This is a genomic window from Fusibacter ferrireducens (assembly GCF_015352425.1).
Taxonomy (GTDB): domain Bacteria; phylum Bacillota; class Clostridia; order Peptostreptococcales; family Acidaminobacteraceae; genus Fusibacter_A; species Fusibacter_A ferrireducens.
Genome location: NZ_JADKNH010000011.1, coordinates 115,343 through 173,013, shown reverse-complemented (window position 1 = coordinate 173,013; position 57,671 = coordinate 115,343). Strand labels below are relative to the sequence as shown.

At 36.0% G+C, this 57,671-nt stretch carries 58 protein-coding genes (2 of these 58 running past the window's edge); 5 read left to right on the top strand and 53 right to left on the bottom strand.

The features are described from left to right. The 10 genes from ybeY to prmA form a co-directional block, all read right to left on the bottom strand. A protein-coding gene (gene ybeY, locus ISU02_RS17625; RefSeq protein ID WP_194703157.1) for an rRNA maturation RNase YbeY crosses the window boundary here: on the bottom strand, positions 1–61 show its beginning. 425 nt of this gene lie to the left of the window's left edge; only the first 61 of its 486 coding nucleotides appear in the window; its start codon is at positions 59–61; its stop codon lies beyond the left edge, outside the window. Further along, on the bottom strand, positions 21–2,177 hold the full coding sequence (locus ISU02_RS17620; protein ID WP_194703156.1) for an HD family phosphohydrolase: 2,157 nt from the start codon (positions 2,175–2,177) through the stop codon (positions 21–23). The genes ybeY and ISU02_RS17620 overlap by 41 nt, the downstream gene beginning before the upstream one ends. Before the next feature lie 40 nt (positions 2,178–2,217). Then, positions 2,218–3,273 (bottom strand): PhoH family protein, encoded by a 1,056-nt coding sequence (locus tag ISU02_RS17615; RefSeq protein ID WP_207736388.1) that lies wholly within the window; start codon positions 3,271–3,273, stop codon positions 2,218–2,220. 238 nt (positions 3,274–3,511) lie between these two features. Next, a complete protein-coding gene (locus tag ISU02_RS17610) occupies positions 3,512–3,958 on the bottom strand; it encodes a GatB/YqeY domain-containing protein (RefSeq protein ID WP_194703155.1) in 447 nt (148 codons plus the stop codon). A 15-nt stretch (positions 3,959–3,973) separates the two neighbouring features. Further along, entirely contained in the window at positions 3,974–4,156 is a 183-nt protein-coding gene (gene rpsU / locus ISU02_RS17605) for a 30S ribosomal protein S21 (protein ID WP_194703154.1), read from the bottom strand. Between the two features lie 116 nt (positions 4,157–4,272). Next, complete coding sequence (locus tag ISU02_RS17600; RefSeq protein ID WP_194703186.1) at positions 4,273–4,617, bottom strand: histidine triad nucleotide-binding protein; 345 nt, start codon at positions 4,615–4,617, stop codon at positions 4,273–4,275. Positions 4,618–4,744: 127 nt separating this feature from the next. After that, entirely contained in the window at positions 4,745–6,115 is a 1,371-nt protein-coding gene (mtaB, locus tag ISU02_RS17595) for a tRNA (N(6)-L-threonylcarbamoyladenosine(37)-C(2))-methylthiotransferase MtaB (protein ID WP_194703153.1), read from the bottom strand. Positions 6,116–6,149: 34 nt separating this feature from the next. Continuing rightward, a complete protein-coding gene (locus tag ISU02_RS17590) occupies positions 6,150–6,497 on the bottom strand; it encodes an antibiotic biosynthesis monooxygenase family protein (RefSeq protein ID WP_194703152.1) in 348 nt (115 codons plus the stop codon). A 31-nt stretch (positions 6,498–6,528) separates the two neighbouring features. Next, positions 6,529–7,290, bottom strand: a complete 762-nt coding sequence (locus ISU02_RS17585; protein WP_194703151.1) for an RsmE family RNA methyltransferase — start codon at positions 7,288–7,290, stop codon at positions 6,529–6,531. An 18-nt stretch (positions 7,291–7,308) separates the two neighbouring features. Further along, positions 7,309–8,241 carry a 50S ribosomal protein L11 methyltransferase gene (gene prmA / locus ISU02_RS17580; RefSeq protein ID WP_194703150.1) on the bottom strand — a complete coding sequence of 311 codons (933 nt, stop codon included), beginning with the start codon at positions 8,239–8,241 and terminating at the stop codon, positions 7,309–7,311. A gap of 144 nt (positions 8,242–8,385) precedes the next feature. Here prmA and ISU02_RS17575 point away from each other — a divergent pair, with 144 nt between their 5' ends. Beyond that, on the top strand, positions 8,386–8,625 hold the full coding sequence (locus ISU02_RS17575; RefSeq protein ID WP_194703149.1) for a hypothetical protein: 240 nt from the start codon (positions 8,386–8,388) through the stop codon (positions 8,623–8,625). Here ISU02_RS17575 and dnaJ read toward each other — a convergent pair. From dnaJ to lepA, 6 genes are all read right to left on the bottom strand, one after another. Further along, positions 8,596–9,771 (bottom strand): molecular chaperone DnaJ, encoded by a 1,176-nt coding sequence (gene dnaJ / locus ISU02_RS17570; protein WP_194703148.1) that lies wholly within the window; start codon positions 9,769–9,771, stop codon positions 8,596–8,598. The genes ISU02_RS17575 and dnaJ overlap by 30 nt on opposite strands. Positions 9,772–9,836: 65 nt before the next feature. Beyond that, positions 9,837–11,651: a molecular chaperone DnaK gene (dnaK, locus tag ISU02_RS17565; RefSeq protein WP_194703147.1), complete on the bottom strand. Its 1,815-nt coding sequence runs from the start codon at positions 11,649–11,651 to the stop codon at positions 9,837–9,839. A gap of 89 nt (positions 11,652–11,740) precedes the next feature. Beyond that, positions 11,741–12,346 (bottom strand): nucleotide exchange factor GrpE, encoded by a 606-nt coding sequence (gene grpE / locus ISU02_RS17560; protein ID WP_194703146.1) that lies wholly within the window; start codon positions 12,344–12,346, stop codon positions 11,741–11,743. Positions 12,347–12,405: 59 nt separating this feature from the next. Beyond that, positions 12,406–13,431, bottom strand: coding sequence for a heat-inducible transcriptional repressor HrcA (hrcA, locus tag ISU02_RS17555; RefSeq protein WP_194703145.1), 1,026 nt, complete (start codon positions 13,429–13,431; stop codon positions 12,406–12,408). Between the two features lie 335 nt (positions 13,432–13,766). Continuing rightward, positions 13,767–14,951, bottom strand: a complete 1,185-nt coding sequence (hemW, locus tag ISU02_RS17550) for a radical SAM family heme chaperone HemW (RefSeq protein WP_194703144.1) — start codon at positions 14,949–14,951, stop codon at positions 13,767–13,769. 133 nt (positions 14,952–15,084) lie between these two features. Continuing rightward, on the bottom strand, positions 15,085–16,896 hold the full coding sequence (gene lepA, locus ISU02_RS17545; protein ID WP_194703143.1) for a translation elongation factor 4: 1,812 nt from the start codon (positions 16,894–16,896) through the stop codon (positions 15,085–15,087). Positions 16,897–17,082: 186 nt separating this feature from the next. Between lepA and rpsT the strand changes: the two genes are divergently transcribed. Continuing rightward, on the top strand, positions 17,083–17,349 hold the full coding sequence (rpsT, locus tag ISU02_RS17540) for a 30S ribosomal protein S20 (protein ID WP_194703142.1): 267 nt from the start codon (positions 17,083–17,085) through the stop codon (positions 17,347–17,349). Between the two features lie 185 nt (positions 17,350–17,534). Here the strand turns inward: rpsT and holA are convergent, their stop codons facing one another. From holA to ISU02_RS17510, 6 genes are all read right to left on the bottom strand, one after another. Continuing rightward, the gene (gene holA / locus ISU02_RS17535; protein ID WP_194703141.1) at positions 17,535–18,548 is read right to left on the bottom strand and encodes a DNA polymerase III subunit delta; all 1,014 of its coding nucleotides are present in this window, start codon (positions 18,546–18,548) and stop codon (positions 17,535–17,537) included. Positions 18,549–18,612: 64 nt separating this feature from the next. Next, on the bottom strand, positions 18,613–20,754 hold the full coding sequence (locus ISU02_RS17530; RefSeq protein ID WP_207736384.1) for a ComEC/Rec2 family competence protein: 2,142 nt from the start codon (positions 20,752–20,754) through the stop codon (positions 18,613–18,615). 134 nt (positions 20,755–20,888) lie between these two features. Next, positions 20,889–22,301 (bottom strand): hypothetical protein, encoded by a 1,413-nt coding sequence (locus tag ISU02_RS17525; protein ID WP_194703139.1) that lies wholly within the window; start codon positions 22,299–22,301, stop codon positions 20,889–20,891. After that, entirely contained in the window at positions 22,298–24,130 is a 1,833-nt protein-coding gene (locus ISU02_RS17520) for an Eco57I restriction-modification methylase domain-containing protein (RefSeq protein WP_194703138.1), read from the bottom strand. Before ISU02_RS17520 ends, ISU02_RS17525 begins: the two co-directional genes overlap by 4 nt. 91 nt (positions 24,131–24,221) lie before the next feature. Beyond that, a complete protein-coding gene (locus ISU02_RS17515; protein ID WP_194703137.1) occupies positions 24,222–24,629 on the bottom strand; it encodes a hypothetical protein in 408 nt (135 codons plus the stop codon). A 114-nt stretch (positions 24,630–24,743) separates the two neighbouring features. Then, positions 24,744–25,625, bottom strand: a complete 882-nt coding sequence (locus ISU02_RS17510; protein ID WP_194703136.1) for a hypothetical protein — start codon at positions 25,623–25,625, stop codon at positions 24,744–24,746. 107 nt (positions 25,626–25,732) lie between these two features. On the opposite strand from ISU02_RS17510, the gene ISU02_RS17505 reads away from it, so the two are divergent. Next, entirely contained in the window at positions 25,733–26,959 is a 1,227-nt protein-coding gene (locus tag ISU02_RS17505; RefSeq protein WP_194703135.1) for an alanyl-tRNA editing protein, read from the top strand. A 285-nt stretch (positions 26,960–27,244) separates the two neighbouring features. On the opposite strand, the gene ISU02_RS17500 is transcribed toward ISU02_RS17505, so the two are convergent. Further along, positions 27,245–28,156 (bottom strand): alpha/beta fold hydrolase, encoded by a 912-nt coding sequence (locus ISU02_RS17500; RefSeq protein ID WP_194703134.1) that lies wholly within the window; start codon positions 28,154–28,156, stop codon positions 27,245–27,247. A gap of 286 nt (positions 28,157–28,442) precedes the next feature. Here ISU02_RS17500 and plsY point away from each other — a divergent pair, with 286 nt between their 5' ends. Next, entirely contained in the window at positions 28,443–29,033 is a 591-nt protein-coding gene (plsY, locus tag ISU02_RS17495; protein ID WP_194703133.1) for a glycerol-3-phosphate 1-O-acyltransferase PlsY, read from the top strand. Between the two features lie 83 nt (positions 29,034–29,116). Here plsY and ISU02_RS17490 read toward each other — a convergent pair whose 3' ends face one another. The 8 genes from ISU02_RS17490 to ISU02_RS17455 form a co-directional block, all read right to left on the bottom strand. After that, positions 29,117–29,548, bottom strand: a complete 432-nt coding sequence (locus ISU02_RS17490; protein WP_194703132.1) for a GNAT family N-acetyltransferase — start codon at positions 29,546–29,548, stop codon at positions 29,117–29,119. 37 nt (positions 29,549–29,585) lie between these two features. Next, a complete protein-coding gene (locus tag ISU02_RS17485; protein ID WP_194703131.1) occupies positions 29,586–30,674 on the bottom strand; it encodes a M14 family metallopeptidase in 1,089 nt (362 codons plus the stop codon). A gap of 66 nt (positions 30,675–30,740) precedes the next feature. Next, complete coding sequence (locus ISU02_RS17480; RefSeq protein WP_194703130.1) at positions 30,741–32,354, bottom strand: glycosyl hydrolase family 18 protein; 1,614 nt, start codon at positions 32,352–32,354, stop codon at positions 30,741–30,743. Between the two features lie 70 nt (positions 32,355–32,424). Beyond that, on the bottom strand, positions 32,425–33,288 hold the full coding sequence (locus ISU02_RS17475) for a GerMN domain-containing protein (protein WP_194703129.1): 864 nt from the start codon (positions 33,286–33,288) through the stop codon (positions 32,425–32,427). Positions 33,289–33,297: 9 nt separating this feature from the next. Then, positions 33,298–34,605 (bottom strand): sensor histidine kinase, encoded by a 1,308-nt coding sequence (locus ISU02_RS17470; RefSeq protein WP_194703128.1) that lies wholly within the window; start codon positions 34,603–34,605, stop codon positions 33,298–33,300. 85 nt (positions 34,606–34,690) lie between these two features. Beyond that, positions 34,691–35,395, bottom strand: coding sequence for a response regulator transcription factor (locus ISU02_RS17465; protein WP_194703127.1), 705 nt, complete (start codon positions 35,393–35,395; stop codon positions 34,691–34,693). A gap of 182 nt (positions 35,396–35,577) precedes the next feature. Continuing rightward, positions 35,578–36,615 carry a selenide, water dikinase SelD gene (selD, locus tag ISU02_RS17460; protein WP_194703126.1) on the bottom strand — a complete coding sequence of 346 codons (1,038 nt, stop codon included), beginning with the start codon at positions 36,613–36,615 and terminating at the stop codon, positions 35,578–35,580. A 210-nt stretch (positions 36,616–36,825) separates the two neighbouring features. Then, on the bottom strand, positions 36,826–37,368 hold the full coding sequence (locus tag ISU02_RS17455) for a ComEA family DNA-binding protein (RefSeq protein ID WP_207736377.1): 543 nt from the start codon (positions 37,366–37,368) through the stop codon (positions 36,826–36,828). 77 nt (positions 37,369–37,445) lie between these two features. Here ISU02_RS17455 and ISU02_RS17450 point away from each other — a divergent pair, with 77 nt between their 5' ends. Further along, positions 37,446–38,816, top strand: a complete 1,371-nt coding sequence (locus tag ISU02_RS17450) for a D-alanyl-D-alanine carboxypeptidase family protein (RefSeq protein WP_194703125.1) — start codon at positions 37,446–37,448, stop codon at positions 38,814–38,816. Between the two features lie 125 nt (positions 38,817–38,941). Here the strand turns inward: ISU02_RS17450 and ISU02_RS17445 are convergent, their stop codons facing one another. The 22 genes from ISU02_RS17445 to radC all read right to left on the bottom strand — a co-directional run. After that, positions 38,942–39,328: a RidA family protein gene (locus tag ISU02_RS17445; protein ID WP_194703124.1), complete on the bottom strand. Its 387-nt coding sequence runs from the start codon at positions 39,326–39,328 to the stop codon at positions 38,942–38,944. Positions 39,329–39,337: 9 nt separating this feature from the next. Beyond that, positions 39,338–39,970, bottom strand: coding sequence for a helix-turn-helix transcriptional regulator (locus ISU02_RS17440; RefSeq protein WP_194703123.1), 633 nt, complete (start codon positions 39,968–39,970; stop codon positions 39,338–39,340). Between the two features lie 10 nt (positions 39,971–39,980). Continuing rightward, a complete protein-coding gene (gene rsfS, locus ISU02_RS17435; RefSeq protein ID WP_194703122.1) occupies positions 39,981–40,313 on the bottom strand; it encodes a ribosome silencing factor in 333 nt (110 codons plus the stop codon). Positions 40,314–40,488: 175 nt separating this feature from the next. Then, complete coding sequence (yqeK, locus tag ISU02_RS17430; protein ID WP_194703121.1) at positions 40,489–41,058, bottom strand: bis(5'-nucleosyl)-tetraphosphatase (symmetrical) YqeK; 570 nt, start codon at positions 41,056–41,058, stop codon at positions 40,489–40,491. Continuing rightward, positions 41,052–41,666: a nicotinate-nucleotide adenylyltransferase gene (gene nadD, locus ISU02_RS17425; RefSeq protein WP_207736376.1), complete on the bottom strand. Its 615-nt coding sequence runs from the start codon at positions 41,664–41,666 to the stop codon at positions 41,052–41,054. Before nadD ends, yqeK begins: the two co-directional genes overlap by 7 nt. Before the next feature lie 128 nt (positions 41,667–41,794). Next, on the bottom strand, positions 41,795–42,223 hold the full coding sequence (gene yhbY, locus ISU02_RS17420) for a ribosome assembly RNA-binding protein YhbY (RefSeq protein WP_194703120.1): 429 nt from the start codon (positions 42,221–42,223) through the stop codon (positions 41,795–41,797). A 10-nt stretch (positions 42,224–42,233) separates the two neighbouring features. Continuing rightward, positions 42,234–43,511: a GTPase ObgE gene (gene obgE, locus ISU02_RS17415; protein WP_194703119.1), complete on the bottom strand. Its 1,278-nt coding sequence runs from the start codon at positions 43,509–43,511 to the stop codon at positions 42,234–42,236. A 571-nt stretch (positions 43,512–44,082) separates the two neighbouring features. After that, a complete protein-coding gene (gene rpmA, locus ISU02_RS17410) occupies positions 44,083–44,364 on the bottom strand; it encodes a 50S ribosomal protein L27 (RefSeq protein WP_194703118.1) in 282 nt (93 codons plus the stop codon). Positions 44,365–44,368: 4 nt separating this feature from the next. Beyond that, positions 44,369–44,698 carry a ribosomal-processing cysteine protease Prp gene (locus ISU02_RS17405; protein WP_194703117.1) on the bottom strand — a complete coding sequence of 110 codons (330 nt, stop codon included), beginning with the start codon at positions 44,696–44,698 and terminating at the stop codon, positions 44,369–44,371. A 5-nt stretch (positions 44,699–44,703) separates the two neighbouring features. Beyond that, entirely contained in the window at positions 44,704–45,012 is a 309-nt protein-coding gene (gene rplU / locus ISU02_RS17400) for a 50S ribosomal protein L21 (RefSeq protein ID WP_194703116.1), read from the bottom strand. A 118-nt stretch (positions 45,013–45,130) separates the two neighbouring features. Beyond that, positions 45,131–46,528, bottom strand: coding sequence for a ribonuclease E/G (locus ISU02_RS17395; RefSeq protein WP_194703115.1), 1,398 nt, complete (start codon positions 46,526–46,528; stop codon positions 45,131–45,133). Positions 46,529–46,535: 7 nt separating this feature from the next. Beyond that, positions 46,536–47,228: a TIGR03936 family radical SAM-associated protein gene (locus ISU02_RS17390; protein ID WP_194703114.1), complete on the bottom strand. Its 693-nt coding sequence runs from the start codon at positions 47,226–47,228 to the stop codon at positions 46,536–46,538. After that, positions 47,228–49,054 (bottom strand): TIGR03960 family B12-binding radical SAM protein, encoded by a 1,827-nt coding sequence (locus ISU02_RS17385; protein ID WP_194703113.1) that lies wholly within the window; start codon positions 49,052–49,054, stop codon positions 47,228–47,230. Before ISU02_RS17385 ends, ISU02_RS17390 begins: the two co-directional genes overlap by 1 nt. Before the next feature lie 64 nt (positions 49,055–49,118). Next, positions 49,119–50,228 carry a rod shape-determining protein RodA gene (gene rodA / locus ISU02_RS17380; RefSeq protein ID WP_194703112.1) on the bottom strand — a complete coding sequence of 370 codons (1,110 nt, stop codon included), beginning with the start codon at positions 50,226–50,228 and terminating at the stop codon, positions 49,119–49,121. Between the two features lie 74 nt (positions 50,229–50,302). Next, positions 50,303–50,569, bottom strand: a complete 267-nt coding sequence (gene minE, locus ISU02_RS17375; RefSeq protein ID WP_194703111.1) for a cell division topological specificity factor MinE — start codon at positions 50,567–50,569, stop codon at positions 50,303–50,305. Between the two features lie 12 nt (positions 50,570–50,581). Next, positions 50,582–51,379, bottom strand: coding sequence for a septum site-determining protein MinD (minD, locus tag ISU02_RS17370; RefSeq protein ID WP_194703110.1), 798 nt, complete (start codon positions 51,377–51,379; stop codon positions 50,582–50,584). 36 nt (positions 51,380–51,415) lie between these two features. Then, positions 51,416–52,165, bottom strand: a complete 750-nt coding sequence (gene minC / locus ISU02_RS17365) for a septum site-determining protein MinC (RefSeq protein WP_194703109.1) — start codon at positions 52,163–52,165, stop codon at positions 51,416–51,418. Positions 52,166–52,257: 92 nt separating this feature from the next. Continuing rightward, a complete protein-coding gene (locus ISU02_RS17360) occupies positions 52,258–55,107 on the bottom strand; it encodes a penicillin-binding transpeptidase domain-containing protein (protein ID WP_194703108.1) in 2,850 nt (949 codons plus the stop codon). After that, positions 55,100–55,597, bottom strand: a complete 498-nt coding sequence (gene mreD, locus ISU02_RS17355) for a rod shape-determining protein MreD (protein WP_194703107.1) — start codon at positions 55,595–55,597, stop codon at positions 55,100–55,102. Before mreD ends, ISU02_RS17360 begins: the two co-directional genes overlap by 8 nt. Next, positions 55,598–56,500 (bottom strand): rod shape-determining protein MreC, encoded by a 903-nt coding sequence (gene mreC, locus ISU02_RS17350; protein WP_194703106.1) that lies wholly within the window; start codon positions 56,498–56,500, stop codon positions 55,598–55,600. A gap of 17 nt (positions 56,501–56,517) precedes the next feature. Beyond that, complete coding sequence (locus tag ISU02_RS17345) at positions 56,518–57,543, bottom strand: rod shape-determining protein (protein ID WP_194703105.1); 1,026 nt, start codon at positions 57,541–57,543, stop codon at positions 56,518–56,520. Between the two features lie 38 nt (positions 57,544–57,581). Continuing rightward, a protein-coding gene (gene radC / locus ISU02_RS17340) for a RadC family protein (RefSeq protein ID WP_194703104.1) crosses the window boundary here: on the bottom strand, positions 57,582–57,671 show its 3' portion. The gene runs 585 nt beyond the window's last position; 90 of the gene's 675 nt are visible here — the last part of the coding sequence; its start codon lies beyond the right edge, outside the window; the stop codon is at positions 57,582–57,584.

Sequence of the window (57,671 nt, the reverse complement as noted above, 5' to 3'; positions counted from 1 at the left end):
GCTCTAATACTTCATTTGTTTCATTTGTCACTTCCACTGTTATTTTCCTTTGAGTTGTCATGATCCTCTGCCTCACTGTTATCTTCTATATTTTCGTTAAATGAATCTTTTGAAATCATAGACATGTCGATCTCAGGGTATACAATACGTTCGTGAAATAATCCGCCTAAGACTTTTACAAAAGATTTTTTTATCTGTTCAATTTCTTTAAGAGTTATGTTGGAATTCGTCAATTGATCTTCATTTATCTTCTGAGCTATGATTTTGTCAACTAAATCTTCAATGGCATCTTTTGTGGGATTCTCAAGCGTTCTAACCGCCGCCTCGACTGAATCCGCAAGCATTACAACCACAGCTTCCTTGCTGACAGGCTTTGGCCCTGGATATAAAAACTTCGTGATATCCACTGTGGGGTTCTTCGTTTTCTCCTGATGATAGAAAAACTTTATCAGGGAAGTGCCATGATGTTCACTGATAATCTTTAAAATTTCTTCAGGAAGCTTATTTTTTTTCGCCAATTCCACACCAAATACAACATGATTTCGAATAATGTTCGCACTCACTTGCGGCGGCAGTTTATCATGCGGATTTTCCGGTCCTACTTGATTTTCTTTAAAATAGTATGGCCTTTCAAGCTTGCCTATATCGTGATAAAAAGAACCCACACGTGCAAGCATGCTGTTTGCTGAGATATCATGAGCAGCTGTTTCAGCCAAGTTACCTACGATAATGCTATGATGATAGGTACCTGGTGCTTCAACAAGAAGCCTTTTTAAAAGTTCTCTATTGGGATTGGAGAGTTCAAGCAATTTGAAAGGTGTTAGTATTTGAAAGATGGTTTCAAAAAATGGCAAAGTTCCCAGTGTGATCACAGAGGACATGAGACCATTTACAAAAATGATGACCAGCTCAATGAGCAGCGTATCATTGTATGATCTAAAAATCAAAGCATTCATGAGTGTATAAGCCACCATAATCAGCGATGCATACACCCCCATCATCATGATTTGAGAACGCAATTTTACATTTCTTAAAAACAGGCTGACCATGAGCAAGCTGAGCAGATACATCATTGTCACATGCGAGGGCAGACTCAACCAAACACTGATTAAAAGCACAAGGGTTGTCCCATAAAATTTAACGAGATTAGGCGTTAGTAAAATGCCTACTAACATTACAAAAACCGGAATTGGAATCAAATACATTGAATAAGAGGCAAATAATTTTGAACTTGCAAAAATCATGACGTACATAACCATCAATATAATGTATTCTTTTGATTTCTCAATAACATGTCTTTCAAAATAAATCAGATAGAGATGATTAATGACCCATATCATAATAAGTAAGCCCAGTAACCCCAAGATGTTAAAAATATGGTCTCGACTGGATTCGATCATCATGTTGCCATCTTTCAGTATGGTGAGTTCTTTCTCTGTGATCTTTGAACCTTTGGAAACGAGTAGCGTTCCCGCTGGATAGATAATGTCATCAATCTTATCAATTTCATTTTGAATTTTTTTATCTGTTTTTTCTTGATCTACAAATTTATTGGCTTTAATTGAACCCGTTATCAGTTTCATGAGTATGATTTTGTCGTTCTCTCCAACGTCAGAGAGATTTTGAACAAAGGTATCTATATCATCCGTTATTTCAGAAAGCTCGCTGATTTCAATGCCATTTGACATATTTTCCTGGGTGACATCCATGGAATAGTTTTTTATAAGGGTAATGCGTTCCACAGACATCATGGAGATGGATTGAAGCATTTTCTCATCAAATCCATATGGATTTTTGCTCTCAACGCCTGCATAGACGCGTCTAAATAGCTCTGATTCATTTGCATAGGTTTCTTTTAATTCAAGCAGTCTACCGAAAAATTCGTTAAGTTGTTTTTTGGCTTCAACTTGTTTTGAAAAGTCAATTGACATGATGGGTTCAATCTCTTGCGCAATTTTATCCTTTAGCTCCTGAGTAGCTTGTTGATCGATTACATCTTTTGTCAAATAAATGTCTGATTTTGCAATGTCACCTATTTTATAATCATAAATACCGTTGAATACAGACTGATTAAATAGAAAAAAAACAATTAGAAAACTTGCAATCATAACAATGGTATTCGTCAATAAATTTCTATTTTTAAATCGTTGTTTGGTCTTTTTTTTAATTTTATCCACGTTTGCCTCCACTTGATTTCGTCTAATGACTCATATACAATCAATTACTAGGCTTACTATTTGATGTATTCTTTTGTTTTTGATCATGTCGTCTGTCATGTTTATGATCTTGTTTTTTTTCAGCAATATGTTTTTGCTTTTTTTCGTATTGGTCATAACATAAGATGATTTTTTTGACGAGTTCATGTCTGACGACATCGCGTTCAGTGAGGTACATAAAGTGTATCCCATCAACATTTTTTAGGACTTCAATTGCATTGACCAGACCAGATTTTTTACCTGTTGGCAAGTCAATCTGGGTCACATCACCATTGACAACGACTTTAGAGCCGAAGCCAAAGCGCGTAAGAAACATCTTCATCTGTTGCTTAGTCGTATTTTGTGCCTCATCTAGGATGATAAACGAATTGTCAAGCGTTCTCCCCCTCATATATGCAAGTGGCGCAACTTCAATCAATCCACGTTCTTTGTAGCTGTTGTATGTTTCTGCTCCTAAAATATCATATAAAGCATCGTACAGCGGTCTCAAATAGGGATCCACTTTCATTTGCAAATCTCCCGGCAAAAAACCCAAGCTTTCACCCGCCTCCACTGCAGGCCGTGTGATAATAATGCGGTTGACTTCATTATTTTTAAAGGCACGCACTGCCATAGCCACTGCAAGGTACGTTTTTCCTGTACCGGCAGGACCAATACCGAACGTAACGGCATTATTTTTTATTGCGTTAATATACTGTCCTTGCCCAATGGTCTTGGGTTTGATAGATTTACCCTTGGACGTTACGCACACAAAGGCTTTATCAAGAACTTCTAGTTTTTCACTTTCACCTACTTTTACGGACTGTATTACATAATTGATCCGCTGTCTGTCCAAAGTTTCACCAGATTGAATAGACTTAATCAAATTTTGAATGATTTCTTCTACCTGATTCGTTTGATGCAGTTCACCTTTTATTATGATTTCACCATCTCTAGATGTAATATTCACATTATAGTTTTTTTCAATTATTTTTATATTTTCATCCAAATTGCCAAAGAGTGAATGTAAAGCATTAAAATCATTTAACACAATTTTTTTCATTGCGATTTCTGACATTTTACCTCCTAAAATGAAACGCGTGACCTTATATTATTTTATCATAAATATGATTGGTTTTAAAAATATTTTAACGTTACTCGCCATGGGAATTTTTATGCACACTCATAAAAACAGCCAAAATGCGATGATGTTCGAATCACATTTTGGCTGTTTTTGCCACAAAGTCATTGCTATAAAATTAATAGCACTCCCCATATGGAAAGTGCTATATAATCAACTGTTAAAATAACAGATTCTATTTTGATAAAGATTTTTTGACAAGATCAGCAATATGCTTACTGTCAGCTTTACCTTTTGTAGCTTCTGAAACAATTCCCATAACCTTGCCCATATCTTTCATTGTGGTAGCACCTGTTGTCTCAATTGCTTTTGCAATGATTTCAACAATAGCTTCCTCAGAAAGTTGCTCAGGCATATAAGTCATAAGTAAATCGATTTCAGTCTTAGTCAAATCAACTAAGTCTTCGCGACCACCATCTGAAAAATCTTCGATAGCACTTTTCTTCTGCTTGATTTGTTTTGCTATAATATCGATGACATCGTCGTCAGAAACTTCTCTTCTCTCATCTATTTCGATTTGCTTAATCGCAGCTCGAAGCATTGTGATTACAGATTTTCTCACTTTGTCTTTAGATCTCATTGCATCTTTCAAATCATCAGTCAGCTTATTCGTTAGTGACATATTTTCACCCTCTCTCTAAGCTTGACGTCTTTTTTTCTTTCTAGCTGCTTCAGATTTTTTCTTACGCTTTACACTAGGCTTTTCGTAATGTCTTCTTTTCTTGATTTCAGCCATTACGCCAGCTTTTGAAGTCTCTCTTTTAAATCTCTTTAAAGCACTATCAATGCTTTCATTTTCTCCTACTTTGATGCCAGACATACACATTCCCTCCCTCCGTTAATAGATTCTTTAATAGTACAGAGGAATGTACCTAGAACATACTTCGTTATTATACACTAAAATTAGTATTATTGCAATACATTTTTAGTGCCATTTTAACCTGGTGGCCACTGTAAATTTCTGCCGCCAAGCAAATGATAATGAAGATGAAAAACACTTTGACCTCCGTCTTTACCAACATTTGTAAGCAAACGGTATCCACTCTCATTGATCTGTCGTTCTTTGGCAATCTTAGATGCCACGAGATGCAAATGTCCAATGAGGCTTGTGTGCCCCTCATCCAATTCTTCCAACGATGCAATATGCTCTTTTGGGACTATGAGAACATGGACGGGCGCACTCGGATTGATGTCTTCAAATGCATAGACTAAGTCATCTTCATAAACTTTAGACGAAGGAATTTCGCCGTTTATAATCTTACAAAATATACAATCCACTATAACACCTCCTCTCATAGGTCTGAATTCACTTAACTATTACAAGACAACAAATCCTAAAAAGTATTAGGACTATCATCTACTTAATTATATCAAATTTTATTGAGAGTCACAAAATATTTTTATTATTTTATGAAATAATTTTGCCAATAAGTTGATGACTATCTAAGGTTTCAATGCTCACTTTACAAATCTTTTTAATCAAATCCAACTCTGGTCTATCTGGAACGACAACCTTGATATAATTCGTTGTGTGTCCAATCCATTTGCCCGATTTGTAGGTCTCAAATAAAACTTCAAGCGACTTACCGATATAGCTGGATCTATACTCACTTTCCAATGTTGCTCCCAATGCTATCAGTGCTTCACTGCGTTTCTTTTTTACTTCTCCATCGATCTGTTTTGGCATTTTTGCCGCTGGTGTACTCTCTCTTTTAGAAAACTTAAACACATGGATTTCACTGAATTGAATCTGTTTTACAAAATCAAATGTTTCTTTGAATTCTTCATCCGTTTCCCCTGGAAATCCAACAATGATGTCTGTTGTAATAGAGGGGGTTGAATATACTTGACGAAGTGCTGTAACGGCCTGCATATACTCTGTCGTACAATACTTTCTATTCATCCTTTTAAGCACGGTATCCGAACCACTTTGGAGGGATAAATGAAAATGATCACAAACTTTATCAAGGGGTTTTAAGCGCTCAATAAATGTGCTTGTAATCAATCTGGGTTCAATTGAACCCAATCGAATGCGCTCTACACCTTCGATTTTTTGAATGGCTTCAAGTAGATCGATCAAAGCAATGTTTTTAAAATCAAGGCCATATGAACCAATGTGAATACCTGTTAATACGAATTCTTTATAGCCTTGCAGCGCAAGTTCTGATATTTCCGTTATGATGTTTTCAAGAGATCGACTTCTCACTTGCCCTCTTGCATACGGGATGATGCAGTATGAGCAAAATTGATTACAACCCTCTTGAATTTTTATAAAGGCTCTTGTGTGTTCTTTAATGTGTTTTAAAGTCAATTCTTCAAATTGTTTAATTTTCATGATATCGTTCACAATCACATAGGGTTTTTCAGTTAACCCATTTTGATAGTCCTCAATATATTTAATGATGTCACCACGTGCATCAGTACCTACGATGATATCAACACCTTGAATTGCAGAGACTTCTTCTGGTGATATTTGAGCATAACAGCCTACAACAACCACAATTGCATCTGGATTATTCTTTTTAGCTCTTCGGATCATTTGTCTAGATTTTTGATCTCCCACATTCGTTACAGTACACGTGTTGATCACATATACGTCTGCATAATCATCAAATTCCACAATTTCAAATCTATGATTGTAGAAAAGATCCATTAAGGCATCTGTTTCATATTGATTTGTTTTGCAACCTAGGGTCATGAAACTCACGGTATTATTTTTTTCATAAATTTCGTTTCCACTTATATTTTGATTTGCTTTTCTATCGCTATTTTTTTCCATTTAGAAATATTCCCTCTTATAATGAATATAGTTTTTAGTATATAGAATATCCGCAGTTAATATCAAAAGGCATGATGAGCAACTTTTGAATATCCTTATAATATTTTTTAAAAAACCATTCAGTCGCTTTGCCGTAATTCTCCTTATTGTCGAATTCCCAATAAGAAAAATACTTAACACACTTAACAATTCTGGTTAACTCTCGAGGCGGTTCTCCACTCTTGACACCATCAATGGTAAAAAAACGCTTTAAATATTTGATGTCAATACAACCTATTTGCTGTCTTTGGTCGTCAGCTATTGTCGTTATCAATGTTTCAAATTCAGTCAGTTTATCGGGTTTCACTTGAAATCGTTTAACCTCAGAAAAGCTACCTTTCATCTTATTCACCTCACTGTTATATAAATAAGGTCTACTTTGTTCTTGATGACAGATCTCCAACGGCATATTGAAGACATGTCACACAGGTAAACCCTGCAGTTTCAGTTCTTAGTATGCGCTTGCCTAGAGTGACGATTTGTGCGCCATTTGCTTTTAGAAATTCTATTTCACTGGGTTCAAATCCACCTTCTGGTCCAACGATCACAGCTATTGTCTTCAGTTCATTAGGTCCAATAGCTTTGAGTACATCGTTTATGAAAAGGTTTTCTTCAGATTCGTATAAGATGAGTACAAGATCGTATTCTGATAGTGCTGTCCCCAACTTTTCAATGGGTAAAACCGCTTTCACAGTGGAGATATAATCACGCTTGGATTGTTTAGCCGCTTCCAGTGCAATTTTGTCAAGTCGATCCAGTTTCTTTTGAATATCTTTGCCTTTGTATTCAACAATGCATCTTTTAGATGCCACAAGATAAAAATCTCTAACCCCCAGCTCAACATTCTTCTGTATGATCAGTTCCAATTTTTGTCCTTTAGGTAGACATTGGTACAGATCTATTTTTAGTGGGGACTCATTTTGAGCTTCATGTCTATCTACAATTTCCAATTTGATCATTTGAGGAGTCACTTCGGTTACTTTGCCAATATAGCTGAGCGCACCTGTACTCAGTGTGATCAATTCACCGCTTTTGATCCGCAACGATTTTTCAAGATGTCTCACTGAGTCCGCATGATTGAGAATGATATGGTTTTCTTCTATGACATCTTCTTGATTTAAAAAAAATTTATACATTTCTAATGCTCCAACCCTCTATTTTTGTGAAACGACAACTGCCCATTCGCCTTTTTCTATAACTTCGAGTATTTTAAATCCTGAGGCTTCTAGTTTATCTGTCACCATTTTAATGCGACTTAAGATTATGCCAGAAGCGATGAAATAAGCCTTTTCCTTGAGGACTTTATCGATGTCATCCACAAGCATAACGATTATTTCTGCGATGATATTGGCAACGACTAGATCGCCTTTTTCTGAAATAACAGAAACAAGATCGCCTTGTCTTACGTCAGATATTTCACTTAACCCATTGTGTGCCAAGTTTTCTTTAGCCGTTCTTACAGCATTTTCGTCGATATCAACAGCAAGTACTCTTTGAGCCCCTAACAAGCCTGCCGCAATGGATAAGATACCGCTGCCACAGCCTACATCTATAACTGTATCCGTACTTTTCATGTATTTTTCAATCATCTCAATACACATTGAAGTGGTCTCATGTGTTCCTGATCCAAAGGCGTTGCCGGGATCAATTTCAATTATAATATCATCTTCATGCGCCTCAAAAGTTTCCCATGTTGGTTTGACAACCATATGATTTCCAAGGCGAATCGGTTTAAAATACTTCTTCCATTCGTTTTCCCAATCCTTAGGATCAACGATCTCATAGGATAATTCACCTAATCCTGGATCTAGGCCAAACGCTTTTAATTGGGAAATACGTTCTTTAATCATTCCAATAGACGCTTCAATGGTTTCTTTTTCAATATATCCAGTCACTAAAACCCCTTCAAAATCAAGTTTTATATTTTGCGGATCATAATAATCCCACTTACCTTCTGATTGGTTGTGAAAGTCTGGATCGTTTGGGTTTAAAATCATCACACCACCAGCGCCAGCATCACAGAGTATGTTAGAAACAGCTTCTATTGCTATTTCACTTGTCTTTATTTTTATTTCAAACCAGCTCATATCTTGCTCCTTATTTTCACGGTATCCTCTAGACCTTGAAACAATCTCTCTATCTACCATAGTATTTATTTGAGTTGCATATTGATTATATCTGATAATCGTCTTTTTTACAAAAAAAATCTCTTGATCAACAAGAGATTTCTTTTGATTAAAACAACAAGATTTGAGCCGAAAGCTGTGAAGAGGGGTGTTCAACCTCAAACAGCGTCAGCGAAAATCGTTTTGAGACATCGAGAGATGACTCAAATGTTGTTGTATGCAAGATTTGAGCCGAAAGCTGTGAAGAGGGATGTTCAACCTCAAACAGCGTCAGCGAAAATCGCTTTGAGACATCGAGAGATGACTCAAATGTTGTTAACTCAAAGCATCCTTCATTTTACCTAAGAATCCTTTGTCATTTTTTTTTTTACTCTTTAAGTTCTCCTCAGTGCCAGAATGACTTGTTTTTTTGCCAGTCATTTCAGCCTCAAAAGCTTCAAGGAGTTCTTTTTGTTTTTTATTAAGGCCTTTAGGGATCTCTACAATCACTCTAACGTATTGGTCGCCCCTGCCATAGCCATTGAGAACTGGAACGCCTTTCCCTTTAAGTTTAAATTGTTTGCCACTTGGTGTACCTTCAGGAATAACAAACTTAGCCTTGCCATCTAAGGTTGGCACCATGACTTCAGCACCCAGCACCGCTTGTGCATAAGTGATGTTTAAGTCATAGTAGATGTCGTTGCCATCTCGTGTAAAGTGTTTATGTGGTGTCACTCTAATCACGACGATCACATCGCCACGTGGTCCACCATTTTGACCTAAATCACCTTCACCCCTAAGTTGCATGTTTGCGCCATGAAAAACACCTGCCGGAATGTCAACTTCTTTAGAATTCCTTTTTTTGATCTTGCCGTGACCTTTACATTGATGGCATGGCTTATCAAAAATTTCACCTTTACCTTTACATGCCGTACATGGTTTTACACTGATGGATTCTCCAAAAAGTGATCTTTGTGAGTATCTCACTTCACCTTTTCCATTACATGCTGTACAAGTATGTGAGGATGTACCTGGTTCGTTTCCGGCGCCATTACAAACATCGCATTCTTCAGTTCTCAAGAATTCAATTTTCTTTTTAACGCCAAATGCAGCTTCTTCAAATGTTAAAGTGATATCAGCTCTTATGTCTGCACCTTTTCTCGGACCATTACGCCTTGATGAAGAGGAAGAGAAACCGCCAAAACCACCAAACATCTCATTTATGATATCCTCAAAGCCGCCGAAACCGTCAAAGCCGCTGAAGCCACCACCTGCTCCACCATTCTGATTTACACCTGCATGTCCAAATTGATCGTATAAACGTCTCTTTTCTGGATCGCTTAAAACTTCATAAGCTTCATTAACTTCTTTAAATTTAGCTTCTGCTTCAGCATTATCAGGATTTCTATCAGGATGGTATTTCATCGCAAGTTTTCTATAAGCTTTTTTGAGTTCGTTTTCATCTGCACCGCGTTCGACACCCAACAACTCATAATAATCGCTTTTACTCACTAAAATTCCGCCTTTCTTGTTGAAACCGTTTTATAAGTGCAAGGCACCCGAAGGTGCCCTGTTTATTAGTCTACCACTTCATAATCCGCTTCGTCAACATTATCATCTGGAGCTTGACCCATATCTTGCGGTCCTTGTTCAGCTTGACCTTTAGAGTAAAGTTTTTGTGCCAACGGTTGGAATGCATTAGTAAGTGCTTCAAAATCAGCTTTCATAGTTTCCACGTCGTCTGTAGCCATTGACGCTTTTAATTTTTCTATTTTAGCATTAATATCTGCTTTTTCATCTTCTGTAACTTCGTCACCAAGATCTGTCATTGATTTTTCAATTTCATAAATCATGTTATCTGCTTTATTTCTTTCTTCAATCAATTCTTTTTTCTTACGATCTTCTTCAGCATGTAACTCAGCTTCTTTTACTTTTTTCTCAATTTCTTCTTCAGACAAATGAGTTGAAGCAGTAATTGTAATGTGTTGAACTTTTCCTGTACCCAAGTCTTTTGCACTTACATTAACGATACCATTTGCATCGATATCAAATGTAACTTCAACTTGTGGCACACCTCTTCTTGCTGGTGGAATACCGTCTAACTGGAATCTACCAAGTGTTACATTGTCGCTAGCCATTTGTCTTTCACCTTGTAGTACGTGAATGTCAACAGCCGTTTGATTGTCAGCAGCAGTTGAGAAAACTTGGCTTTTCTTAGTTGGAATCGTTGTGTTTCTCTCAATTAATTTAGTGAATACACTACCCAATGTTTCGATACCTAATGATAATGGTGTAACGTCAAGTAACAATACGTCTTTAACGTCTCCAGAAAGAACACCACCTTGAATTGCCGCACCAAGTGCAACACATTCATCAGGGTTTACGCCTTTATGAGGCTCTTTGTTGGTAAATTTCTTTACTGCATCTTGTACAGCAGGAATTCTTGTGGAACCCCCTACTAAGATAACTTGTTCAATATCACTTGGATTTAAACCTGCATCTTTAAGTGCTTTTTTAGTTGGTTCCATTGTTTTGTCTACTAAACCTTTTGTCAATTGTTCAAATTTAGAACGTGTTAAGTCAATGTTTAAATGTAATGGACCTTCCGCAGTTGCAGTGATGAAAGGTAAATTGATGTTAGTAGATTGAGTTGTAGATAACTCTTTTTTTGCTTTTTCAGCAGCTTCTTTTAATCTTTGAAGTGCCATTTTATCGTTTCTTAAATCTACGCCATGTTCTGATTTGAATACTTCTGCCAAATGATCCATGACAATTTTATCAAAGTCATCACCACCTAAATGGTTGTTACCATTTGTTGCTAATACTTCGAAGACGCCATCGCCAATTTCAAGTATGGAAACATCAAATGTACCACCACCAAGGTCGAATACCATGATTTTATGTTGCTTATCCGTTTTGTCCAATCCATACGATAAAGAAGCTGCCGTTGGTTCATTGATAATTCTTTTTACATCTAAACCAGCAATTTTACCTGCATCTTTTGTCGCCTGTCTTTGAGAGTCAGTAAAGTAAGCAGGTACTGTAATAACCGCTTCCGTAACTGTTTCTCCTAGATAACTTTCTGCATCTGCTTTTAATTTTTGAAGAATCATTGCAGAGATTTCTTGTGGAGAGTAAACTTTGTCGTCAATTTTAACTTTGTGATCTCTACCCATCTCTCTCTTAATTGAAATGATTGTTCTATCTGGATTTGTAATTGCTTGTCTCTTCGCAGTTTCTCCAACGAGTCTTTCACCTGTTTTTGTAAATGCAACAATTGACGGTGTTGTTCTATTCCCTTCTGCGTTAGGAATAACGACAGCTTCTCCACCTTCTAATACAGATACACATGAGTTTGTAGTCCCTAAATCGATGCCAATAATTTTAGCCATTGCAATTGCCTCCTTATAATTTTAACTTTCCATTTTTCTATTTTGAGTTCATCTTGTTTTTAAGGTTTTTATCTTAAAATTACAGCTTATTAAGATGATACTTTAACCATACTAGGTCTAATGACTTTATCACCAAGTGTATAGCCTTCTTGAAATACAGCTACCACCGTTTCACCCTCTACACCTTCTACTGCCTCAGTCATTACTGCATGATGCTTGTCAGGATCAAAAGGTGTATTTACAGCTTCTATCTTTTTAACACCATTTTTTTCAAAGAAATCATCCAATGATTTTTTTATCATTTTAACACCACTTAATACTTTATCTTCTGCGTGATCTTCTTCAAAGGAAGACAATGCTCTTTCAAAGTTATCCATAATAGGCAACATTTCAATAATAAGTTTTTCATTGCCATATTTGAAGATGTCTGTTTTTTCCTTTTCAACACGTTTTCTATAATTTTGAAATTCTGCATTTAATCTTAGATAACGGTCATTTAAGTTTTGTACTTCTGCTTTCAAATCTTGCGCCTCATTTCCCTCACCTTTATCATCTTCAGAAGCTTCTTCAACGGGCGTTTGAGAGTCGCTATCAACTGCTTCTTTAGAGATTGCTTCTTCTTGATCAACTAGAGTTTCTTCTTGATCTTTTACGATGTCTTCGATGTCCGCTTTTTCCTTCTTTTTTTTAGTCATTTGTCTCATCCTCTTTTACGTTTTTACTTACATTTACTAAGGTTCTATTGTTGAATTTCTTATAAATATATACCAGAAAATAAATCTGATAATGTATTGCTAATATAATTTACAATGGATATCACCGAACCATAATCGATACGCTTAGGCCCAATCACTAAAATTTTGCCTTCGTTTTTGCCATCAACTTTGTACATAGAGGAAATGACACTACAATCTTCTAATTCTTTTATGCCAATTTCGGTACCGATTTTTATGGAAAGTTTACTCGTATCCATCGTCTGTGCCAATGCTTTTAAATTTTCAGATGACTTTAAAAAGTTGAAAATTTGTTTTGCTCTTTCAGATTCAGAAAATTCCAATATAGATAGAATATTTTGCTCTCCAGCGACATGGATCTCATTATCATCCAAATTTTTAAAGGCATCTTTCAGTATAGGAATCAAATAATCTACGATATCGCCAAACGAACTCAGTTTTTCCTTTAACTTTGATATCAAACGTACATCAATATTCTTAATGGTCTCACCCATCAGAAAACTGAGCATTGTATCAGATATCTTATCCAAAATATATTGATCCGTATTAGATATGCCCAGTTGAACATTTTTGACAATACCATTATCTGTTACTAAAATTAGAAGCACTTTTGTGTCCGTAACCTTTACCATTTTAAAATTTGCCAAACGACACTTATTAAATTGAGGAATGGTCACCACAGCTACTAATCCAGTAAAATCAGCTAATATTTTAGCAGATTGATCTGCAATATCATTGGCTTCAATAATTCTTTTTAAAAGAAGAGATTGAATCAATTCCTTCTGCTCTGTTCCGATTGTGTGCAGATTTGTCAGTGAATCCACATACAGCCGATAGCCAAGTTCCGAAGGCACTCTTCCAGCCGATGTGTGCGGCTGTTCTAAATACCCCAGTTCCTCTAGATCTGCCATCTCGTTTCTAATCGTTGCTGAACTTATGCCCAAAGGATATTTTTTAGAAATGGTTCTAGAACCCACCGGTTGAGCTGTGTCGATAAAGTCTACGATGATTGCCTCTAAGATGCGGAGTTGCCTTTCTGATAACATCTTGTCACCACCTTTTTGTTAGCACTCATCTTTAAGGAGTGCTAATCTATATATAATATACCGCCAACCAGTTGAGTTGTCAACCTTCTTTTTTAATATTTATACTCTATTTACATTTCGTTAAAATTTTAGTGTTGGAATAGTGAAGCCTAAATAGCTTTCTTCGGTTCTAGTCCTCGCTCACTGCGGAAGGAACCTACGAAAGCTATTTAGGCTTCACTTATATTCTGTATCACTTCTATTAGACGCCACAACACTTACATTCCTGTAAATGCCACAACGCTTACCTTTTAACTCCATTTAGATGAAAACAAAAGGAAACTTTTGTCACTGTCCTAGTCTGGCATAAACTCTAGGAAGACTTGATTGGATAGATCTCTGCCCAGTGGTGTAAGACATATCTGCTTTGCTTCTATATCGTGCAAGATCAGTTTTTGTGATTTAAGTTTTTCAATTGCATGTTGATATTTCTCTAAAAAATCAATTTCATATTTTTTATTGATAGCTTCTATGGCAATCCCCTTATTGAGCCTGAGTCCCAACATAATGGTTTCAAACAAGTCTTCATCTTTCTCAATCGGTGTCTCTTCATTCACGGGTTTTGTATTTTGATTTAATGCATTTATATATTCAGGAAAATTGGAAAAATTGCTAAACCTTAACGAACCAACTTTGCTATGGGATGCTATGCCAAGGCCAAGATAGGATTTATTTTCCCAATAGACTAAATTGTGATTAGACGCCTTATTGGGTTTGGCAAAATTCGATATTTCATATTGCACATAGCCCTTTTCTTCTAATATATTTTCAATGAGGTGATACATCGCTCTTTCAGTCTCTTCATCAGGCAAAACAATTTCACCTCTCTTGTGAGCACGATATAGAGGCGTTCCCTCTTCAAGCTTCAATGCATATGCAGAGATGTGTTCTGGATTGAGTTCCGTAATGATCTTAAGGGTGTGTTCCACATCTGCAATCGACTGGTTGGGCAGGCCAAACATAAGATCCAAATTCACATTATCAAAACCTTTTTCGCGAATGCCCCTATAGGTCGTTAGAAACTCATTGAAAGTGTGAATTCTACCAATGGATTTTAAGAGGGTATCTTCTGCAGATTGAACGCCCATGCTGACACGATTGACGCCAGCGGCTAGATAGGCATTAATTTTTTCATCATTAAGTGTTCCTGGATTGATTTCAATAGTAAACTCTTTCAGTTCTAAAAGCGCGTTATACTGTTTAATCTGATTTATAATCTCTAAAATATAGCGTCCTTCTATGCTCGAAGGTGTGCCACCGCCTATGAAAATCGTAGAAACTTTAGAATCTCTCAAAAGTGTTTCATACAGATCAATTTCTTTTTTGAGGGCTTGAACATAAATTTCTACTGAATTATGTTTCTCCGCATCTGATATTTTATAGGATATGAAATCACAATACAGACATTTTTCAACACAAAATGGAATATGAATATACAAACTTATTTCATCTGTTTTTAACGTATTCATCGTTAAACTCATGAGAACCTCCTCTTTAATCGTATCCAGGTAAATGGAACAAAATACTTGCATCATTTGATCCTAGATACAACATATTCTTTTTTAAATTCAAAATGGGCAAAAAGGCAACCGGAAAAATCCGATTGCCTAAATCTTAATTATCATCAAATTTGAGCACTGATAAAAAGGCTTGTTGTGGCACATCCACAGAGCCAAGTTGTCTCATTTTCTTCTTACCCTCTTTTTGCTTTTCTAAAAGTTTTTTCTTACGAGAGATATCTCCCCCATAACATTTCGCAAGGACATCTTTACGCATAGCGCTAATGGTCTCTCGAGCAATTACTTTGGAACCGATTGCCGCTTGAATTGGAATGACAAACATCTGGCGTGGAATAACCTCTTTCAATCTTTCACAGATGACTCTGCCTCTGCTTTCTGCCTTGGTTTTATGGACAATCATTGAAAAAGCATCAATGTTTTCTTTATTCAGCAAAATATCCAGTTTAACCAGTTCAGACGGTCTATACTCTGAGAACTCGTAGTCGAGTGATCCATAACCCCTTGTCTTCGACTTAAGTGCATCAAAAAAGTCATAAATAACTTCATTAAGTGGCAAATCATAGTGTAAAATAACACGTTTTGGGTCCAAATAGTCCATATGAAGCATTGTGCCACGTCTGTTTTGACAGAGTTCCATAATGTTGCCGACATATTCGTTAGGGACTATGATTTTAGCTTCAACTATGGGCTCCTCCATCAATGCAATCTCAGTAATAGGCGGCAAGTTGGATGGATTTTGAATCATCATGACTTCACCGCTGTTGGTTGTGATCCTATAGATAACACTTGGTGCAGTTGCAATGATGTCGAGATCAAATTCTCTATCAATTCTCTGTTGAATAATCTCAAGATGTAGAAGCCCTAAAAATCCACATCTAAAGCCAAATCCGAGCGCTACGGAAGTCTCCGGTTCAAAGGAGAGTGCCGCATCATTGAGTTGCAATTTTTCCAGAGCATCTCTGACTTCGTCATAACTCTCGCCTTCAGCAGGATAAATACCGCAAAAGACCATGGAAGTCGCCTTCTTATAACCTGGAAGCGCTTCTGGAGTAGGCGTGATTGCACTGGTAATCGTATCCCCAACCCTGCAATCAACAACATTCTTGATACTGGCAGTCACATAGCCAACATCTCCTGCTCGAAGTTCTGGAACTGCAAGAGGACTTGGTACAGAAATGCCCACTTCCACCACATCGAATTTTTTATTAGCGGCCATCATTAAGATTTGATCGCCCTTTTTGATAGAACCTTCCATAACTCGAATATATGCCACAGCGCCTTTATAAGCATCATAATATGAATCAAAAATAAGGGCTTTAAGTGGTGCCTGTTCATCGCCATCTGGAGGCGGTACTGCTTCTACAATACGCTCTAGAACATCTTCAATGTTCAAGCCGTTCTTAGCAGAGATTTGAGGCGCATTTTCTGCGATTACGCCAATAATTTCTTCAATTTCTTCAATAATCTCATCAGGTCTTGCACTTGGCAAGTCAATCTTGTTGAGCACTGGAACGATCTCTAGGCCTTGTTCATCTGCAAGATGCACATTAGCAAGCGTCTGCGCCTCTACACCCTGAGTGGCATCCACGACTAAAATAGCACCTTCACAAGCAGCAAGAGATCTTGAAACTTCATACGTAAAGTCCACATGACCTGGCGTGTCAATTAAATTTAAAAGATATTCATGACCATCTTTTGCTCTATAGACAAGACGTGTGGTTTGTAATTTAATGGTAATACCACGTTCTCTTTCGAGATCCATACTGTCGAGTACTTGTGCCTTCATCTCCCGTTGAGTCAGCAATCCAGTCTTTTCAATGAGACGGTCAGCAAGTGTGGACTTACCATGATCAATATGTGCAATAATCGAAAAATTTCTAATATATTTTTGCCTTTCACTAGACATTTATATGCCTCCTTAACAGTGACTGTATATTCTAAACGTAAACCGTTTAAATTGCCTTCTAAAAATGTACCTAACAATTATAACATATGATGTTGGCCTTCTCAAATACATTTAAAAAAAACTTGATTTCTTGAAAACTGCGTGATAGAATAAGAATGTTGAAAAACTGCGGGGAGGTGAACATAAATGGCTAATATTAAATCAGCTAAGAAGAGAATCAGTGTTATCAGCAAAAAAACAGCTGTAAACAAATCAAGAAAATCAGCTGTCAAAACTGCTGAAAAGAGATTCTTAGAAGCATTAGCATCTGGCGATAAAAATCTTGCAGAAGAAAAATTAAGATTCTTTGAAAAGAAAATGACTCAAGCTGGCGCTAAAGGTACATTCCATAAGAATGCAGCTTCAAGAAAAGTTTCAAGATTAAGAAAAAGATTAAACGCTGCGGCTGAATAGAGTTTAACTTATATTAATTTTGAAAGTCCCCGAAAGAAGAGACCGTGTCAATTTAATATTTGATCAAATATTAAAAAGCGTACATTTATGTACGCTTTCGTCTTTTTTTGCATGCATCTCTTTTTATTCATATCCCTTTTCATTCAGTGCCGTAATTTATATTCATCAATACAGAGAATTAGGCCTTATTCAATCGTATGAATTTGAAACAGTGCCTTCTCTATCAACAAGTGTGGTGAAAGACCAGTTGATTTCATTTCTATGTCTACTGTTTCAACAATATCTACTATTTTGTGAAGCGCCTCAAAAGAATATTGATTGGCAAAATGAGCGGCTTTTTTTGCTACAAATGGATGAATCCCAAGCTTGGTTGCCACAATATTACTGGAATAACCGTTCTTAATCAAATACTTGGTTTTCAAAATATTCCTAAACTGTTGATTGATTAAATAGAATATCTTGATTTCGGGTTCACCATTCCCCACCAACTCATTTAAAATCAGCAGGCTTGTCTGTATTTTCTTTTCACTTATGGCATCTATCATTTTAAAGATATTATGCTCTATCGGAATCTCTAGATATTGATTAATGATTTGCTCTGTGATTTCGCTTTCGTTGTTCACAAGAGATTTGATGGTGTTGTCAACATCATATAGATTCTTATTGGATTCCTTATCTAAATAATTGCTCATTTCAATAAAATAATTGAGTGCATGGTTCGAAATGGGTTTGTCGTAGGATTTAAATTTCTTACTGACCCATTTAAAAAACTCCGAGTGTGTCATTTTATCTATACTGACGCAAGTACCTGCCTTCGTCATGAACTTATAAAGTTTTTTCCGCTTATCTAAGTCCTTCTCCACAAAGAGCAGGACAGTCTGCTCTGGTATGGATTTAAGAAATGCCAACAACTTAGATTCCGCTTCTTCCTTGACATTTTTGAAAAGTCCCACATTATTGACAAAAACAATCCTTTTCTCATCGAAAAAGGGCAGTGTTTCAGAAATGCTCAAAAATTGATCTACATCAAATTGTCCTTCTATCGTTGTGAAGTTTAGATCCTTATATGCATCTATCAGAAAACTCTTTTCAATCATTTTGACGATATTATCAATTAAATATTGTTCATTTCCCGTTATTAAATTCAAAGCAGCAATTTCATTGTTTTTTAATTGCTTATAGTAGGTCATAAAATCCATGAATAAAGACTCCTTCTCAAATGTTCTTATAAAATAGTAACAGCAATTTCACTAAAATGATAGTCTATTTCACAAATCTGTTGGGATTCTTCGATGGATTATTGTCTAAGTAACACTGAATCCCCTTTCCAGTTAAAATAATTTCCCCACAATTATATGTCTCATAGATTTCGATGTCCTGTTTTTTTAACAGATCTATAATACTCTTATTGGGCATCAAATATTTTTCATCGTGTGATATTATGGCATATTGGATTTGGTGTCTGTCTAAAAAAGTGGTACTCAATCCCGTTTTAGAGCCATGATGCGCAATTTTAATAAAGTCGAGATCGCTTAACACGGCCGGTAATTTTTCATATACGGCGCCACTCATATCCCCCAAGAACACACCTTTAATGGCTTCAGAATCATACCAAACTGCAATTGCATTGTCATTTGCATCATCGGCTACTGTTGGCATCAGTGTTAACTTAACACCATCCATCACAATTTCCATAGTGGATTCCACGAGAATGATCTCGGAATCCGTTTTCACAGTCTCTTTAATGACCTCAAGGGTTTCACGGTTACAATAGATTTGATTGATGTCAAAGGTTTCTGCTAGCTTTAACACACCTCCCACATGATCGTTGTGTGCATGCGATAGAATCAGAGCATCTATCTTATAAATATCTCTTTTTAAGAGCATTTGAGTTAAATCCGTATATTGGTCTCCGGTATCTATCAATATATTGACATGATCATGCCTAATCAAAGCCGAATCGCCGTGACCAACATCAAAGAAATGGACCTCCATTGCAGGAAAATGAAAGCCGCTAAGGAGCATGCTCAGAATTATTAAACTTGTAATCATGGTTCTACCTTTTTTTAAAATCAAGCCATCCGAAATTTTACAGGATTTATAGAGGCCAAAAAATAAAGTGGCTATTGCAATTATCCTAAATTGATTTGGTGTGAAAAGTTGTCCTCTGACAAGCAATTGTGGCATCTGCTTGGACAAAAATTCCACACCGTATAAACACTTCTCCATCAAAATAAACAACGGCTTCCCTAAAATAGGCATCAAAAAGAGAAAAGGAAACAACGCACTTATCATGGGTACAATGATTACATTCGGGAAAAAAGCCAATAAATTTACTTCATTAAAGTAATGGAGTTGAATGGGCAAAAAAAACACTTGAATAAAGAGAGCCAATTTCAAATTTTCCAGAAATTTATTTTTGGGCTTGTGTGAGAATCCCTTTTGATATACATAGGCAATGAGTAAGTAAGCGATAAAGGAAAGTTGATATGATACTGCCAGAACAGCATTTGGGAAAATGAACAATAAAATTAAATTTGTGAATGCAACTGCACTTATCAAATCTATTTTTCTCAAAAGAATTCTTGAAATCTCTATGTAAATCACCAAAAATACTGCTCTGCCTGCCGAGTATGAGAAGCCAATCAAGCCCCAATACATTATTAAAATCAGGATTATAAAGATGCTTTTAAAGCTTCTTGGGCCTCTGATGATTTTATATAGAAAAGCATATATTAGCCCAAAGTGCATGCCTGATATGGCAAATATATGAGAGATGCCCAATTTTCGAAAAAGGTCTTTTTCACTGAGATGTGCGTTACTCCCTAAAACAAGAGCGTTAAAGTATTCAGATACTCTCTGGGGAAAATGCGTTTCCGCATACCGTATGATCTTTATCCGATTTAGATTAAACACTGCAAACAGTAATTTTGAATCCTCTGGATTTACTTTATAACTTTTTAAATGGTACTGCCCTACAACATTCATGGCATAAAGATATTTTTGATAATCAAAACCGTAGGCATTGTGTGTACCCCTGAATTGTCTTTCATTCATATCAAGTTCTATTTCAAAACCTGTATGGCTTAAAATATCTTTTTCTAGGACACTTGCATCTATGTTTTCAGCCTCATAATAAACGCATATTTTATGCTTTAAATCATCTGGCTTAAAAATAAATGTCTCTTTCTCGCTGTTTAATGAAACCACATGCCCCTTGATTTGTTTTAAATAACGCTCTTGTTTTAAATTAGAAGGTGTTGAAAAGCGATATTCGGTCACCATTTTTATATAATGTGATTGCATGATATAGTGGACAAGCAGTGTCGATACAAGACTTAATACAACCATACTCCGTACTATCATGATCCTCATATTGCCGTTTTTCATAAATTGTTTGCACATAAAAAACTCCCATATTATTCCATATGAGCATATCATAAAATTTCTCAGATGGCAATATATGGGATGTTGTGCTTTTTTATTTTCCTTGCAGGATTTCTAAAGAGGTCTTTATAAATTCTGTATTAAACCTATTGTCAGTAGTTAATGCCCAGTTTAAACGTTATTACACAATTGAACTCTTCTTCATCTTGGCTGACAATGAGCATCTTATCTCCTTCTGGAGAGATGGAAGAATCAACGTATGTGCCTTCATATTGATAAATCATTGATTTACCATTTTGATTGATTCTGTAAATGGTATTGCCATATCCCAAGAGAAAACCTTCACTATTTTTTATATAAAGAGCATCTTGAGACAATCGTGTCAAATCATAGAAATTTTGAACTGCTTGCGTTTCAAGATTGAGCAGTGTCAACTGATTATCCGCTTCAGGTAACAAAAATATTTGTCCATTGATATCGAAATTACAGTCTTTATGAATTTGCATCCCCTTTAAAGCACTAATACTCTTTTTCTCATTTGTTTCAGGCGAATAAATGACAACTTGGTCAATTATAAAGTAATCATTCTCATTAATGCCAACAAGATAGATGAGTTGATTGTTTTCCACAGGCAACATTCTCTTAAAGAACACTTCATCCGAATTCGAAGTCAAATATGCAATATTGCGCTTATCTAACGTGACCACACCTAAGCGTTGACCGGTAAAGTCAGAGGTCATATCTCCAGTGTAAAAATAGTAAAGTCGATCGCTCTCCCTTGAAAAATTAGGATCGATTCCCTCTATTTTATCCACATAGAGTTTGCCGCTATCCGCGCCATAGCAGCTGAACGACGCCGTGTCATCCGTTGCTATAACAATAATATAGCCGCCGTCGGGTGACAAAATGCAATTCTCGTAAAATGCTTTCTCAGTGACGACAGGTGATAAGATTTTTTTCTTTTGAGTTGTAAAATCATACGTAACCAATCTGTCCGTTGAAGCTTCAACGTAGAGCATTTTATTTCCATTCTCAGAAAGTTTGATCAGTGGTATCTCATTGCTCCCCACTTTCATTTTATTCGTAATAAAAAGATAATTGCCCTCGCCATCATAGGCGTAAATACCTCTTAAATCCTCTTGGTCTATATAATAAAGTGCTCTGGTAGGACTTTCATCAAGAACGGCAAAATGCTCAATAATCATATCATTGATGGTTATCGTCGGCACTTCAAAGTCATCAAGGTTCACAAGATTGACACTGAGATCATCTAAATCCACTTCAAATTCTGAATCCTTTTGAGTCCCTTTATTGGTTTTCATAACCAAAATTTGATTGTCAATCCATCTGATATCTTTTATATACGATTCAAAACCGTGGATAAAAACTTCAGATTTTACGCGTACGACATCCTCAGAAACTTGCGGCACTTCTACGGTGCTCCGTTCAACAATTTCAACTTTAGGCTGCATTACAAAGTAGCCTAATATAAACAATCCCAACACCACCACGATTTTAAGCCATTTTTCATAGGCCTTCTTTTGCTTTTTTATGATAATCTTCATAAAAACTTCCTTCCAAATTTATTTAGCCATGTACTTTCCTCTTCACTTAAATTTAATGCCTCATAGAGGATCTTATTTATTGCATCTAACTTTTCAGCAAGTGGCAATTTCATATCATAAAATTTAGCGAGTCCCAACAGGAGTGATGGCTCATATGGAATTAATTTCAAAGGCGTTGCGTAGAGTTCAAGCGCTTCTCCTTTTCGCTTGCCCTTATAATACAAATATAGTAAAACAATATATGAATTTAGAAAAGCTGTCAATCCTTTAAGCAATTGCATTTCGGTGATTTCGTCCATAGTCATTTCTAATTTTGAAAAGATATAATAAACATCTGCAGAAGCATAAAATTGACCTTCAGAATAAGCGAAATAGTTGCTTTTAGCGCGCTGTGGCACAACAACTTTAGGTTTTTCAAACATAGTGGCTTCTCTTGGCCACGTCAGTTCATACCATTGCCTTACACCGTTTTTCACTTCACGTCTTAGCATGAGCTTATCTTTATAAGGTGCCAAAAAGGGCATTACAACTTCTTTTTGCTTAAAATATTTATCCGTATACAGAATATAAAAAGGCGTTTGCACGTCATGATCAAAATGTTTAATAGAACTGTTTTTAAAAAAAGGTTTTATGTCAGCTAAAAGAACTTGGGGAATCGCGGCTAATTCAGACGTCTTATAAACAAAGACAGGCAATCCGTTGCAACGATCAGCACCACTTACGATGCCCTGTTTAACTTCAAAGTAATCCCCCAGATGAGCACTAAAATTTTTTTTCATTTTGGTGAGCATTTGAGCTACAATCGCATCTGAAATAAAGTGAAAAGTCTTAGAATTGAAGTAGACCTCTGAAGACTTTATCGTTGCTTTCAGATTGAGATTTGCATCCAAACATGCGATCTCATGTTGTGGTATCGGTGTTAAAGTGTAGATACAGGCATGCAGTTTTTTTTCTTTAAAAATTTTTTCGTCATTGAAATCCAACATCTGAGAGATATTAAATTGCTCTTTGATAAAATTTCTAAGTTTCATAGCGCCGTCAGCCGTTAAAAAATAATTACTGGTTAAATAACATAAACTGCCATTGCGTTTTAGACATTCATAGGCCTTATAAATAAAAAAGTAAAAATAGTCCATCTTGCCTTCGTAATACTGTCTGCCAAAGTTCGATGCCTTTATGACTTCAAACAAATCTAAATTGCCTTTCTCTCCAATATAAGGCGGATTGCCGATAATTAAATCTACTTTGACGTTATCTGTTGAAATTAAACTATTGCCATTTCGAATATGATTGCTTTTTAAAGAATAGGCCTCATCTAAACAAGTCATTAAAATTTCAAGTGTTGTCTTAAAATAGTCCGTAGCTGCTTCATTGATGTCATAAGCATACAATTGATCTTCTATTAGAGTTTGCAGATGTCCAGCCATCTCTTTTTTGGACATCTCTAAGAATATCATCAGTTGAATATGAAGCTCAAGATAGGCTAATAGCAGTAAACCTGTTCCACAAGATAAGTCTAGAATAGTCAATGGCTTTAAAAATTTCAAAATGGCTCTGAGTTCACTAAGAGCTTCAAAATCAAAGCGGCATTTTGCTTTTGAATCACTTTTTTCTATGGTGTGTTCCAGATATACCTTTTTTAACAAGGCCTCTCGCTGAGCACTCCATGCGCCTTGTCGACACATGTAATCTTTGATCAACAAATAGACCATATACTTGCTGATTTTTTCAGGTGTATAAACAGTCCCTCTGGTGTATCCACTGTCTATTCCGATGACCACTCTTTCATGTAGTATGCTCGATTTCGCTTCCGTATAATTAACAAACATATCTTCCTCATTGTGAAAAGGTCATTGATAATAATATATCAATGACCTTTAATCTCTACGCTTTCACTTCTAATATTTTTTATTTACAGTTTTAATATTTTCTTCTTCTATATTTACCATAACCAATCTTTTCAACACCCTCGATCGACATTATAATCTCATCTACGAGCATATCAAAATCTCTTATAGTAATGTCAACTCCTTTTTTCTTTAGAAATTTCATAATCGTAATCAGTCGAATGTGATACGATGATGGATTCTTAAAATAAGGATGTTTTTCAATTACGCTTTTAACATTTTCTTTGTCAACACTATCAAGCTCTCTCTTATTTTCAAAATCTATTTTTGTTTCGACCTCTGACAAATACTTTTGAAGTTCAAGAGCAGGATTATCGTGCCTTTCCAGCAGCTCCTTAATATCCTTTAAAACATCATTCATCTCTAACTTTTTACTGGCGGGATATTCCTCGGCGGGAAGATCTGATAAAGCATTTAACATAGTTTTTCAACTACTCCTTTCAATTATTCACAAAGAATATTTAATAGATTATATCACCTACAATTAGGTATTATCTAAATTTTACTATTTATTGATGGTCTTTGTCAAATAAAACTAGAGCAATTCATCTAAAGTTAACATATGTGACTTCAAAAAAACAATATTTTCATCATTTAAAAGTGCTATATTTTCCATGATTGTATGGAGCATTTGCTCAGTTAAACAGAGCACGGAAAAGGTTTGTTTTGAAATTTCGATCTCGCCCACAATGTCTTCATCCCGTATGAGACTGTATAAAAATTCGTCATCTTCATCTGCTTGCAGCGAGTAAGGCAATTTTAATAAAAACGTCACAAGATCATCGTATGAACACTTATAGGCAAATACTGCTTCCTGCACGGTATAATCATCATCAATAGTGTTCTCCTCAATGGTGTCGTGTATAACGGATGCAATATTATAGAGCATTCTATTTTCTTTATTGACAAATTCCTCTATTTTTATGAGATCATTATCTATACAAAACTTGTTATACGCCTCAAAAATAGCTTTTCTAACAGCATCTTCAAAGGCGATATCAATTTCAAACACGTCCCCTATAATATAAGCTTCATGATCAGAAATCATAATTCTAGCATTGAGCAGGCCACTTTCAATAAAGAGTTCATGTCCCAGTAAAAGCGCTTCATTGGTGAAAATATCCTTTAGATAAACTTTTTCATTTTCTTTGTAAATTTTAAAAATACTCCTATGAGATTGGCTCATCTGAGTCCTGATGTCTATGGGCTCTTCCATAGCAAAAATCTCTGAAATCGTCTTGGATTGATCCATAATTTCATAGTTAAACATAAACCATTCTGCAAATCCAAGAAGGTCATCACCAGGGCATTCACTTGTAAAAATATCCTCCGCGTATTCATAGGCTTTTTTAAATTGCGGCGACACAGCAAATTCAAAGAGCAATTCATATTGCGCTTCTATTAATTGATAGTCCATTTTAGACCTCCTCTTTCTTCATATCAGATTATATTATATACTATAAAGGACTTCATAAACCATATCTTTTACAAATAAAGCATGAATTTTATTAGGAGGCAATTTTGATGAAAAAATATTTAGAAGATGCATACTGTCGTGAATTTAAATCAACCCTTGTTGAGGTTGTGCCATATGCCCAAAATCAAACCGCTCTTATTTTGAGTGAAACCTACTTTTACCCAGAAGGTGGCGGGCAACCTTCTGATATAGGTGAAATTCAGGGCATAAATATCGTCGATGTACAAATTGAAAATGAAGTTATTTACCATATCGTTGCCTTTGATGATGAGGAAAAAGCTAAAAATCTTTCAGGAGAGGTCCACTGTAAAATCGACTGGGAAAATCGTTTCGCATTAATGCAACAACATGCAGGACAACATATTCTATCTGCATCTGCCGAAAAACTTTTTGGTGCCAATACGGTTGGTTTTCATATTGGAAAAGATTACATTACCATAGACCTTGATCAAAAACTCAGCAGTCAAGATGTTTCTGCTATGGAAACTTTGGCAAATCAAGTTTTAAATCAAAATATAAGAATTATTGCACACTATCCTGATGCAGAAGCACTTTCAAAGATGCCGCTTCGCAAGCAGCCTAAAGTCACTGAAAATATCCGTGTTATCGAGGTAGAAGGATTTGATTTTTCCCCATGTGGCGGCCTGCATGTGAAAAGAACTGGTGAGATCGGTATCATCAAAGTAAAAAAAGTAGAGAATTACAAGCAAGGCATTCGAATTGAATTTGTTTGCGGTCAGTTTGCTTTGGCTGTTTTTAATGCACGCAACAACATGATCAATGATCTATCCACGCTCTTATCTGTGAAAGATAATGAAATCGTTGACTTTGTAAAACAGTTGATAGAGAATGCTAAAAAAGACAAAAAGGAAATTGACGAGCTCAAAACACAGCTTATGGCTTTGGAAATTGCCGACCTTGTTGCTGTGTTTGAAGATGTGGAAGGCATAAAAGTAATTCGACTTGAAGAAGAACAGCTCAGCATGAATGCACTTAGAACAAAAGTTCAAATGCTTTGTCAAAATCCTAATTTTATTGTTCTGGCAATGTCTATTGAAGGCGATAAATGTCATATTGTCTTATCTAAATCCAAAGATGATCCTGCAAACCTATCCAATATAGAAATGAATGCATTTTTTAAAACTTATGGCCAAATGATTGGATTAAAAGGTGGCGGCAATGCCTATATGGCACAAGGCGGAACCACACCGGATCAAGATATAAACGCCTTTTTTGAAAGCATTGAAGCAGATATTCAAAATCATATGTCTTAAACAGATCCGGTTCAAGTAGAGGTTTAAACTGTTAAACACCCTTGAACCATCCCACTTTGGGCCCTCTCTCGACGCCTCAAAACGATTTTCTCTGACGATTTTCCCGATCCGAGAAAAAATTTTGACTCAAATCTTATTGTTTTAAAAAAGAGTGATACGAATTCTCGTACCACTCTTTTCATATCCGATTTCTTCTGACACTTCATATCCATTTTAACATCGTATGACACACGATGCCTTTAAGAGAATCCATTACTTTTTTACAAATTTTTTTACAGAATTCTTTTACAGAGATTGCAACCACTCTAAAATGTCCTTATAGACAGCTTCTCTGTTGATTTCATTCAACATTTCATGCCGTCCATCTGGATACAATTTCAAAGTGGTCAAAAATCCATTTTTTTTATAATAAGCATACGTCTTTTTGACACCTTTGCCATACTCACCCACAGGATCACATACACCTGAAAAAATTAGCATTGGAAGATTGTTCTTTTGATTTTTAAAAACATCTGTATAGAGTATTCTTTGCATATTATTTAAAAACTCTATAAAAAAGCTTGCAGGATGAATTTCACCACAATATGGATCATTAATATACTTCTGCACTTGTTTTTCATCACGTGAAAGCCAATCGAAATCCGTTTTATGATCTTTTATTTTTTTGTTATATGTACCGAAAGACATGCGATTCATAAATGTGGACTTTTGATGAGTGCCAATTTTTAGGCCTTCACGTTCTGCTAAAAACTGGGCAATCTTTAACTTAAAGTGGTTCATATACCCTGTTCCTGATAGAATAACGCCATCGAGCAGATAACTGTAATCCAATATAAAATCTCTGGCTAAAAAAGACCCCATGCTATGTCCTAATAGAATAATTGGTACATCAGAGTACTCTGTTTTCGCCATTTCAACCACACGCCTTAAGTCTTCTTTCATTTTAAACCAACCATTGTCACCAAGATGTCCAAGCCGTTCTAGAGAACCCGCAGTCTTTCCATGTCCTCTATGTGAATGACCATAAACAAAGACATCATTCTCTAATAAAAAATTGGCAAAAGCATCATATCGCTCTATGGTTTCAGCCATACCATGTGATAAAACAACAATTTGAAGGGGTGTTTTATCTTCAATCCACTTATAACCTTTAACGATTGCATCTTCAAATGAGTCAAACTCAAATTCGTATCTCAAAACATTTGCCTCCCCTGCTTAAAATATATATTTTGACTTACATTATTATTATAGCACTTATAATCGTATTATAGCACTTATAACCGCTTAGCCTATCAAAAGTAAAAACTTAAATGCACCTGCCCCATGTTTTCTTTTACGAAAAGAGCATGATACAGCATGAGACAAACATTTTATGCGAAATTAACTTTTGACACTCTGACTATAAATTCCTATTTGAACTGAAATGGTTCTATGTTAAAATGAGAATGATTGTATTCAAATTTATATTTTCTGGAGGCCATTCATGCAATTTATTATTGCTATTATAAGTTATTTTGTCGGGAGTATCCCCTTTTCATATTTAATTCCCAAGTTTGTCAGCAAGATTGATATTAGACAAGTTGGCAGTGGTAATACGGGAACCACAAATGTCGTCAGAACACTTGGATTAAAAGTTGGCGTTTTAGCCTTTGTGGGAGACTTTTTCAAGGGTTTATTGCCAACACTGATTGGCTACCTGCTCTTAGGGCATACAGGGGGGCTTATAGGCGGTACTTTTGCTGTGTTGGGGCATTGTTACCCATTATGGCTAAAGTTTAAAGGCGGCAAGGGCATCGCCACTTCCGCTGGGGTTTTAGTCATACTGACACCTCATATTTTTTTAATCTTATTGGTGCTCCAATTTATAATCATATTTGCCACAAGATATATGTCATTGGCTTCCATCACGAGCGCGGTCTTATTGCCAGTACTTTGCATGCTTTTTTCGGTTCCAACAGAAATTATTATTTTTTCGGCGGGTCTGGGTGCCTTTGTCATCTACCGCCATCGTAGCAATTTAATGCGATTAATTCGCGGAGAGGAGAAAAAACTAACCATTGGTTCCAAAAAATAAAACGCTCCCGCTCGGGTAAACCGATTAAGATTTTAGTGGTTTACCCGATGTGAAACTTATGCTGTCTTAAAAAATCCTTCCTTTTAACACTTTAGCAGGCACTCGTATTGATCTGAAGTGAAATCATCGCTTTTTACAAAATGGCATTTGAAATTACATGCTTTAAAAAAATCGACTAGATGATGATCACATTCAACTTTTAAAGTCATAAAATCCCCTAAATGTGTCAATTCTTTAAGCATCATTTTGCCATATCCCTTGCCTCTTTGATCTGCTCTTACTGCAATGTGTTTGATGATTAAGAGATCATTATCAATTACAGAGCCACCTATGATGCCATACAGAGTGTCATCACATCCTAATACGTAGAAACGTCCCTGTGTTTTTGCATAAATCGACTGTGCGACATTTTGTGCTTTGCCATCCGTTGCATTGAAAATACAAGTCTTAAGTAAAGCTTTAACCTCTTGATCTTCAAATAATTGTTTATAGTCTTCAACTCTTCTAAAATTCATTTATGAGCCTTCCCTTTCTTTTCTTTAATTCACGCTTTTATAAATTAAAATATGATATCGTGTTTTGCATCAACTGATCAAAATCAGATTCGGCCTTTAACCACCAAGATGCCTCATTTGGGCAGTAGATATTGACGAATTTTTTTAAGATCTTTTCTTTTATTTTTTGTGACTCTATCTTTCCCTGCCAAATGGCATTTTCCAAAATAGTCACTCTAAGACTTTCGAACTTGTGATATAGAGAATGTCCTAAGGTCCCAAACTCTGCGCAGGTGTGGAAACAATCTCTATGATTTTGCTTGCCCATAAGGTACAGGTAATCGATTAAATCACCATGAACATCACTAATTTCCACATGGTCTAATTTTAAATTTCTCTTCCATAAAAACGGATTCAATGCATCATATGAAGAATTGATAAGTGATAATTCGTTTCTTGGACCGTAACCCGTATGCAGATCAAAATGGATCACTTGCTTAACGGAATCTTCAGTAAAGCGATGAATTAAATCGATCACGTTTTCATGTTCTGAGGTTGACTTTAATCCACCAAAGTAGATTTGTTCCGGGAACTCATATTGACCACTAAAAATAGCCTGTTTCGTATTTAAAACACCATGATCCATTATACACTTAAACAAAGTAAAATAATATCTTATAAGGCTTATTAACCGGAATTTTCCCTGCCAATCCGCATTAAGGAGCGATTTGAGTTTATAAAAATGCGCATTGTAAGGCGTAGCACCGTGAATGAAATTGCGATTTAGGTCTATATTGTGTCGATTGACCCTTCTGAAATACTTCATGCCCCAAGGGTTGATAAAATTAATTACAAGAAGTGCTGTCTTGGAAGCATTCATTTCTTTGTAGTGCTTTGTGATGACGCGATTAATCATTTCTGAGCCCACAAATCCTTCAACGCCATGCATGCCTGAGGTTAAGATTAAAAGTTTCTCTGGATGATCAGAATCGCAAATATAGGCCGATTCTGTGGTCAACAGCACATCTTCTTCAAAAGAAGTAGAGTGATGCACACAGATTCTATAATGTTCCCTGGCAACACCCACGACGCACCTAAAAGTTTCTTTTGCAGCTTCATAACTCTTCAGTGCATGAAGTTGAATCATAAAGCTAACCTCCCTTTATTTTAAAAAAATACGATTGCGTCAACAATCGTATTCTTCGTCCAATACTCATCTATTCAAAATAAATTGGTTCCAAAGATTTAAATACTTCGGAGAACTGTTAGCAGAATCTTTAATCTCTGGTATAATGCCCAATCTCCAAATTGAAACATTGTGTAACCCAAAGTACTTCATCATATCTATTTTGGCTTGAATACTGCGTTCGTCTTCGTACCAGACAATATTGCGCGTCTTGTCTACCAAATCTTCAAAAATGATATAAGTGCTTTTCATGGAATCCAAATAAGTGCTTTCAACGCCAGTACTTAATCTTGAAGAAATGGCATCATAAGTCGGATGATAAGGTATGTTATTGATGATTTGTCCATTAGAAAGTTTCCACTGAACCGAATCTATAGAAAACTGTAAAATGATCTTATCTTTATCCACTATGCCCGTATCCTTATCTGTGATTCCCTTTAATGCATAGTATAAATCATTGATTGCAACTAGAGGTGTGATCGTATATCCAGATTGCATTTCAGCACTTGTCAATTTTTTAGGATAAAAATCATGTGCCATTAAGATCACATAATCTGCCAATCGCCCAATGGATCTATAGTCATAGCCATCATAATAGGATAGGCCTGCTTTTCTAACGGGTTGAACTGCAACCATAAGTGATTTATCGATATCATTCAGAGCCACTCTTAAATTGGATAAAAATAAATTGAACTTAACGGCATTGTCACGCCCTTTTAACCCTTCAAAATCTATTAAAACGCCTTTATAATTAATTCTTTGACTGTTATTCACAAGATTGTTTGTAATAAGTGCAATGACATTTGAACTCGAATTCATATTATTTATAATCAATTCCGTTAATGGAATGTCCTTATTTGAATTCTTGTCATACGCCAATTCATCTTTAACCGTCACCATCAAATATTTGTCTACTTGGTTGTCGTCAGCCTCAGCAATCGCTTGCGTATATCCGCTAGGCACTCTGTACTCGTTATCATTTTGAGCACTGGTATTAAAGATGATCTCGTTGTTTACTCTAGAGAGCTCTATTCGACTCCAACCATAACTTAAAGCATTTAAACTGCTCACTTTGTCCAACTGACCATAGGAGCTGATTGCATAATATGAATGCAGTAAATCAATCTTTGCTTTCTTAATTCTATTGAGATGATAAATAAACGCAATAGCTTCTTCAGAAGTTAAAACATCATTGGGTCTAAAGATGGTATTGGCGGATGAAATCAGCCCAAAATCAGCTGCCAGCTGAACATAACCTTTATTGGAAGTCACATCTGTAAAAATCAGGTTGGAATTCTTAAGTTGTTGCGCCAACCAGTCATACCCTAAATATTTGATACTGATTCTTACAGCATCCATTCGAGTTAAAAGTTCTCCATCGCTTTTACTGTACTCCAGTTTATTCTGCGTCTTTATTTTAGTATGTTCTTCTACTTTAAAAATCCACGCAACAAATGTTTCATATGTGATTTTTTTCCCAAGAACGATATCTTCATTTTCATCCAATATCTCATCATTTTTTAGTGTTTCCACTAGATTATTCACCCAATGATCCTTTGGAATATCACCATTATCCGCTAAAGACAATTGAGAAATTAACATTATAACTATAAGTGTTGTTATTAAAACTTTTTTCACCATAAAAAAGAACCTCCACTTAAGTACATTATAAACGTTTTTCGTGGAAATTCTCATGACAATTATATTAAATTTAATTTCTAAGCAGATCTATTTTGTATTCTCCATCGATTAAAATAACTGTCCACTTTTTATAAAAATGAACTTGAACATCACTGGAATTCAAGTTTTTTAAGAATTTTACATAGATGACCCAACGGTCATTATATGTTTTAGTAAAGTACATGTCTCGGGTATAACCATTGATTTCATTATTCAATGTATTAGAGTATTTGGTAAAATCCATGTAGTCATAAATTTTCTTAGTATTATCTGTTAAGAGGTCATAAGCTAAGTCCAGACGAGATGAATTGATGTAGTCGACAAAATCAATTACAGAATCAGATGCCGTACGCTCTTTTACATAATTTAGGCTTTCCATTTTAGGCAAGGGATTTAGGAACGAATAACCCAACACTTTTCGATCAACGCGTTCACCATCAATGAGTAACTGGACGTTGAAAACACGTTTAATCTCTGTGAGGCTATTGACAATGGACCAAATATAAAGATCCAGTTCATCACTTTCCCAAAGGTCTGAATGCATGACATTGTTAGAAAGATTTAAATAACATGTGTTATTGGCATAATCCACAGAGAGCACATGAACATCATAGTCAAAAATACTCTTATACTTGACATTTTTAGGGCCATCTTGAATGGCCTTGAGCACTGCTTTTTCAAAATCGTTTTCATGTATGGCCACCTTTCGGTCTTCACCTCTAAGGGCATGGTCATAGACAAAGTAAATTCTTGTTGTAAAGGCAATTGTCTCTTTATCTGGAGATATATATTTAGAATCCATTATATCCGGATACGTACTATTGACATTGAGCCCAAATATCAAACTCGCTACGATCAGAATGAGGATTATAATGCTTCTTACTGGGAAATTCATAAAGTCCTCCTAATTCTTTGGCAGTATTATCGTTACATTCGTCCCTTGATTCATATGACTTGTAACTTCTATACTACCTTGATGTAACATGACAATCTGTTGGGCGATTGAAAGGCCTAGACCCGTGCCACCTGTCTTTCGTGCACGTGCTTCATCTACTCTATAAAAGCGATCAAATATATAGGGAATATCTTTTTCAGGTATCCCAATGCCATTGTCGACAATTGAAATGGCAATTGTATCCCTGTGATCCAATAGAGAAACATTGACCATCCCGTTTTCAGGAGTATACTTTACGGCATTTCCAATGATATTTAAAAGACACTGTTGCATCTTTTCCTGATCTAAATTAATCTGAATCTTGTTATTAGATACGAATGTCGTCTCTATATGTTTCTTCTGTGCAATGGGTCTTATGGTCTTTATGACTTTTTCAATGAGATAATTCACATAGGTGACGCTATAATCCAGTTCAATTTCATCCTTTTCAATGCGCACTAAATAAAGCAAGCTGTCAATGATGTTATTGAGCCGATCAATTTCACTGTTAATATCTTGCATAAATTCTCTGTAGATAGCTTCATCCCAATGCTCTTGTGACAATAATGTGTCTGAAAGAATCTTCATGGAAGTCATTGGCGTTCTGAGTTCATGCGATACATTGGACACAAATTTTTTGCGTCGGTCATCCACTTGGAACAGCTTCGCAGTCATAGAGTTAAAAGCGCTTCCGAGTTCACCGATTTCATCATTGCCCTTCACTTCTACTTTGGTCTGATAATTCCCAAGGGTGATTTTCTTAACCGATTCTGTTAAGAATTCTATAGGTGTGGAAATAATTTCTGCAAAGAGAACACTTATAAAGAAAGAAACAAATAAGGCGATTAAAAATATAATAATCAATTTGTCTAAAATACTTTGGACATTTTCAAAGATAAAGTCAGCATTTATAGACATAAAAATAACACCTATAATTTCATTTTGAAAGATAATCGGCACAGCTGTATACATCACATAACTCACCTCATGTTTGTATATATTCGCTGAATTCGTCCCCATTAAAGCGTATCTTACTTCAACTAGGTCTATGTTTTGACTTTCAAAATCATCATAAGAATCTAAAATCACATTCATCTTTTGATCAATGACTAAAACTCTCGCCGCAGAATCCAAGCTGTGTTGTTTGATGATATCTTCAACATAACTGCGTGTATATTGATTGTTGATATTATTCATATAAGGTGCAATTTGACTTGAAATGATATTACTTTGCGCCAATTGATTCATCTGAGTTTCAGAAACATTAGACTTGATCAAATAATCTCTTATAAAAAAGGTGGTCAACAAGAGTATAAATGCGATCAATATTAAATAGGTGGAAACAAGTTTCCACCTAATGCTTTTAAAGAACTCTTTTTTTCTTATTTTTAAAATAGTACCCAACTCCCCATTTGGTCAAGATATAATCTGGTTGAGAAGAATTCTCCTCAATTTTTTCTCTTAAGCGTCTTATATGAACATCCACAGTTCGAACATCACCAAAGTACTCATATCCCCAAATTGTCTCTAAAAGTTCTTCCCTAGAGTACACTTTTTCTTCATTCATCATCAAGAGTAAGAGCAGATCGAATTCTTTTGCAGTCAAATTGACATTTATTCCGTTAACAGCCACTTTTCGACCAAGCGTATTGATGTTGAAATCGCCAACATTAATTAAATTGGAGGCAATATGTTGATCAGAAACTTGAACACGCCTCAAAATAGCTTTTATTCTTGCTTTTAATTCAAGCATATTGAAGGGTTTCGTAATGTAGTCATCTGCACCGTACTCAAGGCCTAAAACCTTACTGGAATCATCATCTTTTGCAGTTAGCATCAATATTGGAACCATGGACTGCTCTCTTACTTTCTTGCATACTTCAAGACCATCCATTCCCGGTAACATCAAATCCAATATAACTGCCTCATATGCATTTTCAAGAATTTTATCATACGCTTCTTTGCCGTCCATCGCCGTTTCTACTTCATAGCCTTCTTGCTCTAAACTGAACTTCAAGCCCTTCAACAGAATAGGTTCATCATCAACTACCAAAATTTTCTCTGCCATAGTTTCACTCCAATCATAATTTTATTAAAATTTTAACAGCCTCATATTACCACGTTTTATTTCAAATATAAATTAAGCCTTTTAGCATCCATCTCATAAGTGTAACAATATATTACTGTATCTTCATTTATTTTAACAAGAATATTAATATTAATCAAATTAATAAAGATATCGTAATGAATTTATTTAACTTTCAAGTAATACGTCTCTTTTTCAAGGATTTTACCGACGACACAATAAGCCGTTCTAACCTGTTTTTGGAGTGAAGCCAAAACCGCCTCCAATTCATCTTCTGGAACGGCAAATAGTAAGCCCCCAGATGTTTGCGGATCACAAATCAAGTCCACAATAACCTCATCAACTTGCTCATCAATCCATGTATCAGCCTCAACAAAATACTTATTCTTATAGGCACCGGCTGGGATAATGCCCATGGCAGCCATTTCCTTAGATTCATCTATAAACACCAGCGATGAAGTGTCAATTTCTATGCTCACATGACTCCCCTTTGCCATCTCAAGTGCATGTCCCAACAGTCCAAATCCAGTAACATCAGTACAAGCATGAACTGAAAAGGATTCAATGGCCTCTTTTGCATATTTATTGAGTTCACTCATATTAAAAATTGCCTTTTTCACGGTTTGCTCTTTTAACAGGTTCTCTTTGAGCGCAGTGGAAATAACACCTATTCCAAGTGGTTTAGTGAGTATTAGCACGTCTCCAGGCATTGCGCCGTAGTTGAGCCAAATCTGTTCTGGGTGAACCATACCTGTACAAGAAAGGCCATACTTCGGCTCATTGTCTTCAATCGAATGCCCACCTACTAAAATCGCACCCGCTTCTTTGACTTTATCCGCACCGCCTTTTAAAATTGCCTTTAGAACTTCTGGTGCCAGACAATTTGGAAATCCAACAATGTTCATGGCAAGTGTAGGTTTGCCTCCCATGGCATAGACATCACTGAGCGCATTTGCCGCGGCAATTTGTCCGAAGTCATACGGATTATCCACAATAGGCGTAAAAAAGTCTAAGGTTTGTATCATTGCCAGTTCATCATTTATCTTGTAGACTGCAGCATCATCTGATGTTTCAAAACCAACTAATAATGCCTCATCTTCAAATTTAGGTAAATCGCACAAAACTTGTGCTAAGGTCTCAGGACCAATTTTAGCGCCTCATCCTGCACTGGCAGTATAAGCAGTTAATCTGATTTTTTCCATTGTGGCCCTCCTTTCTGCGTATTGATTCATGTATTAATTCTATTAACAGAATGCCAAAAGTCTGTTTCACAGTCCCCTTCTATACCATACTATGCCATGCTTTCTTGTGTACTTCTCGTAAACGATACCAGAAGATAGAGGATTACTCAACATTTGACTTTTAACGCTCTATTCTAGTATTATATCAAAAAGATTTTCATAAAAGTATCATTATCTCCCATTGAGGAGTTGTTCTAACTTTTTTTCTCCAATGCCCTTGACGGATAAGAGCGCTTTAAAGTCTGTGAACTCGCCGTGTAATTCTCTATAATCAATAATAGCCTGTGCTGTTTTTTCACCTATACCCTTAAAATGCATGAGTTCTTCTAAACCATATAAATTAAATTTTTCAACCGTAATATCCATTTTAATAATTGGATCAAAAATAGTGCTGGAATCATCCTTTGAATTCATTTTAGAATGATCCGATATTTCAGCATTATTGGAAGCGTCATTTGAAATATCATTTGAAATATCACTTGAAAAGTCACTTGGAATATCACTTGGAATTTCATCTGATCGTATAGCTTTGGATGATTCTGATACATTTGCCACAACTTTGCCTAAATTACTTGGTGTCTCATTTGCCTGAATAGGTTGAATCTCTATTGATCTGTATGATAAAATAGAGGTCTGTAAAGATGCATAAATATTGAAAAGCCTAAATAATACGAGCATTAAAACCACAACATATACTTTTCTCTTCGCATTCAAATTGGATCGCCCCCTTTTCATATCCAATTATATCATATCATTTCAGAAATTACCATAAAATACCATTTGGAGGATTTATGACACCTAGCCTATTGAGCAAGAAAATAAAAAAGATAACGCTTTTACTTTGTTTGATACTTTTCATTCTACAATTGACAATTGCTTTTGCAGAAGGTGAAGACGATTATACACTTACAGCAAGTGACCTTGTGGCAGAAAGCGCCATTTTAATAGATCAAAATACCGGTCAAATACTTTTCACTAAGAATGAAAACATCCCTATGTACCCTGCGAGTACAACTAAAATATTGACGGCTATTATCATTATTGAAGATTTAGATTTAAACCAAGAGGTCACCATTACTAAGGATATGGAAGGCGTTGATGGCAGTAGTATTGCTCTCGAAGCCGGCGAAGTATTGACGGTTAACGAACTCCTACACGCCATGCTCATGGTAAGTGCTAATGATGCAGCTGAAGCACTTGCAAAAACACATTCTGGCACAATTGAGAGTTTTGCTAAAGTCATGAATGAACGCGCAGCTTCAATGGGGGCACTTAACTCAAACTTTCAAAATCCTCATGGGCTTCCCGATCCGGATCACTTGACAACCTCTTATGACCTTGCAATGATTGCAAAATATGCAATGCAAAATGAAACTTTTAAAGCAATCATCATGACACCGAGATTTGAAATTCCTGCTAATGCCGTTAAAACAGAAATACGCTACTTAAATCACTCCAATAAATTCATCACTGGCGTACCGGGCTCAAGTGATAAAATAGCTTATAGAGGCAGTAACGTGACAAAGGGCTATGAACTTATGACTGGCATCAAAAGTGGCTATACGACAAAAGCATTACATTGTTTTGTCGGCGCAGCCACATTAGATGGTCGCAGTTTTATCTCTGTTATTTTAAAGTCTCAGGGTACTAATATGTATATTGATACCAGAAAATTAATCGACTATGGCTTGTACGGCACGATAACTTATGAGCTCTATGCACTTGGTGAAGAAGTGAATATAAAAACACTTGACGATAAAAGAAACACTTCTATACATTTAATCACTGAAGGCCCACTCTCTGTCAACTTACCGACCAATTTATCCGTTGCAGATCTCAATCGACAGGAAACGATTCAAGATCAAATTACGCTACCCGTTGCAAAAGGTGAAGTATTGGGCCGAGTATCATACTATCTAAATGATTTACTCGTGAGCGAAGTCAATCTTGTCTCTGCTGACACTTATCTTGGTGAAGACCTGATCACTGTTGAAACAAAAACATTTTCAGAACCCAAGAGTGACTTCTTCAATTTAAAAAATATGCTTATGCTGACACTTAAAGTCTTTTTAGCCCTTGTTCTATGGCGTACAATCGCAACATTAAATCGACTGAGACAAAAAAGACAAGCACAATTGATTCAAAAGAGATCTACAAAATAGACACATAAAAAAATATATGGAAAAAAGCATAAAAAATAAGAGATGTTAAAGTTCATTTGATCACTGAACTCCAACATCTCTTTTTACTTGTCTTCACTTTGATTGAGTTGAGAAATTACTGCTCTTTATTTTTGTCCAACATATGCAATCATTTCAATTTCAACATCAGCACCAAGTGGTAAATTTGCAACTTCAAAAGCAGCTCTAGCAGGCTTATGATCTGTAAAGTACTCTGCATAAACAGCATTCATATCCGCAAATTGAGTGATATCATTTAAAAGAACAGTCACTTTTACAACATCATTTAAAGATGCGCCTGCTTCTTCTAAAATCGCTTTTGCATTCTCTAACGATTGTTTAGTTGCCAATTTGATATCACCTTTAACGAGTTCGCCTTTTCCAGGAATTAAAGGTACTTGTCCTGAAACATAAATAAATCCACCGGCTTCTACGCCTTGAGAATATGGTCCTACAGCTGCTGGTGCTTTTTCTGTTGCGATAATTTTTAACATAAATTCCTCCTATTTAGTTTCTCGAATACCATCGAGATAGTTATAAATTGTATATCTTGAAACTTGCAAAGCATTTGCAACATAATCAATAGCCCCTTTAATTAAAAAGACGCCCTTTTCTTCTAAATCTTTTACAATACTTACTTTTTCATCTTTAGTAAGGTAAATCACTGGTCTGCCAAATTTATGGATTGTACTCTCCACGATATCATACAGAACATCATTGACTTTGTTTACTTCCCCAATCGTTTCAAGTTCATTCTCATCAACTCTACAAAGTTCATTCATGACATTTCTTGCACTGAGCATATCTGTAATATCGAAATTGATGCACATACAGCCAATAATTTCTTGATCTAGATCTCTAATAAATGTTGTTGTGGATTTGAGCTCTCTGCCTAGAGTACTCTTTCCAGTATAATTATATACATCATGTCCCTCTTGGTGTCTGTTAATCTTTTCTAGAATAGAGTCTGTCATCTGAGTTTCGATGGTTCTTCCCGTCACATGTCCATTGAAAATAGCTACAATTGAACTCTCAAGATTGCTAAAATCGTGAATGACAACTTCACAATTTGAACCGAAGGTTTCTGCAACCCCTTTTGCCACTGTTATAAAATTCTCAAGAATTGGATGAATCATATTTCGCCCCCTAAATTTCAATGTATTTTGCATCACTCCAAATGCGTTCAAGATCATAATAAGCTCTCGTTTCCCTGTTAAAAATATGGATGACTATATCTGTATAATCCATAAGAACCCACTCACCGTTTCGCTTGCCCTCTTTATGTCTGGGAAAAATCTGCTCTTTTGCAAGTTCTTTTTCTATGTGTTCACTGAGAGCGTTGATGTGGGTTGATGAAGTTCCCGTTGCCAATATAAAATAATCTGCAATCGTAGTGACTTCAAAAAGGGATAAGGTAACAATATCTTGAGCTTTCTTATCTGACAATAATTCATGTATTTTTTTTATTACTTTTTCCATTCTACACTCCTAAGATATGAATATCCTAAACGAAAAGTTAAATTTATGCAATAGCAATTAGCATAAAAAGGTACAAAATATAGATAAAAAGCATAATTAGACCTTGATTTTTGAAATTTTACCTGTAAAAAAGATAGTAATGACCATTATTATCATTAAAAGGTTATCTTGGTCATCATAAGTGCATCTCTTTAATGGACTCAATCATCTGATAAGTATTCTGATGCATTTCTTGATTATTTTCTTTAAAATAATCAAGAGTCAATTCATAAAACTTTAAAATAGCCGCATCAATATCTATTCTTGCAAGTCTCCTGAGTTCTTCTACACCCTCAAAACATCTGGATTCTTCAATAACATCTGCCATATAGACAATTTTGGACAAAAGCGACATGTCTTTGTGACCGTAAGTATGCCATCTTACAGCTTCCAAAATGTCATGATCTTCACATTCAAATTTTTTTTCCAGTATAATCGCACCAATTTCACCATGGGCCAAATTCGGATTTTGACGAATTGTTGGGTCCATTTCAATTTGATATTGATCAATATAGGTGCGAGCTTCTTGAATATTCATTTCTTTGGCAATATCATGTCCCAGAGAAGCATACTCTGCTTTATAGACGTCAATATTATAAATCAAAGCCAATTCCTTGGCAATTTTAGCCACTCTTACAGTGTGTTTATACCTTTTCTTTGACAAATGTGATTTCAAATATCGCTTTAGTTTATAAGTACTCAACATAAGTATAACTTCTCTTTACAAATGTAATTTTCAACAGTTTCTGGCAATAGATATTTAATGCTCTTACCTTCACACACCCGATTTCTGATATCCGTTGAACTGATTGCCAACGCAGGCACAGAGCAAAGCTCAATATGAGCCCCTAATTCTAAAGAGAGTTCTTCGATCTTTTCTTTCAGTACATGTTCATCAACACCTGGTCGTGAAGCACCGATGAATTTCACATACTTCACAAGCTCTTTATAACTCTTCCATGTATCTAATAATATAATGGCATCTGCACCCGTTATAAAATACAGTTCTACAGGCGTATTATATAAGACTCTAAGCTCTTTTATCGTATCAATCGCATAGGTGATCACTTCTTTTTTAATTTCGATATCTGAAACTGTGAAATGGGGATTGGAAGCAGTGGCAAGCATGGTCATCATATATCGATGCATCTTGTCTGTCGGTTTATGTTCTTGTTTATGAGGTGCATTGCCCACTGGAATAAAAACAATTTGATCCAAGCTATAACTCGCTCTGATTTGTTCAGCAAGCATTAAATGTCCATAGTGTATCGGGTCAAATGTTCCCCCCATAATGCCAATTTTTTTAATCTGCATGATCTCATACCCCTTTAATATCTAGACTCAACAATACCCTATTAGTATGATGACTGTTGTTTTTAAATCATCTCAATAGGCGATTTAAAAACAACAGTCATTAAATTAAAAAATGAAATGGCTTAAAATTATTTAAGCTTTTTAAGCTTGGATTTTTTGCCACTAAGCGGTTTAGAAATACGTCCACCTTTTTTGCTTAAACGCTCTTTATCAGAGGCATTTTGATTTTTCTTCATCATATTGATTTTAACTCTAGTGTTGTCCGCACCAGGAATTTCTAACATTGGATTTTCTCTCGATTGTCTATAAATCGTAAACTTATTGCCAATCGCTTGAACAAATTCTGCATCAAGTGCCTTTGCAACCTCATTTGCAGCAGCAGTGGCATCTTCTAAACTATTATCTAAAACATTGACTTTAACGAGCTCGTGATGCTCAATCAAATCATTCATCTGTGCTAAAAAACGATCAGATATGCCTTCTTTTCCAAGCTGAGCCAGTGGCTTCAATTTATTGGCAAGACCTTTTAAATAACTTCTTTGTTTTCCAGTTAACATTTAACTTCTCCTAACCATAGAATTCAAATTCTAAATCAAATATTCTTACAGTATCACCATCTTCTATGCCTAATGTCCTAAGATGATCAAATACACCTTTGTTTTTAAGGACATTTTGGAATCTTCTCAAGGATTCAATATCGCTAAGATTCGTGGAAAACATTAATCTTTCAAGATACTCTCCCTCAATGCAGTAGACATCATCATCCATGAAGTAATTTATTTCAGAAGAATCAGATAAATCCAATGCTTCGACAAAATAATCCTCTTCATCAATTAAAGGCGCATCCGGAGTTGTGTCTAAAAGCTCAGTGACAAAGTTTAAAAGTGCATCAACACCTTGTCCTGTCGCTGCAGAAATTGGAAATACCTTATAGCCATCAGCTTCAATCTTCTCAGTAAATATCAATAATTGTTCATCGTCAAACAGCAAATCCATTTTATTCGCAGCGACAACTTGAACTCGATTGGACAATCTTTCATTATAGCCAAAAACTTCTTTGTTGATTGTACAGAAATCCTCATAGGGATCTCTGCCTTCAATACCTGAAATATCAACCACGTGAATCAATACCTTTGTTCTTTCAACGTGTCTTAAAAAATCAAGTCCTAATCCGATCCCTTCCTTGGCACCTTCAATCAACCCGGGAATATCTGCTATTACAAAACTTTTTCCTTTAACCGCTTCCACAACACCTAAATTGGGTTGAAGCGTTGTAAAGTGATAGTTAGCAATTTTAGGTCTCGCTTGAGTTGTGGCAGCCAAAAAAGTGGATTTGCCCACATTCGGGTATCCCAACAGCCCCACATCTGCAAGCATTTTAAGTTCTAAAACGATATTGCGTTCATATCCTTTTCCACCTTTTTCAGCGAAAGTAGGCGCTTGACGCGTCGAAGTCGTAAAATGTGTGTTGCCTTTTCCACCACGGCCACCTTTTGCCAAGATTGCGCTTTGGTTTTTTTCTTTTAAATCTACAATTACTTTCCCAGTTTCTGCATCTCTGATGATTGTTCCCTGTGGTACTTTAATGATTAAATCTTCAGCACATTTACCGGTCATTTTCTTTTTACCACCGTCTTCTCCATTTGCACAGATATATTTTCGCTGGTATCTAAAATCCATAAGTGTTCTCATGGCATCGTCAACAACTGCAACAACATTGCCGCCACGGCCGCCATCGCCACCATCTGGACCCCCATCTGGTACATACTTTTCTCTTCTAAAGCTGACTTTGCCATTACCGCCATCGCCTGCTTTAATATATATTTTTGCTACATCAACAAACATTTTACACCTCTTCTACACAAGGTATCGCTTTAAGTTATCAAAAAAAACAGATGTTTCTTTTAAAATCATGAACCATACTCTTATTCTACCAATTATTTATCATTTATCAAATCTATTTATCAAGTTTATTTATCAAGTTTATTTATCAAGTTTATTTAAACATATACTCAGTCCGCTTCGCTGCCTTCGTAACCCTTTGCAATCCTGTCGGATTGGATTCAGCGGGAGCGCTGAATCGGGAAAATGAACCCTCACTTTAATAAGTGAGGCTTTATTTTTAAACATATACTCAGTCCGCTTCGCTGCCTTCGTAACCCTTTACAATCCTGTCGGATTGGATTCAGCGGGAGCGCTGAATCGGGAAAATGAACCCTCACTTTAAGAGGTGAGGCTTTATTTTTAAACATATACTCAGTCCGCTTCGCTGCCTTCGTAACCCTTTACAATCCTATCGGATTGGATTCAGCGGGAGCGCTGAATCTGGAAAATGAACCCTCACTTTAAGAAGTGAGGCTTTATTTTCCAAAGGGTTATATTAAAAATGTCCATCATGGCTGATGGACATTTTAGACTAAGCTTCGTATACGCTTACTTGTTTTTTATCTCTACCTTTTCTTTCAAACTTCACAACGCCTTCTACTTTAGCGAATAAAGTATCATCGCCACCGATGCCAACGTTATTACCAGGATGAATTTTAGTGCCTCTTTGTCTAACTAAGATGCTTCCAGCACTTACTGTTTGTCCATCAGCTCTTTTTACGCCAAGTCTCTTCGAATGAGATTCACGACCATTTTTAGAAGAACCAACACCTTTTTTACTTGCGAATAACTGTAAGTTAAAAGTTTTTAACATCTTCTTACACCTCCTCTATTCTAAGTCTCACGTACTCTGGGTACGTTCCTTCTATACCTTCTATACCGACTATGAAAGTAGCAAATATAATATTTGTGGTTTCAGATCGATATGCCTGTTCAATACTAAGTGACAAATGTCCATTTTTAATTTTAAGATCTAATGACGCCTCAGGGACTTCCCCGATTTGTTCAAGAGCATTCGCTACAGTTTGCGCCAAAGTTGAAACCGCACCACAAACAAGATCTCTACCCGGCTCATCTGAATATGCATGTCCTGATAGTTTCAATTTATAATAGTGATCACTTGTCTTTGTAACATCAACTCTAATCATTTTAATTATAAAGTGATGTTATCAATTTTAACTTTTGTATATGGTTGTCTATGGCCTTGTTTTTTTCTGTAATCTTTCTTGCTTTTGTATTTGAAGATGATTACCTTAGGACCTTTACCATTTTTAACAACAGTTCCAGTAACTTTAGCAGAAGAAACAGCTTCGCCAACTTCTAAGCCAGCGTCTCCAGAAACTGCTAAAACTTGTTCGAACACATAAGAGTCTCCTTCGTTTACATCTAACTTTTCTACGAAGATTTCATCGCCTTGTTGAACCTTATATTGTTTACCACCAGTTTGAATAATTGCGTACATATCGCACCTCCTCTATCCTTTCTCGCCAAAACTAGGTACACTCACGTGTTTCTATTAACCCGTTTCATGCGGCTACCCGAATAATGTTATCACACAGACATTGAAATGTCAACTGTTATTACTCTGGCATCGTTGAAATTTTATAATATTGATTTTTTTGATTATTCTTCTCGAGCTTTATCTTCATGGGCATATCGGAAAAAATAGATTTTTGGGCTAAAAACAGATAGAGTTCTGGAACCACTTCCAAAACAACCCGCTTTGTATTGGTGTGTTCAGATAGACGCACCAGTTCAAAGTAGAGTTCGTTTGCGGTCCAATAGAGCAAATCTTTTTCTCTAAAATCAATGCTCAGCACATCCAATATCGAGGGTTTAATGCGCTTTCTAGTCATTTCAAGCAGTCCCAATTTAGTGATGCCCAAAATATGAAAATCATCATCTCTTGTAAAAACAGTCTCACTCAGTTCCTTTAAGAAAGTCATTTCATTATGAGATCCCATATCTATGAAATCAATCAGAATAACGCCACTGATATTTCTCGCCAAAAGTTTATCCTTAATTGCTTGTGCAGACAATAGATTGACCTCACGTGTCATATCTGCTTTTGAAGCCGCTTTATATTGCCCAGAATTTACATCGATTATCGTAAACGCCTCGAGTTCATCCAGCGTAAAACTGTAACCCTCTTTGTATTTAAAGAGCGTTTCAAAGAGAAAAGCTTTGATGTTGAGCCCCATTTCCTTAAAGAGGGCATTTTTAGATTTTACGGCTTTTAAAGTGTTTTTTTCAAAACCAAGCTCTAAGAGCGTTGTCTTTAAAGAGGCGTTCGTATATTGAACCATTTCAACCTCTGAACTGTAAAATTGCCTATACATGCTTTCAAAGAATCCGTTTGCTTCATATAGTTGAATTACTTTGCTAGATAGGTTTATGATCTTTTCAATGCGCTTCCAAAGATCATACATTCTCATAACATCCCTTTGAATCATCGAAATATCTGAAACTTCATTGACAATACTGCGTATAATCCAACCACACTCAGCGTTATCAATAGATCTAATTTGAGTTTCTATCGCTGCCTTTGGAATTTTTTCGGTAATTCTCTTAGAGTACTTTACACCTCTTGAAAAGGGCAATAGAACAACATATTTGCCTGCTAAGGAGATGTCAGTTGTCAGTTGAGGTCCTTTTACTTGATAACTCTCTTTACTCACTTGAACAGGTATGAGTTGATTTTTAGACAAAAGTTTATTCAGCGGCAATTTTTTTTGATCTCTTGGAACACGTCTCAGGATTTCCTTTTTCTGCAAAAAACCATTCATAGATGTCCCAATATCCACAAAAACACCTTCGATCTCATCAGAAAATTGAATGATTTTACCCAAATAGATATTACCTAAAATATTTTGACGCTCATGGTTTTCAATAATCACATGTTCCAGCGCTCGTGTTGATTGAACATACAAGACTGCAATATCTAAAATTGGACTTTGATCTATGGTAATCGCTTTCATTCAGCACCTACAATTCATAAAGAGATACAAGCTTCTTATCAACTGTCATGAACAGATTAATACGTTCCACTTCAATTTGTTCAATTTCTTTTTCATTTTTACAAAAATTCAAGAAAAGATTTGCAAGAAGTTCTGGATTAAGACTGCCCATACTGCTATTCGATGCCAGTGTAGCTCTTAAGATCAACTCATTTTCTTCTTTAAAAATAACACTAAAACTTTTTACGAGTTCCAAAGCGTTAACCGTTTTCATGGTTCCCTTCTTGGTTTTTTTCTCATAATGAATGGCCTCTTGATTTAAAAAGCTCTCTGCTCTTTCTTCAAAAGGGTATTCAGAAACAGAAGCGCCAAAGTCGATTCTAATCATATATTCTGAAAAATCTATGCTCGCCATCAGTGCTTTCTTAGAGTCCACATACTTGGCTTTAATAATTTGGATTCCATCTGGGAATTTCATCTGAAGCACATGCTCCAAATCTATTCTCTCATTTAATTGTACTTCCATAATTTCAGCTTGACTTGAAAATCCAACAGATAGCGGTGCTGCAAAAGTCATCTTCGGATGTGGATTAAAACCCTCGGAAAACTTAAGAGGCAATTTTTGAAATCTAAAAACACGTTCAAAGAGTTTCATGAGTTCAAGATGAGACAGATATCTCATGTACTTTTGTTTTGTATATACAATTCGTAAAGTCTCCATTAACATGCACCGCCTATAATATTTACATTTACGCCACAAGCTGTACAGCCCTCTCTACAGTCTATAGTTGTAACGCCACTTAATGCTTTTTCATTTTCTGAAATCAAGTAGTCTTTAGTGACACCTGGATCAATTATATCCCAAGGAAATAACTCATTGTAATCTCTTTTTCTTACAGTATAAAAGTCTGGATCGACACCACAAGCTTCAAAGGCTTGCATCCAAATGCTGTAATCAAAATATTCTTGCCACCCGTCAAACTTGGCACCCAACTCAAAGGCCTTTAAAATCACTTTAGACAGCTTTCTATCCCCTCTTGCGAAGACGCCTTCTAAAACGCTTGTTTTAGGATCATGATAATTGTAAACCACTTTTTTATTGATCAATTTTGTTTTTAAATAATCTATTTTTTCATAAAAATCATCCATAGTACTCTGAGGCATCCATTGGAAAGGTGTAAATGGCTTAGGAACAAAACAAGATGTACTCACCGTAACTTGAACCGATTTTTTCATACTTTCCGGCTTAACTTGCTTGAAAATATAAGTGCCTAAATTGGCGATATCACTGATGCCGTCAAGATCTTCATGCGTTTCAGTTGGCAATCCGATCATAAAGTAAAGTTTTACGCGAGACCATCCCAATCCAAAAATACTTCTGAAAGTAGTCTCTATATTTTCTGATGAAACGCCTTTATTGATGACATCCCTTAACCTTTGAGTCCCAGCCTCTGGCGCAAAAGTCAAGCCGGTTTTTCTTATTTTTTGAATTTCCTTGACCACATCTACTGAAAAACTGTCTAATCTGAGTGAAGGCAAGGATACGCCAATACTCTCCTTTTCATATTGTTGGACTAAATCAGAAACCAGAGTCTCTATAGAAGAGTAATCCATTGTACTCAAGGAAGTCAGTGAAAATTCTTCAAAACCCGTTGTGGAAAGAATTTTGTCCACATTAGATTTTATCGTTTCAGGAGACTTCTCTCTGACAGGTCTGTATATCATACCCGCTTGACAGAAACGACACCCCTTCGTACAACCTCGAAATATCTCAATTGCAGCCCGATCATGAACGACATCTGCAAAAGGTACAATCATCGTTTCGAGTTGAAAGCCCTTATCAAAATCTCTCACAATCCGCTTTTTAATTTTTTCAGGTACATCTGCCTTACGATTGACCTCTACAAGAATACCCTTTTCGTCATAAACGGGTTCATAAAATTTAGGGACATAGACGCCTCCTATTTTTGTCGCAGCAAGAAGCATTTCATCTTTGGTGATTTTACCCGCTTTATAAGGCCTGTAGACTTCAATAAACTCTATCAGCTGTTCTTCACCCTCTCCTATAAAAAAGAGGTCCACAAAGTCCGCTATCGGCTCAGGATTATATGCACAGGGTCCACCAGCTACTATCAATGGATGAACATCTGATCGATCCTTGGCATAAAAAGGAATGTGCGACAAGTCAAGCATGTTGATTATATTGGTGTAACTGAGTTCATACTGGAGTGTGAATGCAAGAACATCCATATCCAACAATTTGGATTTTGTCTCCAAGGTCACAGTGGTTTGATTGTTTTCTCTAATAAGTTCTTCCATGTCTTTCCATGGTGAAAAAACACGCTCACAAAAAACATCCTCTTCTTTATTCAGCAAGCTGTAAATGATTTGAAGCCCTAAATAACTCATCCCCACTTCATAAACATCTGGAAAACAAAATGCAAACCGAATCATTTCAGCCGTGATTTCCTTATTAAAAGTATTGATTTCACCGCCAATATATCGAGATGGCTTCTCAACTCTTTGAAGCATTGCTTCTAATTTCATTATTTCCTCCTATAAAAAAACATGTAAATATTTATACGCAAAACCCTTAGGCAAGACTATTTCTCTAGTACATAAAGGTCCCTTTTTTACGTCTTATATATATTGTTTGTACCAATCCAATGGCAATCATGCTGGTTACAATTGAAGATGCACCATAGCTGAAAAAAGGTAGCGTTATCCCTGTAACTGGCATCACGCCCATTGTCATCCCTATATTTTCGATAATTTGAAAGGCAAACATAAAAATAATACCCACGATGATATTGGAGCCAAATTCATCTTTTGCTCTGTAACTTAAAATCAAAAGTCTTAATAAAAACATAAAATATAAAACGATCAGAGCGAGACCTCCAACAAATCCCGTTTCTTCAGCAAAAACAGCAAATATAAAATCACTTTCTTGAACGGGCAAATAGTCTAATCTATGGTATACGCCTTGAAAAATCCCCTTACCATACATTTGACCTGAACCAATTGTTATTTTTGACTGCATCACGTGATAATTGCCTGGTAATGTTAAATCTTCAGGATTTAAAAAGGCATCAATTCTTTCCTTTTGATGAGATTTCATCATCTTGTAGATGATGGGTGAAATCAAAACAGAAAGTGCACCACCAAGTGCAATATACCTATATTTTAAGCCATTTGTAAACATCATGCCAAAAGTGATGAGCACAAAAACAAGCCCAGATCCAAGATCGGGTTGTTTAAGAACTAATACAAGAAATGGCAAAAGAATGACACCACATTTTAAAATATCCATGAAAGTTCTTACACCATGATTTTTTTCGAGAAATTTAGAAAAAAAGATGATGTATCCAATCTTAGCCAGTTCACTGGTTTGAATATCTATGGAGCCAATCTGAATCCAACTTCTCGCACCACCACGTACTACGCCGAGCCCAGGAATATAAACAAGAAGTAAAAGTGCAATCGAAACGAAAAATATGCTCAAATAGAACTCTCCAAAAATTTCATAGTCGACGAGTTGCATTAAAATAACAATCACTAGGCCTATGGCAAATGAGATCATCTGCATTTTAAATTGTCGTGTAACGCCATCAATTTGAACATTAGTAGCGCTTGCAATAGCCACTAAACCAACAGAAAAAATGATCAAAATAATGGCCATCAGTAAATAATCAAAATTTGTAATGGCTTTTTTAAAATTCACTTTGCACCTCTGGCATTCATAAAAAATAATTTTAATTTACAGCTGAAAAAAAGGTCCTAAAAAGGACCTAGAGCTTATCTTTTCATGTTTTTGATTGGAATACTTGCAACAAGAACAGGTCTACCAGATGAATCATCTCTAGTCCGTGTAATTTTGATATCTAAATTTGAAGTATCGTAATCCACATGTTCAGATATAGAAGAGAGTATGTCAGTTTTTAAAAGTTCTAACAGCTCAGGTGTGCAGTTTGTCCTATCGTGCACTAAAACAAGCTTTAGTCTTTCTTTAGCGACATCCTTACTCGAAGCTTTTGTATTTAAAAAACCAAATAAGTCAAACATTTCTTCCCCCCCTTACTTTCCAAATGAGAATGCTCTTTTTAATTTTTCAAAAAAGTTTTCTTGAACGTCAAATTGTAAAAATGGGACTTCATCTCCGATAATTCTCTTCGCAATATTTCTAAAAGCTGTACCTGAGATAGAGTTGTCCTTACATACAGCAGGTTCACCTCTATTGGTGCTCATGACAACTTCTTCATCATCGGGAACGACACCAATCAAATCAATGGCAAGAATGTCTTCAATATCTTCTACATTCATCATTTCACCACGTTTGACCATATCCACTCTCAAACGGTTGACAATTAGCCTTGGATCGTGAACCTCTGCGGCTTCCAAAAGACCAATAATTCTGTCTGCATCTCTAACCGCAGATACTTCTGGGGTCGTCACAACAATGGCACGATCTGCACCAGCAATTGCATTTTTAAAGCCTTGCTCAATGCCCGCTGGACAATCAACAATGACAAAATCAAAAGTTTTTTTCAAATCATCAATGAGTTCTTTCATCTGAACCGGATTTACCGCATTTTTATCTTTAGTTTGTGCTGCCGGCAAAAGGCATAAATTTTCAAATCTTTTGTCCTTAATCAAAGCCTGTTTTGCACGACAAACACCCGTGACAACATCCACTATATCATATACAATTCTATTTTCTAATCCTAAAACAATGTCTAAATTTCGAAGTCCAATATCTGCATCGATAACACAGACTTTTTTGCCTTCCAGTGCAAGTGCTGCACCAATATTCGCAGTAGTTGTCGTTTTGCCAACTCCGCCTTTACCAGAAGTGATAACAATTGCTTCACCCATATATAACCCTCCAAATCTCATATAAGATCATAAAAATTAATGACACTTTTCTATTTTAATAAGTCCATCACTGACATAAGCCTTTTCAGGAATCATGTTATAAGTCGCTTCATCGTCATTCGGTGGTACTGAAATAAATTTTGAAATTCTAATTTGTGTGGGCTTGAGTATGTTGGCGATAACAACCGCCTCATCATTGCCTGCAGAACCTGCATGAACAAATCCAAGTAATTTTCCCATAACCACAATGTTGCCTTCAGCAATAATTTCTGCACCAGGATTCACATCACCTATAACAATCACATTTCCTGGAAACTCAACACTGCTCCCAGATCTCAGCGTACCATACACAAACTTGGTATCACATCGCATGCTATGAACATGAGTATTCACATCAGATGCATTTTGATTTTGATCTGAGCTTTCCACTTGGATATCAGGATCTTTTTCTTCAGCTTCTGGCATTTCAACTTTAGGCGTATCCTCTTTTTCTGCTGCAATTTCATTGACAACAATCGAAGGTTTTTGACGTTTCTTTTGATCATCATAAGGTTCTAAACTCTCAACATAAAGACCAGCTTCCACAATGACATCTTCAACAGCAGATTTTTGCTTATAGCTATATTTTACACCATTTAGGCCAATAATTCTTGTCCCCTTGTAAAAATCCCCTTTTTTGACCAAAAGTTGTTTTAAATAGATCAGAACTTTATCAAATTCAACATTTTCGTCAACGACCATAAATAGACCATTTAATTTGCCTTTAAATTCGACAGGGCCTTTCATAGATATTTATCACCACCAAACTTTAACAACTTATATTTTATAGCATTTTTACAGTTACTTCAATCAATTAAATAAAATATATGCCATTTACCTTATTTTTCTGGTTCTTCTGGTATTGTTAAATTAAAATATTTGGCATAAACATCTCTGGCAACAGGTGCACCATATGCACCATGACCACCTTGAGGAATAACCACAACCACTGCAATTTCAGGGTTATCATAAGGCGCAAAAGTAGCAAACCAAGAATAGTTGTCATAAGGCAATCTATATTGATTAATATCTTCATTTGTCAATGTATCACCTGAAAGCTCTTTAATAGCAGCTCTCATAGCATCACCTTTATTGAGGTAATCTCTTGCAATCAATAAATTAAGTTTCTCTTCTTTTTCAATTTTTTTGGCTTCATCGACTTCTTCATTTTTTGCTTTTTCAAGTTTTGAAAGCTCTTCACTACGTTCTTTGATGATTTCAACCGTACGCTTCTCTACGTCTTCTAAAGCAATTCCAGGTGCAAAGGCAGACAAGTACTCTGTTAAATATTGAATTTCATCAAGTGGCGGAATGAGACCTTCTTTTTCTGCTGTTCCTGTCTTTGCAGCAACATCAATTGGAAACTTGCCAAATATTTTTCGAGCAGTTCCCTCAGAACCTTTTGCCGCACTCAACATCCCTTGTTGAAGCACATCAATATAGCCATGCGTATCGAAAGAAACCTGTTCCCCTTGATTCTTAACAATTGATTCATTGCCAACTTTTTTGACAACAGATAACTCTTTCAAATAACCGCCATTGGCAAGTGTAGCCACATAACGTGCCATTTGGACAGGTGTATAGGTATGATCCCCTTGTCCGATAGAAAGGTTAAACGTGTCCCCTTCATACCATTTCATCAAGTTGAAATAATCGTATTTGATGATGTCCGCTAAATTTTCAGTGACATAGTAATCTGAATTCGAACCCAACTCAATCAGTTTTTTGATCAGAGTCCCCCGTGAAGGATTTTCATCTGCCCAAGAGACGATTTCATCAATTACAGCCTGTAGTTTTTCAGAATCTTTTACAATGTCCTCTTCAAAATAATTTTTAGCAATGTTTTTGAGATGACGACTCAATAAAATTTTAATGGTTCTCTTTTTCTTATCTGGATCTGGAATACCAAAAGATGACTCCGCAATTTCTATGCCGGTAGGTTCATCCAATCCAAATTTTTTAGATTCATCCACAATGATTTGTGGTGTAATGGTATAGTTCAGAGGCTTGTTTTTATAAAAATCTTTTCCAGTAGCAACGTCGAAGAAATAATAGTTGCATGAAACTTCCAGTGCTCTGATCATATCAACCAAACCATGTTTTGCTCTGTAGTCATTCCAAAGCCAGCAGGCATATCTCTGATTTCCAATTTCCACATACCCGTTATCGTACAATTTTTGATACGGATCTAGCCCCTGCTCCATAGCCGCAAACCCAGTGATCATCTTATAGATGGAACCTGGTTGAATAGCCATCATTGTGGCTGAATTAAACAACGGCCGAGCTGCGAGCGGATTTCTTGTATTCACTGGATTCAAAGAATTCCAATCCTCTTGACTGATCCCAGTGGAGAACAAATTGATGTCATAAGAAGGATAGCTTGCCATGGCGAGAATTTCACCTGTGTTGACATTGACAACAACTGCCGCCCCTGTCTCTGCTTGTGGAAATGCCTCACCGTAATTATAATCACCCCAAGGACTTTCAAACTTACCACCCTTTTGTATTTCCTTTAAGGCCTTTTCTAAACTTTCTTCTAAAGTTTTTTGCAATTCAAGATCAACAGTCAAGTATAGATCATCACCCGAGGTTGCTTTTTTAGATTCTAAACCATAAGCTTTTTCATCTATATCTTCAACATATTTTCCATAAACATCAACCTCAATGTACTTGTATCCATTTTCACCATGTAAATTGAGTTCATAATTACCTTCTATACCGACCTTACCAATGACTTGATTCGGATTGTATTTGTTTTGGGTCACATATTTTTCGGTTTCTGCTTCTGAAGATATTTTTCCCATATAACCCAAGATATGAGCAGCAGTTGAACCATTCGGATACGTTCTTATGGACTCATAGGAGATGGACGTCCCCGGAAACTCGTAACCCTTTTCTTGTATCTTCACAGCCGTTTCATGTTTAACAGACGGGGCAATGACAATGGGTTCATATTTGTAATAACCTTTTTCTTTAATGGCATGTCTAAACACTAAAATTTTATATGCATCTTCATCCGACATGTCCTTAGGAATTTTAAAATCATTGCGACTTCTAATGATGGCAAATGCCTCTTCTGCTGGGGCATTTTCATCAATACCATACATTTTCAGAAAAGTGCCCTTATAAATTTCATCTAAAAACTTCATTTTTGAAGTTGAAATAGGCATATACTTGCCCTGATTGTATAAAATTTTGAAAGCTTCATAGTCACTGAGCGATGTATCCAAATAGTTTCGACTTCTGACTTCTTTAAAAATATCTGAAGCCGTCATACTCAGATCATAGCCATTGGACTCTTTCCATTTTTTTATATTATCATCATAGACATATCTAAATTCACCCTGATCTATTATAATGGGAAACTCAATATGACTCTCATCTTCTGATTCTAGAAAATCATACAAATTAATTGCTAAATGGGTGAAGCTTTCAGCTGGAATTACGCCGCTGTTGAGCTTTAAAACAAAGCCAACATTACTCGTCGCTAGAATTTCACCATTTCGATCGTATATATCGCCTCTCTTAGCATAAGTTTCAATCTGTTTAATTCGATTATTAATAGACTTGTCATAATACATGGCCCCTTGAATAATCGTAAGGTCATAAAGTCTATATCCCAATAATGTAAAGACAATGACAAAGAAAATTATGATTTGATTTTTTCGATTAAAAATATGTTTAAGCATTAAAATCACCTAGTTTATACCCATTCAGCTTTTTGAAAATTACAGAGTAAAAGAACAGTCCCAAGACACTATTATAAACAATCTCTGTCACTATTTTTACAATTAAGAGCGACAATGGGATTGTTGACTGTAAGAAAAACATCATGATATAAAAGAGTATATGATAGAGCACTGTTGCAAATGCAATTAAAAAAAACGGCGTTAAAAAATTGCCTTTAAACATGACGCGCTCCAGCCTGATGACCACATACACAATCAAGACGTATAACAATAAATTAATGCCCAGAATCTTTCCAAGAAAGACATCTTGTAGAGCGCCACATGTTAAAGCATAAATATAAGCATGCTTATCTGAAAAAAGCGCCACAAAGACAATAGATAAAATGATGCATAAATTGGGCAATGCATCATTTATTCTAAAAATTTGAAATATTGTACTCATTAATATAAAGTTTATCAATCCAATTAGTACCACATACCGATATTTCATCTATTCTTTCACTCCAGTTGGTTCAGTTGGTTTAGTTTGATCCGTGGATTCAACTTGATCCGTTGTCTCGGAGGATTCATCAGTTTCATGATAGGGAATGACCATTACCTTATTGATCTTTTTAAAGTTTACGGCCGGCACCACTTTGATTTTCTTTAAAAACAAATCTTTGTCATCCACAACCTCATATATTCTGCCAATCAATATGCCCTTTGGATACATGCCCAACCCTGATGTGACAATATAATCATTCACATTTACAACAGCCTTTGGATCATATAACTCACCAACGAGTTCATAGTTTGACGTTCCATTTAGTATGCCATCATAATCATCTGTTACTCTGAGCATCTCAAACCCAACTGCAGATTTATGATCTATAATAGAAATAATCTTTGACCAATTATCCCCCACTTCATAAACCAACCCCACAAGGCCATTGCCATTAATGACAGTGCTATTTTTTACAATACCTTGATTACGCCCAGCATCAATGGTAAACATATTGAACCAGTTGCCAATATCTTTGGAAATAACATTACACGACACGTAATCACTTATGCCAAAACGGTTGATATACTTCATGGATTGACTTAAATCTTCAAGTTCTTTGAGCTCTTTTTGTTGAAGCGTTAAAGCGACAATTTGTTCTTTTAGATTCTCATTTTCTAGCGTTAAATCCTCGTTTAAGGTCTTGTAGTTTAAAACATTAATAATAGGCTCCGTCTTCTCATCTACAAAATTTCCAATACCGCTTAAGAATCTTTGCACAGGAGAAAGAACCGTGCCCAATTGATTTTCTATAAATGTTATCCGCTCTCTGCCGCCAAAAGAAATTGCCATTAGAACAATTAAAATGATCCCCATTAAAACAACAATCCATTTTTTATACCGCTCATTCATGAAATCACCATCACGAATTAAAGAGATCTAGAAGAAATAAAAACTTCTTTTAAGTCATTAAAGCTCTCAACCGCTTTACTTGTGCCCACTGCAACACAATCCAATGGATTTTCGGCAATTCTCACTGGCATGCCTGTTTCTTTTTTAATGAGTTTATCTAAATCCGTTAGAAGCGCACCGCCTCCAGCAAGTACAATACCAGATTGATAGATGTCCGAAGCAAGCTCAGGAGGTGTTTTTTCAAGTGTAGATTTAACCCCTTCTACGATTGCTTGAATAGGCTCCTTAATAGCCTCATAAATTTCACTTGAATGTAAGACCAGCGTATTCGGAAGTCCAGTCACCAAATTCCTTCCAGTTACCTCTATTGTACGTTCAATAGAAGGCAAAAGTGCACAAGCTATGCTCATTTTTATATTTTCAGCTGTTCGCTCACCAATCATTAAACTGTATTTTTTGCGCACATAATTGATAATGGAATCATCCAATTCATCCCCTGCAATTCGAATCGATCGACTCGTAACGATCCCTCCTAATGAGATCACCGCAATTTCAGTCGTTCCACCACCAATATCCACAATCATGCTTCCAGTAGGTTCAGTAATTGGAAGATCCGCACCAATCGCAGCAGCCATAGGTTCTTCAATTAAAAAAGCATCTTTTGCGCCTGCAGATAACGACGCTTCATACACAGCTCTTTTCTCAACTTCAGTCACTTGTGAAGGAATGCCAACAACCACTTTTGCGCCTGTGAGAAAATTCATATTTGGAACAGCTTTGTTGATAAAGTATCTGATCATTTTCTGCGTAATATCAAAATCCGCAATAACCCCATCTTTAAGAGGTCTGATCGCTCTGATCTGTCCTGGAGTTTTCCCAATCATATCTTTTGCTTCCTTACCTACTGCCAAAACATGTCCTTTATCGTTAATGGCAACCACGGAAGATTCTCTAACGACTATCCCTTTGCCCTTTACACACACCAACGTATTTGCTGTCCCTAAATCGATCCCTAACTGTTTATAAAATAATCCAAATCTCATCTTTAAATTTCCTTTCACATTTTATAATTTCAGCACAATTACAATTGATCATTTTCCTTAAAACTGTAATATTTTTCATGTCCAATGATAATATGATCAATTAAATTTATTCCTACTATTCTGCCCGC

Bases quoted from the DNA above. Each gene is read 5' to 3' on its own strand.
- nadD (WP_207736376.1), bottom strand. From the start codon at position 41,666: ATGCAGATTAAAAAAATTGGCATTATGGGGGGAACATTTGACCCGATA.
- ISU02_RS17450 (WP_194703125.1), top strand. From the start codon at position 37,446: ATGACACCTAGCCTATTGAGCAAGAAAATAAAAAAGATAACGCTTTTA.
- ISU02_RS17530 (WP_207736384.1), bottom strand. From the start codon at position 20,754: ATGTGCAAACAATTTATGAAAAACGGCAATATGAGGATCATGATAGTA.
- minE (WP_194703111.1), bottom strand. From the start codon at position 50,569: ATGTTTGACTTATTTGGTTTTTTAAATACAAAAGCTTCGAGTAAGGAT.
- ISU02_RS17525 (WP_194703139.1), bottom strand. From the start codon at position 22,301: ATGAAGATTATCATAAAAAAGCAAAAGAAGGCCTATGAAAAATGGCTT.
- ISU02_RS17610 (WP_194703155.1), bottom strand. From the start codon at position 3,958: ATGTCACTAACGAATAAGCTGACTGATGATTTGAAAGATGCAATGAGA.
- hrcA (WP_194703145.1), bottom strand. From the start codon at position 13,431: ATGTTATCAGAAAGGCAACTCCGCATCTTAGAGGCAATCATCGTAGAC.
- ISU02_RS17465 (WP_194703127.1), bottom strand. From the start codon at position 35,395: ATGGCAGAGAAAATTTTGGTAGTTGATGATGAACCTATTCTGTTGAAG.
- ISU02_RS17345 (WP_194703105.1), bottom strand. From the start codon at position 57,543: ATGAGATTTGGATTATTTTATAAACAGTTAGGGATCGATTTAGGGACA.
- ISU02_RS17505 (WP_194703135.1), top strand. From the start codon at position 25,733: ATGAAAAAATATTTAGAAGATGCATACTGTCGTGAATTTAAATCAACC.
- grpE (WP_194703146.1), bottom strand. From the start codon at position 12,346: ATGACTAAAAAAAAGAAGGAAAAAGCGGACATCGAAGACATCGTAAAA.
- rsfS (WP_194703122.1), bottom strand. From the start codon at position 40,313: ATGGAAAAAGTAATAAAAAAAATACATGAATTATTGTCAGATAAGAAA.
- ISU02_RS17395 (WP_194703115.1), bottom strand. From the start codon at position 46,528: ATGAAAGCGATTACCATAGATCAAAGTCCAATTTTAGATATTGCAGTC.
- ISU02_RS17490 (WP_194703132.1), bottom strand. From the start codon at position 29,548: ATGAATTTTAGAAGAGTTGAAGACTATAAACAATTATTTGAAGATCAA.
- rpsU (WP_194703154.1), bottom strand. From the start codon at position 4,156: ATGTCTGGCATCAAAGTAGGAGAAAATGAAAGCATTGATAGTGCTTTA.
- minC (WP_194703109.1), bottom strand. From the start codon at position 52,165: ATGAAAGGCCCTGTCGAATTTAAAGGCAAATTAAATGGTCTATTTATG.
- plsY (WP_194703133.1), top strand. From the start codon at position 28,443: ATGCAATTTATTATTGCTATTATAAGTTATTTTGTCGGGAGTATCCCC.
- ISU02_RS17475 (WP_194703129.1), bottom strand. From the start codon at position 33,288: ATGAATTTCCCAGTAAGAAGCATTATAATCCTCATTCTGATCGTAGCG.
- ISU02_RS17390 (WP_194703114.1), bottom strand. From the start codon at position 47,228: ATGGAGACTTTACGAATTGTATATACAAAACAAAAGTACATGAGATAT.
- lepA (WP_194703143.1), bottom strand. From the start codon at position 16,896: ATGTCTAGTGAAAGGCAAAAATATATTAGAAATTTTTCGATTATTGCA.
- obgE (WP_194703119.1), bottom strand. From the start codon at position 43,511: ATGTTTGTTGATGTAGCAAAAATATATATTAAAGCAGGCGATGGCGGT.
- prmA (WP_194703150.1), bottom strand. From the start codon at position 8,241: ATGAGCTGGTTTGAAATAAAAATAAAGACAAGTGAAATAGCAATAGAA.
- holA (WP_194703141.1), bottom strand. From the start codon at position 18,548: ATGGATTTTATGACCTACTATAAGCAATTAAAAAACAATGAAATTGCT.
- ISU02_RS17445 (WP_194703124.1), bottom strand. From the start codon at position 39,328: ATGTTAAAAATTATCGCAACAGAAAAAGCACCAGCAGCTGTAGGACCA.
- ISU02_RS17485 (WP_194703131.1), bottom strand. From the start codon at position 30,674: ATGATTCAACTTCATGCACTGAAGAGTTATGAAGCTGCAAAAGAAACT.
- mtaB (WP_194703153.1), bottom strand. From the start codon at position 6,115: ATGGAAAAAAATAGCGATAGAAAAGCAAATCAAAATATAAGTGGAAAC.
- ISU02_RS17615 (WP_207736388.1), bottom strand. From the start codon at position 3,273: ATGTCAGAAATCGCAATGAAAAAAATTGTGTTAAATGATTTTAATGCT.
- ISU02_RS17515 (WP_194703137.1), bottom strand. From the start codon at position 24,629: ATGTTAAATGCTTTATCAGATCTTCCCGCCGAGGAATATCCCGCCAGT.
- rpmA (WP_194703118.1), bottom strand. From the start codon at position 44,364: ATGTTAAAAACTTTTAACTTACAGTTATTCGCAAGTAAAAAAGGTGTT.
- ISU02_RS17385 (WP_194703113.1), bottom strand. From the start codon at position 49,054: ATGAAATTAGAAGCAATGCTTCAAAGAGTTGAGAAGCCATCTCGATAT.
- dnaK (WP_194703147.1), bottom strand. From the start codon at position 11,651: ATGGCTAAAATTATTGGCATCGATTTAGGGACTACAAACTCATGTGTA.
- ISU02_RS17510 (WP_194703136.1), bottom strand. From the start codon at position 25,625: ATGGACTATCAATTAATAGAAGCGCAATATGAATTGCTCTTTGAATTT.
- yhbY (WP_194703120.1), bottom strand. From the start codon at position 42,223: ATGTTAACTGGAAAACAAAGAAGTTATTTAAAAGGTCTTGCCAATAAA.
- ISU02_RS17590 (WP_194703152.1), bottom strand. From the start codon at position 6,497: ATGAAAGGTAGCTTTTCTGAGGTTAAACGATTTCAAGTGAAACCCGAT.
- ISU02_RS17405 (WP_194703117.1), bottom strand. From the start codon at position 44,698: ATGATTAGAGTTGATGTTACAAAGACAAGTGATCACTATTATAAATTG.
- ISU02_RS17585 (WP_194703151.1), bottom strand. From the start codon at position 7,290: ATGTATAAATTTTTTTTAAATCAAGAAGATGTCATAGAAGAAAACCAT.
- ISU02_RS17440 (WP_194703123.1), bottom strand. From the start codon at position 39,970: ATGATTCATCCAATTCTTGAGAATTTTATAACAGTGGCAAAAGGGGTT.
- ISU02_RS17360 (WP_194703108.1), bottom strand. From the start codon at position 55,107: ATGCTTAAACATATTTTTAATCGAAAAAATCAAATCATAATTTTCTTT.
- minD (WP_194703110.1), bottom strand. From the start codon at position 51,379: ATGGGTGAAGCAATTGTTATCACTTCTGGTAAAGGCGGAGTTGGCAAA.
- hemW (WP_194703144.1), bottom strand. From the start codon at position 14,951: ATGAGTTTAACGATGAATACGTTAAAAACAGATGAAATAAGTTTGTAT.
- mreD (WP_194703107.1), bottom strand. From the start codon at position 55,597: ATGAAATATCGGTATGTGGTACTAATTGGATTGATAAACTTTATATTA.
- rplU (WP_194703116.1), bottom strand. From the start codon at position 45,012: ATGTACGCAATTATTCAAACTGGTGGTAAACAATATAAGGTTCAACAA.
- rpsT (WP_194703142.1), top strand. From the start codon at position 17,083: ATGGCTAATATTAAATCAGCTAAGAAGAGAATCAGTGTTATCAGCAAA.
- yqeK (WP_194703121.1), bottom strand. From the start codon at position 41,058: ATGTTGAGTACTTATAAACTAAAGCGATATTTGAAATCACATTTGTCA.
- mreC (WP_194703106.1), bottom strand. From the start codon at position 56,500: ATGAATGAGCGGTATAAAAAATGGATTGTTGTTTTAATGGGGATCATT.
- ISU02_RS17480 (WP_194703130.1), bottom strand. From the start codon at position 32,354: ATGGTGAAAAAAGTTTTAATAACAACACTTATAGTTATAATGTTAATT.
- ISU02_RS17520 (WP_194703138.1), bottom strand. From the start codon at position 24,130: ATGTTTGTTAATTATACGGAAGCGAAATCGAGCATACTACATGAAAGA.